This is a genomic window from Cupriavidus sp. CP313 (assembly GCF_054072015.1).
Window position 1 is genome coordinate 55,582 of record NZ_JBSVZB010000027.1, and the last position, 57,095, is coordinate 112,676.

Annotated in this window: 49 protein-coding genes (2 of these 49 only partly in view); 20 read left to right on the plus strand and 29 right to left on the minus strand. The window is 65.0% G+C overall.

Features of this window, described 5'->3' with window-relative positions; translation table 11 throughout:
* The 9 genes from frc (ACW4E8_RS29815) to ACW4E8_RS29855 form a co-directional block, all read right to left on the minus strand.
* Nucleotides 1–793: the 5' portion of a formyl-CoA transferase gene (frc, locus tag ACW4E8_RS29815; protein WP_456807796.1), read on the minus strand. 458 nt of this gene lie to the left of the window's left edge; 793 of the gene's 1,251 nt are visible here — the first part of the coding sequence; the start codon lies at nt 791–793; its stop codon lies off the left edge, out of view.
* A 42-nt stretch (nt 794–835) separates the two neighbouring features.
* Nucleotides 836–2,575, minus strand: a complete 1,740-nt coding sequence (gene oxc / locus ACW4E8_RS29820; protein ID WP_456807797.1) for an oxalyl-CoA decarboxylase — start codon at nt 2,573–2,575, stop codon at nt 836–838.
* Between the two features lie 577 nt (nt 2,576–3,152).
* Nucleotides 3,153–4,496, minus strand: a complete 1,344-nt coding sequence (oxlT, locus tag ACW4E8_RS29825) for an oxalate/formate MFS antiporter (protein WP_456807798.1) — start codon at nt 4,494–4,496, stop codon at nt 3,153–3,155.
* Between the two features lie 351 nt (nt 4,497–4,847).
* Nucleotides 4,848–6,245, minus strand: a complete 1,398-nt coding sequence (pntB, locus tag ACW4E8_RS29830) for a Re/Si-specific NAD(P)(+) transhydrogenase subunit beta (RefSeq protein WP_456807799.1) — start codon at nt 6,243–6,245, stop codon at nt 4,848–4,850.
* A gap of 16 nt (nt 6,246–6,261) precedes the next feature.
* Nucleotides 6,262–7,824: a Re/Si-specific NAD(P)(+) transhydrogenase subunit alpha gene (locus tag ACW4E8_RS29835; protein ID WP_456807800.1), complete on the minus strand. Its 1,563-nt coding sequence runs from the start codon at nt 7,822–7,824 to the stop codon at nt 6,262–6,264.
* A gap of 37 nt (nt 7,825–7,861) precedes the next feature.
* The gene (locus ACW4E8_RS29840; protein ID WP_456807801.1) at nt 7,862–8,644 is read right to left on the minus strand and encodes a fumarylacetoacetate hydrolase family protein; all 783 of its coding nucleotides are present in this window, start codon (nt 8,642–8,644) and stop codon (nt 7,862–7,864) included.
* A 138-nt stretch (nt 8,645–8,782) separates the two neighbouring features.
* A complete protein-coding gene (gene frc / locus ACW4E8_RS29845; RefSeq protein WP_035818879.1) occupies nt 8,783–10,015 on the minus strand; it encodes a formyl-CoA transferase in 1,233 nt (410 codons plus the stop codon).
* A 359-nt stretch (nt 10,016–10,374) separates the two neighbouring features.
* Nucleotides 10,375–11,094: a GntR family transcriptional regulator gene (locus ACW4E8_RS29850; RefSeq protein WP_456807802.1), complete on the minus strand. Its 720-nt coding sequence runs from the start codon at nt 11,092–11,094 to the stop codon at nt 10,375–10,377.
* Between the two features lie 276 nt (nt 11,095–11,370).
* Complete coding sequence (locus tag ACW4E8_RS29855; protein WP_456807803.1) at nt 11,371–12,348, minus strand: 2-dehydropantoate 2-reductase; 978 nt, start codon at nt 12,346–12,348, stop codon at nt 11,371–11,373.
* A 204-nt stretch (nt 12,349–12,552) separates the two neighbouring features.
* On the opposite strand from ACW4E8_RS29855, the gene ACW4E8_RS29860 reads away from it, so the two are divergent.
* The 3 genes from ACW4E8_RS29860 to ACW4E8_RS29870 all read left to right on the plus strand — a co-directional run bounded on the left by ACW4E8_RS29860 (nt 12,553) and on the right by ACW4E8_RS29870 (nt 15,867).
* Entirely contained in the window at nt 12,553–13,308 is a 756-nt protein-coding gene (locus ACW4E8_RS29860) for a TerC family protein (RefSeq protein ID WP_456807804.1), read from the plus strand.
* A 132-nt stretch (nt 13,309–13,440) separates the two neighbouring features.
* Complete coding sequence (locus ACW4E8_RS29865; RefSeq protein ID WP_456807805.1) at nt 13,441–15,054, plus strand: glucan biosynthesis protein; 1,614 nt, start codon at nt 13,441–13,443, stop codon at nt 15,052–15,054.
* A gap of 120 nt (nt 15,055–15,174) precedes the next feature.
* Nucleotides 15,175–15,867, plus strand: a complete 693-nt coding sequence (locus tag ACW4E8_RS29870) for a GntR family transcriptional regulator (protein ID WP_456807806.1) — start codon at nt 15,175–15,177, stop codon at nt 15,865–15,867.
* Between the two features lie 24 nt (nt 15,868–15,891).
* Here ACW4E8_RS29870 and ACW4E8_RS29875 read toward each other — a convergent pair whose 3' ends face one another.
* Nucleotides 15,892–16,767: an EamA family transporter gene (locus ACW4E8_RS29875; RefSeq protein ID WP_456807851.1), complete on the minus strand. Its 876-nt coding sequence runs from the start codon at nt 16,765–16,767 to the stop codon at nt 15,892–15,894.
* A gap of 217 nt (nt 16,768–16,984) precedes the next feature.
* Nucleotides 16,985–17,170 carry a hypothetical protein gene (locus ACW4E8_RS29880; RefSeq protein WP_013953342.1) on the minus strand — a complete coding sequence of 62 codons (186 nt, stop codon included), beginning with the start codon at nt 17,168–17,170 and terminating at the stop codon, nt 16,985–16,987.
* A 288-nt stretch (nt 17,171–17,458) separates the two neighbouring features.
* On the opposite strand from ACW4E8_RS29880, the gene ACW4E8_RS29885 reads away from it, so the two are divergent.
* Nucleotides 17,459–18,262 carry a BPL-N domain-containing protein gene (locus ACW4E8_RS29885; protein ID WP_456807807.1) on the plus strand — a complete coding sequence of 268 codons (804 nt, stop codon included), beginning with the start codon at nt 17,459–17,461 and terminating at the stop codon, nt 18,260–18,262.
* Nucleotides 18,263–18,301: 39 nt separating this feature from the next.
* Here the strand turns inward: ACW4E8_RS29885 and ACW4E8_RS29890 are convergent, their stop codons facing one another.
* The 5 genes from ACW4E8_RS29890 to ACW4E8_RS29910 are packed head-to-tail and all read right to left on the minus strand — an operon-like array spanning nt 18,302 to nt 24,623.
* Nucleotides 18,302–20,032 carry an acetyl/propionyl/methylcrotonyl-CoA carboxylase subunit alpha gene (locus ACW4E8_RS29890; protein ID WP_456807808.1) on the minus strand — a complete coding sequence of 577 codons (1,731 nt, stop codon included), beginning with the start codon at nt 20,030–20,032 and terminating at the stop codon, nt 18,302–18,304.
* Nucleotides 20,033–20,059: 27 nt separating this feature from the next.
* The gene (gene pxpB, locus ACW4E8_RS29895) at nt 20,060–21,703 is read right to left on the minus strand and encodes a 5-oxoprolinase subunit PxpB (protein WP_456807809.1); all 1,644 of its coding nucleotides are present in this window, start codon (nt 21,701–21,703) and stop codon (nt 20,060–20,062) included.
* A gap of 27 nt (nt 21,704–21,730) precedes the next feature.
* On the minus strand, nt 21,731–22,543 hold the full coding sequence (locus tag ACW4E8_RS29900; protein ID WP_456807810.1) for a putative hydro-lyase: 813 nt from the start codon (nt 22,541–22,543) through the stop codon (nt 21,731–21,733).
* 23 nt (nt 22,544–22,566) lie between these two features.
* Nucleotides 22,567–23,322, minus strand: a complete 756-nt coding sequence (locus ACW4E8_RS29905) for a LamB/YcsF family protein (protein ID WP_456807811.1) — start codon at nt 23,320–23,322, stop codon at nt 22,567–22,569.
* A 47-nt stretch (nt 23,323–23,369) separates the two neighbouring features.
* The gene (locus tag ACW4E8_RS29910; RefSeq protein WP_456807812.1) at nt 23,370–24,623 is read right to left on the minus strand and encodes an MFS transporter; all 1,254 of its coding nucleotides are present in this window, start codon (nt 24,621–24,623) and stop codon (nt 23,370–23,372) included.
* Nucleotides 24,624–24,956: 333 nt separating this feature from the next.
* On the opposite strand from ACW4E8_RS29910, the gene ACW4E8_RS29915 reads away from it, so the two are divergent.
* Nucleotides 24,957–25,625 (plus strand): GntR family transcriptional regulator, encoded by a 669-nt coding sequence (locus ACW4E8_RS29915; protein ID WP_026200371.1) that lies wholly within the window; start codon nt 24,957–24,959, stop codon nt 25,623–25,625.
* Between the two features lie 105 nt (nt 25,626–25,730).
* Here the strand turns inward: ACW4E8_RS29915 and ACW4E8_RS29920 are convergent, their stop codons facing one another.
* The gene (locus ACW4E8_RS29920; protein ID WP_456807813.1) at nt 25,731–26,642 is read right to left on the minus strand and encodes a GntR family transcriptional regulator; all 912 of its coding nucleotides are present in this window, start codon (nt 26,640–26,642) and stop codon (nt 25,731–25,733) included.
* Between the two features lie 264 nt (nt 26,643–26,906).
* Between ACW4E8_RS29920 and ACW4E8_RS29925 the strand changes: the two genes are divergently transcribed.
* Together ACW4E8_RS29925 and ACW4E8_RS29930 are read left to right on the plus strand one after the other, a co-directional pair.
* Nucleotides 26,907–28,031 carry an NAD(P)H-dependent flavin oxidoreductase gene (locus tag ACW4E8_RS29925; RefSeq protein ID WP_456807814.1) on the plus strand — a complete coding sequence of 375 codons (1,125 nt, stop codon included), beginning with the start codon at nt 26,907–26,909 and terminating at the stop codon, nt 28,029–28,031.
* 85 nt (nt 28,032–28,116) lie between these two features.
* Nucleotides 28,117–28,713 carry a DJ-1/PfpI family protein gene (locus ACW4E8_RS29930; protein WP_456807815.1) on the plus strand — a complete coding sequence of 199 codons (597 nt, stop codon included), beginning with the start codon at nt 28,117–28,119 and terminating at the stop codon, nt 28,711–28,713.
* 34 nt (nt 28,714–28,747) lie between these two features.
* On the opposite strand, the gene ACW4E8_RS29935 is transcribed toward ACW4E8_RS29930, so the two are convergent.
* Both ACW4E8_RS29935 and ACW4E8_RS29940 read right to left on the minus strand, forming a co-directional pair.
* Nucleotides 28,748–29,392, minus strand: coding sequence for a LuxR C-terminal-related transcriptional regulator (locus tag ACW4E8_RS29935; protein WP_456807816.1), 645 nt, complete (start codon nt 29,390–29,392; stop codon nt 28,748–28,750).
* 43 nt (nt 29,393–29,435) lie between these two features.
* On the minus strand, nt 29,436–30,374 hold the full coding sequence (locus tag ACW4E8_RS29940) for a S1C family serine protease (RefSeq protein ID WP_456807817.1): 939 nt from the start codon (nt 30,372–30,374) through the stop codon (nt 29,436–29,438).
* 497 nt (nt 30,375–30,871) lie between these two features.
* Here ACW4E8_RS29940 and ACW4E8_RS29945 point away from each other — a divergent pair, with 497 nt between their 5' ends.
* Nucleotides 30,872–31,504 (plus strand): malonic semialdehyde reductase, encoded by a 633-nt coding sequence (locus ACW4E8_RS29945; RefSeq protein ID WP_456807818.1) that lies wholly within the window; start codon nt 30,872–30,874, stop codon nt 31,502–31,504.
* Nucleotides 31,505–31,516: 12 nt separating this feature from the next.
* Here ACW4E8_RS29945 and ACW4E8_RS29950 read toward each other — a convergent pair whose 3' ends face one another.
* Both ACW4E8_RS29950 and ACW4E8_RS29955 read right to left on the minus strand, forming a co-directional pair.
* Entirely contained in the window at nt 31,517–32,896 is a 1,380-nt protein-coding gene (locus ACW4E8_RS29950; RefSeq protein ID WP_456807852.1) for an FAD-containing oxidoreductase, read from the minus strand.
* A 68-nt stretch (nt 32,897–32,964) separates the two neighbouring features.
* Nucleotides 32,965–33,882, minus strand: a complete 918-nt coding sequence (locus ACW4E8_RS29955) for a LysR family transcriptional regulator (protein WP_456807819.1) — start codon at nt 33,880–33,882, stop codon at nt 32,965–32,967.
* 113 nt (nt 33,883–33,995) lie between these two features.
* On the opposite strand from ACW4E8_RS29955, the gene ACW4E8_RS29960 reads away from it, so the two are divergent.
* Nucleotides 33,996–34,745, plus strand: coding sequence for an SDR family oxidoreductase (locus ACW4E8_RS29960; protein ID WP_456807820.1), 750 nt, complete (start codon nt 33,996–33,998; stop codon nt 34,743–34,745).
* Between the two features lie 73 nt (nt 34,746–34,818).
* Nucleotides 34,819–35,142, plus strand: coding sequence for a putative quinol monooxygenase (locus tag ACW4E8_RS29965; protein ID WP_456807821.1), 324 nt, complete (start codon nt 34,819–34,821; stop codon nt 35,140–35,142).
* Between the two features lie 53 nt (nt 35,143–35,195).
* Here the strand turns inward: ACW4E8_RS29965 and ACW4E8_RS29970 are convergent, their stop codons facing one another.
* Nucleotides 35,196–36,641, minus strand: coding sequence for an efflux transporter outer membrane subunit (locus ACW4E8_RS29970; protein WP_456807822.1), 1,446 nt, complete (start codon nt 36,639–36,641; stop codon nt 35,196–35,198).
* Nucleotides 36,642–36,736: 95 nt separating this feature from the next.
* Here ACW4E8_RS29970 and ACW4E8_RS29975 point away from each other — a divergent pair, with 95 nt between their 5' ends.
* The 3 genes from ACW4E8_RS29975 to ACW4E8_RS29985 all read left to right on the plus strand — a co-directional run bounded on the left by ACW4E8_RS29975 (nt 36,737) and on the right by ACW4E8_RS29985 (nt 41,686).
* Nucleotides 36,737–37,354 carry a TetR/AcrR family transcriptional regulator gene (locus ACW4E8_RS29975; RefSeq protein ID WP_456807823.1) on the plus strand — a complete coding sequence of 206 codons (618 nt, stop codon included), beginning with the start codon at nt 36,737–36,739 and terminating at the stop codon, nt 37,352–37,354.
* 91 nt (nt 37,355–37,445) lie between these two features.
* Nucleotides 37,446–38,570, plus strand: a complete 1,125-nt coding sequence (locus ACW4E8_RS29980; protein WP_456807824.1) for an efflux RND transporter periplasmic adaptor subunit — start codon at nt 37,446–37,448, stop codon at nt 38,568–38,570.
* Complete coding sequence (locus tag ACW4E8_RS29985; protein ID WP_456807825.1) at nt 38,567–41,686, plus strand: efflux RND transporter permease subunit; 3,120 nt, start codon at nt 38,567–38,569, stop codon at nt 41,684–41,686. Before ACW4E8_RS29980 ends, ACW4E8_RS29985 begins: the two co-directional genes overlap by 4 nt.
* Before the next feature lie 107 nt (nt 41,687–41,793).
* Here the strand turns inward: ACW4E8_RS29985 and ACW4E8_RS29990 are convergent, their stop codons facing one another.
* Nucleotides 41,794–42,828, minus strand: coding sequence for an XdhC family protein (locus tag ACW4E8_RS29990; RefSeq protein WP_456807826.1), 1,035 nt, complete (start codon nt 42,826–42,828; stop codon nt 41,794–41,796).
* Nucleotides 42,829–42,918: 90 nt separating this feature from the next.
* Nucleotides 42,919–44,286 (minus strand): MFS transporter, encoded by a 1,368-nt coding sequence (locus tag ACW4E8_RS29995; RefSeq protein ID WP_456807827.1) that lies wholly within the window; start codon nt 44,284–44,286, stop codon nt 42,919–42,921.
* A gap of 245 nt (nt 44,287–44,531) precedes the next feature.
* On the opposite strand from ACW4E8_RS29995, the gene ACW4E8_RS30000 reads away from it, so the two are divergent.
* From ACW4E8_RS30000 to ACW4E8_RS30010, 3 genes are all read left to right on the plus strand, one after another.
* Nucleotides 44,532–45,257, plus strand: coding sequence for a TetR/AcrR family transcriptional regulator (locus ACW4E8_RS30000; protein ID WP_456807828.1), 726 nt, complete (start codon nt 44,532–44,534; stop codon nt 45,255–45,257).
* A gap of 33 nt (nt 45,258–45,290) precedes the next feature.
* The gene (locus ACW4E8_RS30005) at nt 45,291–45,737 is read left to right on the plus strand and encodes a winged helix-turn-helix transcriptional regulator (protein WP_456807829.1); all 447 of its coding nucleotides are present in this window, start codon (nt 45,291–45,293) and stop codon (nt 45,735–45,737) included.
* A gap of 136 nt (nt 45,738–45,873) precedes the next feature.
* Nucleotides 45,874–46,581: a TetR/AcrR family transcriptional regulator gene (locus tag ACW4E8_RS30010; RefSeq protein ID WP_456807830.1), complete on the plus strand. Its 708-nt coding sequence runs from the start codon at nt 45,874–45,876 to the stop codon at nt 46,579–46,581.
* Nucleotides 46,582–46,597: 16 nt separating this feature from the next.
* On the opposite strand, the gene ACW4E8_RS30015 is transcribed toward ACW4E8_RS30010, so the two are convergent.
* The 4 genes from ACW4E8_RS30015 to ACW4E8_RS30030 all read right to left on the minus strand — a co-directional run bounded on the left by ACW4E8_RS30015 (nt 46,598) and on the right by ACW4E8_RS30030 (nt 50,927).
* Nucleotides 46,598–47,464: an FAD binding domain-containing protein gene (locus ACW4E8_RS30015; protein WP_456807831.1), complete on the minus strand. Its 867-nt coding sequence runs from the start codon at nt 47,462–47,464 to the stop codon at nt 46,598–46,600.
* Nucleotides 47,461–49,833 carry a xanthine dehydrogenase family protein molybdopterin-binding subunit gene (locus tag ACW4E8_RS30020; protein ID WP_456807832.1) on the minus strand — a complete coding sequence of 791 codons (2,373 nt, stop codon included), beginning with the start codon at nt 49,831–49,833 and terminating at the stop codon, nt 47,461–47,463. Before ACW4E8_RS30020 ends, ACW4E8_RS30015 begins: the two co-directional genes overlap by 4 nt.
* Before the next feature lies 1 nt (nt 49,834).
* Nucleotides 49,835–50,326, minus strand: a complete 492-nt coding sequence (locus ACW4E8_RS30025) for a (2Fe-2S)-binding protein (RefSeq protein WP_456807833.1) — start codon at nt 50,324–50,326, stop codon at nt 49,835–49,837.
* A 121-nt stretch (nt 50,327–50,447) separates the two neighbouring features.
* On the minus strand, nt 50,448–50,927 hold the full coding sequence (locus tag ACW4E8_RS30030) for an SRPBCC family protein (protein ID WP_456807834.1): 480 nt from the start codon (nt 50,925–50,927) through the stop codon (nt 50,448–50,450).
* Nucleotides 50,928–51,404: 477 nt separating this feature from the next.
* On the opposite strand from ACW4E8_RS30030, the gene ACW4E8_RS30035 reads away from it, so the two are divergent.
* The 4 genes from ACW4E8_RS30035 (at nt 51,405) to ACW4E8_RS30050 (ending at nt 56,469) form a co-directional block, all read left to right on the plus strand.
* On the plus strand, nt 51,405–52,589 hold the full coding sequence (locus ACW4E8_RS30035) for an acetyl-CoA C-acyltransferase (RefSeq protein ID WP_456807835.1): 1,185 nt from the start codon (nt 51,405–51,407) through the stop codon (nt 52,587–52,589).
* A 28-nt stretch (nt 52,590–52,617) separates the two neighbouring features.
* Nucleotides 52,618–53,409 (plus strand): enoyl-CoA hydratase/isomerase family protein, encoded by a 792-nt coding sequence (locus ACW4E8_RS30040; RefSeq protein ID WP_456807836.1) that lies wholly within the window; start codon nt 52,618–52,620, stop codon nt 53,407–53,409.
* Nucleotides 53,410–53,411: 2 nt separating this feature from the next.
* Nucleotides 53,412–55,349, plus strand: a complete 1,938-nt coding sequence (locus tag ACW4E8_RS30045) for an acyl-CoA synthetase (RefSeq protein ID WP_456807837.1) — start codon at nt 53,412–53,414, stop codon at nt 55,347–55,349.
* Nucleotides 55,350–55,467: 118 nt separating this feature from the next.
* Nucleotides 55,468–56,469: a tripartite tricarboxylate transporter substrate binding protein gene (locus ACW4E8_RS30050; RefSeq protein ID WP_456807838.1), complete on the plus strand. Its 1,002-nt coding sequence runs from the start codon at nt 55,468–55,470 to the stop codon at nt 56,467–56,469.
* A gap of 34 nt (nt 56,470–56,503) precedes the next feature.
* Here the strand turns inward: ACW4E8_RS30050 and ACW4E8_RS30055 are convergent, their stop codons facing one another.
* Nucleotides 56,504–57,095: the 3' portion of an oxepin-CoA hydrolase, alternative type gene (locus ACW4E8_RS30055; RefSeq protein ID WP_456807839.1), read on the minus strand. 218 nt of this gene lie beyond the right edge of the window; the window shows 592 of its 810 coding nt (coding positions 219–810); its start codon lies beyond the right edge, outside the window; it ends in the stop codon at nt 56,504–56,506.

Below are 57,095 nucleotides of genomic sequence, written 5' to 3' on the forward strand. Positions count from 1 at the left end.
TGGCATCGGTCTCCCAGCCCTTGCACTTCAGCACCCAGCCCGGCTGGCCGCCGCCGCCCGCGTTGCCGCCGCGCGGCACCACGTCGCTGAAGCTGCCATGCGGATACTGCGGGTACTCTTCCAGGTAGCCCAGGCGGTCCAGGCGCTGCTGGTCGCGCAGCTTGACGCGGCACAGGTTCAGCACCGCATCCTGCATCGACACGGCCACCTTCTGGCCCTTGCCGGTCTTGTCGCGGCCGATCAGCGCGGTCAGGATGCCGATGGCCAGGTGCATGCCGGTGTTGGAATCGCCCAGCGCCGCGGCGGACACCGTCGGCGGGCCATCCCAGAAGCCGGTGGTCGAAGCCGCGCCGCCGGCGCACTGGGCCACGTTCTCGTAGACCTTCAGGTCTTCATAGTGGTGGCCGTCGCTGAAGCCCTTGACCGAAGCCACGATCATCTTCGGGTTCAGCTCGTTGATGCGTTCCCACGAGAAGCCCATGCGGTCCAGCGCGCCCGGCCCGAAGTTCTCGACCAGCACGTCCGATTCGCGGATCAGCTGCTCCAGGATCTTCTTGCCTTCCGGCTTCTTGGTATCCAGCGTCAGGCTGCGCTTGTTGCTGTTGAGCATGGTGAAGTACAGCGCATCGACATCCGGGATGTCGCGCAGCTGGGTGCGCGTCACGTCGCCGGAACCGGGGCGCTCGACCTTGATCACGTCTGCGCCGAACCACGCGAGAAGCTGCGTGCAGGCGGGACCGGCCTGGACGTGCGTGAAGTCGATGATCTTGATGCCGTTGAGTGGGAGGTTCACTTTCGTTCTCCTATTGGATCAGAGGGGTGAAATTCGGGTGAATTACTTCGTGGCCGAGCTTTGCGGATTCAGATTGGTCAGACGACCGCTTTCGGTGCCAGCAGCCGGGTCGATGACGGCATTGACCAGCGTGGGCTTGCCCGACCGCAGGGCTTCGTTCACCGCAGCTTCGAGTTCCGCCGGCGTGGTGACGTTGTGACCTACGCCACCGAACGCTTCCATCATCTTGTCGTAGCGCGCGCCCGGGACGAACGTCGTGACCGCCGGATCCTTGCCGCCGGTCGGATTCACGTCGATACCCTTGTAGACGCCGTTGTTGTTGAAAATGACGATGCAGACCGGCAGGTTGTAACGGCAGATCGTCTCGACTTCCATGCCCGAGAAGCCGAACGCACTGTCACCGCACAGCGCCAGCACCGGCTTGCTGGTCTCGACCGCCGCGGCGACCGCGTAGCCCATGCCCACGCCCATCACGCCCCAGGTGCCCACGTCAAGGCGCTTGCGGGGCTCGTACATGTCGATCACGGCACGGGCGTAGTCCAGCGTGTTGGCGCCTTCGTTGACGAACGAGATGCCCGGGTTGGCCTTGACCACATCCTTCAGCACGCTCAGCGCGCCGTGGAAGTTCATCGGCGCGACATCCTTGGCCTTGGCCAGGGTCTCGGCCATCTTCGCCAGGTTCTTGTCCTTGCGTTCGTCCACCGCGTTCAGCCACTCGGCGCCCGGCTTGGCGAAGTCGTTGCCGACCTTGTCGAGTATCGCCGACACGCACGAACCAATGTCACCCACTACCGGCGCGGCGATGGCAACGTTGCTGTCCATCTCGGTCGGCGAGATGTCGACCTGGATGAATTGCTTCGGGCCACCCCAGGTCTTGCCCTTGCCGTGCGACAGCAGCCAGTTCAGGCGGGCGCCGACCAGCAACACCACGTCAGCTTCAGCCAGCACATACGAGCGTGCGGCCGAGGCCGATTGCGGATGCGTATCGGGCAGCAGGCCCTTGGCCATCGACATCGGCAGGTACGGAATGCCCGTCTTCTCGACCAGCGCGCGGATATCCGCTTCGGCGCGTGCGTACGCGGCACCCTTGCCCAGCAGGATCAGCGGGCGCTTGGCGCTCTTCAGCAGCGCGACGGCACGGTCGACCGAGTCCGGTGCAGGCAGTTGGCGCGGGGCCGGATCCACCACCTTGATCAGCGACTTGCGGCCCTTCTCGGCTTCCATCGACTGGCCCAGCAGCTTGGCCGGCAGGTCCAGGTACACACCGCCCGGACGGCCCGACACGGCGGCGCGAATGGCACGCGCGATCCCGACACCGATGTCTTCAGCGTGCAGCACGCGGAAGGCAGCCTTGGCGTGCGGACGGGCGATGGCCAGCTGGTCCATCTCTTCGTAGTCACCCTGCTGCAAATCGACGATCTCGCGCTCGCTCGAGCCGCTGATCAGGATCATCGGGAAGCAGTTGGTGGTCGCATGCGCCAGCGCCGTCAGCCCGTTCATGAAGCCGGGCGCAGACACGGTCAGGCAAACGCCCGGCTTTTGCGTGAGAAAGCCGGCAATCGCTGCTGCGTTGCCTGCGTTCTGCTCGTGACGGAAGCTGATGACGCGCATGCCGTTGGCCTGCGCCAGACGAGCCAGATCGGTCACCGGAATGCCGGGCAGACCGTAGATATTTTCGATGCCGTTCAGCTTCAGCGCGTCGATGACCAGATGAAAACCATCGGTTTGTGCCTGATGTTCTTCCGTGGCGTGACGCTGCAGCTCGTTTCCGACTTCTGCCATGGTTGATTCCTTCTATGCAAATTGACTGGGGTTGGAATTCTTTTATTTCAGGGTGTCTTCCGCGGTGGTGCTCCCGACCCGCTTGGCTTCGACGACTTCGGACATGTCTTGGTCTCCTCGTTGAATTCTTTACAGGGCGGGGCTTTCTCGCCTTCTCGCCCTTCACTGTTGCTACCCGTTTGCCTTGCGGCGCCCGATCGTTTCCGCTGATCTTGATGACATACGGTATGTGATATATCAGAACGAAGCAAGAAGAATTTCCACTAGACCTTCAAGTTTCGACGATGCGGCGCAGCAATTTTGCAGGCAACTACGGCTAAATCAGCGCAATTAGGACGCCATTCATGCGCAATCGGCACAGATCTCCGGGCCATGTCGAAGCCTGGAAATCTCATCTGGATTACGCATCAAGATATATTACATACCACAATTCCAGCGACTTTCCGGCCCTCTGGAACACGTTGCCACGCACTGGCGTCCTCCGCGAACACCAGCGCGGCCACTAATAGGAATGGTCCGACTTCATCCCGAAGCCCGGCAGACTTCGCCAGGCTCCCCTACCCCCTTCACTGTCGGCCTACTCCCCCTGACGCTGCGATACGCCCGCCAGGAACGCGGCGTCGGACACGCGCACTGCCTCGGCATGCCCCGTGATAAAGCGCTTGCGCATGGGCGCCAGGAACACCTTGGCCGAGATCCCTGCCGCAATCGTCACCACCGCCGCCACCGAGAACACGGCTCCCCAGCCGCCATGCGCCGACAGGATCGATGCCAGCGGCACCACCATCGCCGCCGTGCCCTTCGCCGTGTACAGGGTGCCCGCATTGGCCGCCGCGAACTTGCTGCCGAAGGTATCGGCGCACAAGGCCGGGAAGATCGAGAAGATCTCGCCCCAGAACAGGAAGGTCAGCGCGGCGAAGAACATGAACCAGTACGGGTTGTGCCCCATCTGCATCAGCCCGAGCAGCGCCAGGCCCTCGCCGATGAAGATAACGAACATGGTGTTCTCGCGCCCGAACTTGTCAGACAGGAAGCCGCACAAGGGCCGCGTAAAGCCATTGCACATGTTGTCGATCGACAAGGTCATGGTCAGCAGCGGCAGCGTCATGCCCAGCATCGTCACCGGCATCGAGGCGAAGCCGAAGTCCTTAGCGATGGGCCCGAGCTGCGCCGTTGCCATGATCCCGCCCGCGGCCACGGCCACGAAGCAGACGTAGATCAGCCAGAACACCGGCGTCTTCACCATCTGCCCCGGCGAGAACTCGACTGGGTTGGTCAGCACCGCCTTGGCCGCCACCGCTCCTTTGGGCGCCTTGGGCTTCACCAGCAGCAGCGCCAGCACGAAGATGCACACGCCTTGCAGGATGCCGAAGGTCAGGAAGGCCTTTTCATAGCCCGAGCTCTGGATCATGTTGGCGATAGGGATCACCGTGATGGCCGAGCCGGCACCGAAACCCGCCGCCGTCAGCCCGGCTGCCAGGCCGCGCCTGTCCGGGAACCACTTCAGCGCGTTGCCGACGCAGGTCCCGTAGACGCCGCCCGCGCCGATGCCGGCAATCACCGCGGCCGCATACAGCTCCGGCAGCGTGGTCGCATAGGCATTCATCACCCATGCCAGCCCAGCACAGATTGCCCCGCCCGCCACTACCGGGCGCGGACCGAACTTGTCCACCAGCCAGCCTTCCAGCGGCACCAGCCAGGTTTCAGTCACGATAAAAATGGAAAATGCCACCTGGATAGCGGACGTGCCCCAGTGATGCTTGGCGTCCATCGGTGACACAAAAAGGGTCCAGCCGTACTGCAAGTTCGCCACCAGCCCCATGCACACCACACCGATTGCAAGCTGGATCCAACGGTTCTGCAGCCCGCGCCCGTTCACGTTGCCGTGACCGGCCGAGGCCGATGCTTCAAATTGCGCCATCTGTCTTGTCTCCTGGTACCGTTTGTTTGTGCCGCCTCGACGGGCACAACAGGGCTTTGTGGGTTGCCCTTCTCACAACTAGACCGGCGCCTGGCATTGCGGCACATGAAGTCGTGGATTGATGCTACCTGAAGCTTAATTTGACAGGTCTTAAAGTTTTTTATCGTATTTATTCACGATCATTTATATACGACTGAACTGGCATGAATCGCCTGGCGGGCTTCCATAGCGGCTCGTCTATGGTCCGGCGCCCGACCAAAGCTCCGTACAAGCAATAAAGCCACGGGCGCCCCGCGAGAGCAGGGGCGACCGTGGCTTGAACAAAGCGGAAACGGATCCGGGATGCTTACCTCAGGCCGGTGCTTCCTCCAACTGCCGCAGCAAGGCGTCGACACTGCCCTTGGCGTCGCCAAACCACATCCGCGTGTTGTCCTTGTAGAACAGCGGGTTGTCCACGCCGGCATAGCCCGCCGCCATGCTGCGCTTGGACACCACCACGGTGCGGGCCTTCCAGACCTCCAGCACCGGCATGCCGGCAATGGGGCTGCCTGGGTCTTCCAGCGCGCCGGGGTTGACGATGTCGTTGGCGCCTACCACCAGCACCACGTCGGCCTTCTCGAAGTCGTCGTTGATCTCTTCCATCTCCAGCACGATGTCGTACGGCACGCGCGCCTCGGCCAGCAGCACGTTCATGTGCCCGGGCAGGCGGCCCGCCACCGGGTGGATGCCGAAGCGCACGTTGACCCCCTGCGCCCGCAGTCGCCGCGCGATCTCGCTGATGGTGCCCTGGGCCTGCGCCACCGCCATGCCGTAGCCAGGCACGATGATCACGTCGCTGGCGTCCTTGAGCAGGTTGCCGACTTCCTCGCTGGACACCGGCAGCACCTCGCCCTGCTCGGTCGCCGCGCCCTGCGCCTGCACCGCGCCGAAGCCGCCCAGGATCACCGACAGGAACTTGCGGTTCATCGCCTTGCACATGATGTAGCTGAGGATGGCGCCGCTCGATCCCACCAGCGCGCCGGTGATGATCAGCAGGTCGTTGCCCAGCATGAAGCCGGTAGCCGCCGCGGCCCAGCCGGAGTAGCTGTTGAGCATCGACACCACCACCGGCATGTCGGCGCCGCCGATGGCCAGCACCAGGTGCGCGCCGACCAGCAGCGCAATCACCGTCATGGCCGCCAGCGGCACCAGCCCCTGCTGCGCGTCGGGCGCGCTCAGGAAGGCATAGCCCAGCCACACGCAAACCAGCAGCGCGATGGCATTCAAGGCATGCCGCCCGGGCAGCAGCATCGGCTTGCCGCCCATGGTGCCCTGCAGCTTCAGGAAGGCGATGATCGAGCCCGTGAACGTGACCGCGCCGATCAGGATGCCAAGGTAGGTTTCCACTTCATGGATGGCCTTCTCCGCGCCGGTGAGCGCATGGGTATCCAGGTAGTTGGCGTAGCCCACCAGCACCGCGGCCAGGCCGACGAAGCTGTGCAGCACCGCCACCAGCTGCGGCATCTGCGTCATTTCCACACGCTTGGCCAGCATGGCACCGGCGATACCGCCCACCAGCATCGCGCCGATGATGATGGCGATGCCGTCCGGGCTGCCCGCCAGCACGGTGGTCAGCACCGCGATCACCATGCCGGCGATGCCCAGCAGGTTGCCGCGGCGCGCGGTGCCGGGGTGGCTCAGCCCGCTCAGGCTGAGGATGAAGAGCGCACTGGCGCCCAGGTAAGCGATATTGCTGATTCCGGATGGCATCCCTGTCTCCCCGTCTCTAGTCCCGCTGGAACATCTTGAGCATGCGCTGCGTCACCAGGAAGCCGCCGGCGATATTGATGGTGGCCAACAGCACCGCGCAGCCGGCAATCACCGCCGTCACCAGCGATGGCTTGCCCAGCTGCACCAGCGCCCCCACCACGATGATCCCGCTGATGGCATTGGTCACGCTCATCAGCGGTGTATGCAGCGCGGCGGTGACGTTCCACACCACCTGGTAGCCGACAAAGATCGCCAGCACGAACACCGTGAAATGCGCCATGAAGGCCGGCGGCGCGACCGCGCCCAGGCCCAGCAGCGCAGCCGCCGCGATGGCCAGCGCGATCAGCGTCGCCCCGGTGCGGCTGCGCGGCGGCTCGGGCTCGGCCTGCACCGGCGGCGTTGCGGCCGGCGCCTGCTGCTGCGGGATCGCCACCGTCAGCGGCGGCGGTGGCCAGGTCACCGTGCCCTGGTGCAGCACCGTGGCGCCGCGGATCATCTCGTCGTCCATGTCGACCACGAGCTGGCCGTCCTTGCCCGGCGTCAGCTCCGTCAGCAGATGGCGGATATTGGTGCCATAGAGCTGGCTGGCCTGCGCGGCCATGCGGCTGGGCAGGTCGGTGTAGCCGATGATGGTGACGCCGTGTTGCCGCACCGCTTCGCCCGGCACGGTCAGCACGCAGTTGCCGCCCTGCTCCGCGGCCAGGTCGACCACCACGCTGCCGGCGCGCATCAGGCCCACCGTGCCGGCCTCAAGCAGCTTGGGCGCGGGCCTGCCCGGGATCAGCGCGGTGGTGATGATGATGTCGACCTCGCGCGCCTGTTCGGCAAAGAGACGCATCTCGGCCTCGATAAAGGCCGGGCTCATCTCCTTGGCATAGCCGCCGCCGCCGTTGCCGTCCTCTTCGATCTCGACGGTCAGGAACTCGGCGCCCAGGCTTTCGATCTGCTGGCGCACTACCGGCCGCGTATCGAAGGCGCGCACCACGGCCCCCAGGCTGCGCGCCGCGCCGATGGCCGCCAGCCCCGCCACGCCCGCGCCGATCACCAGCACGCGCGCCGGCGGGATCTTGCCCGCGGCCGTGATCTGCCCGGCAAAGGGCCGGCCAAACGCATGCGCGGCTTCGATCACCGCGCGGTAGCCCGCCATATTGGCCATCGAGCTGAGCGCGTCCAGCTTCTGCGCGCGCGAGATGCGCGGCACGCAGTCCATCGCCAGCACGGTTGCGCCACGCTGCGTCAGCCGCTCCAGCATCGCCATCTGCTGCGCCGGCCAGACAAAGCCGATCAGCGTGGCATGCTTCTTCAGCAGCGCCGCCTCCTCCACGCCCAGGCTGGGATGGACCTGCGGCGGGCGCACCTTGATCACCACGTCGACCGAGGCCCACAGGCTGGCCGCGTCGACAATGGCCGCACCGGCGGCGCTGTAGTCAGCGTCGGAGAACGACGCTTCCTGACCGGCCCCGGTCTCCACCACCACCTGGTAGCCCAGCTTGAGCAGTTCCCTGACCGAGTCGGGCGTGGCGGCAACGCGCCGTTCGCCCGGGTGGACTTCGCGTGGCACACCGATCGTCATTGGCATGGCATTCACCGTTTTATGGAAGGAATCAGGCGCCAGCTCAGCCGCGCACGTGGTTGACCAGCGAGCCGATGCCCGCGATCGCCACCTCGACCACCGCACCGTCCTTCATCGACCCCACGCCGATCGAGGTGCCGCACGCAATCACGTCGCCGGGCATCAGCGTCAGGTCCTGCGAGATCCGGCTGACCTGTTCCTCCGGCGAGAAGATCATGTCCGACAGCGGGTAGTTCTGCCGCTCCACGCCATCGAGCCGCGTGATGACGCTGGCGGCTTTCCAGTTGAAGCCGGAGACAATGGCCGGGCCGATGCAGCCGAAGGTGTCGAAGCCCTTGGCGCGTGTCCACTGCGGGAAGTTGGGGTCGGCCGTGATCAGCTCGGCCGCGGTCACGTCGTTGACGACGGTGTAGCCGAAGATATGCGCGCCGGCCTCTGCCACCGACACATTGCGCGCCTTGCTGCCGATCACGATGCCCAGCTCGCCCTCATAGACGATCTTGCCGTCGTAGCTCTTGGGGCGCAGCACAGCATCGCCCGGACCCGCCAGCGACGAAGCCGGCTTGATCAGGAACAGCGGGTGCGTGGGCACGGGCTTTTCCAGCTTGCGCGCGAGTGCGTGGAAGTTGTTCCACAGCGCCACCACCTTGCCCGGCGCACAGGGCGCGACCAGCGTCAGCGACGCGCGGTCATGCACGGCGCCGGTGGGGGCGGGGTCGTTGAAACCGTCGCCGTCATATTCGACGACACAGTTGCCATCGGCTTCGTCGATGCGGCCATGGCCGATGCTGCCGTCGGCGCGGCGAAAGCGAATCCAGGTTTGCACAGCATGCTCCTTGCGCAGGCAAAGGGAGGCCCTGCCTGCTCCAATGTCGGTTGCAGGATCTTGGAAGAAGTGGTGTCGCGGGCGGCGCGCGCCCGGAATCGTCATTCCCGCACAGGCCGGAATGACGTCAGGCTTGCGTCATACCGCGCCGGCCAGCTTCATCGCGGCGATCTGCGCGGGCGAGCGCCCCAGCCACTCGAGGATCTCTTCGGTATGCTCGCCCAGCAGCGGCGAACGCTCGATCTCCACCGGCGACGCCGAGAGCGTGATCGGGCAGCCCAGCTGCACGTAGCTGCCGCGCTGCGGGTGCTCCAGCTCCTTCAGGTAGCCGCGCTGGTACAGCGACTCGTCCTCGATCAGGTCTTTCATCGACAGGATCGGGCCGCACGGCACATCGACCTCGTTGAGCGCCGCCATCACGTCGAACTTGCTGCGGCCGCCGGTCCATTTCTCGATCACGGCAAAGCAGTCGGCCAGGTGCTTGAGGCGTGCCTCGGGCGTGGCGTAGTCCGGATTGGTGATCAGGTCCTCGCGCCCGCACAGGCGCATCAGCGGCTCCCAGCCCTGCGGCTGGATGATGACGTAGACATAGTCGTTGGGGCCGCCCGGCGCGCAGCGCAGCGCCGCGCCTGGCTGGCCGCCGCCCGAGGCATTGCCGGCGCGCGGCACGTGGTCGCCGAATTCTTCGTTCGGGTACTCGCGCAGCGGGCCGTTGGACAGGCGCTGCTGGTCGCGCAGCTTGACGCGGCACAGGTTCAGCACCGCGTCCTGCATCGCCACTTCCACGCGCTGGCCGCGGCCGGTGTGCTCGCGCTGCAGCAGCGCGGCCAGGATGCCGACCACGCAATGCACGCCCGTGCCGGAGTCGCCGATCTGCGCGCCGGTGACGGTAGGCACGCCCTCGGCATCGCCCGTGGTGGAGGCCGAACCGCCCATGCACTGCGCCACGTTCTCATACGCCTTGCAATCCGCGTACGGCCCCGGGCCGAAGCCCTTGATCGAGGCATAGACCAGCCGCGGGTTCAGGTCCTGCAGGTGGTCCCAGTCAAAGCCCGCGCGCTCCAGCACGCCCGGCCCGAAGTTCTCGATCAGCACGTCGCTGCGCTGGACCAGGTCTTCGAGCAGCGCCTTGCCTTCGGGCGTCTTCATGTTCAGCGTCAGGCTGCGCTTGTTGCTGTTGAGCATGGTGAAGTACAGGCTGTCGGCGTTGGGCACGTCGCGCAGCTGGCTGCGGGTAATGTCCCCGCGGCCGGGCATTTCCACCTTGATCACGTCCGCGCCCAGCCACGCCATCAGCTGCGTGGCCGAGGGGCCCGCCTGGACGTGGGTCATGTCCAGGATGCGAACGCCTTGCAGTGCCTTGGTTTCCATTTCGGATGTCTCCTCGGGCGATGGTTTCACTTGTATATGGTCTGGTTCTTGGTGCTCGGCGCGTACTCGCTCGGGTCCGTTCCGGCCCTCTTGATGACATACGGTATGTGATATATCAGAAGAGAGCAAGAGGAGTTTGCCCGATGCGACACAAATTTCGACGATGCAATGCAGCAATCGGCCGGTTTCGCCTGCTGGAAGTGGGAAACCCAGTGAAATCCCGAATCAGTCAGGCAGCAGCTTTTTCGCATTGATATATTACATACCATAGCGCGAAACGCTCGCCCGCTATCTGGAAGCGCACAAAAGCAAAACGGCGGACCCAGGTCCGCCGTTTTGCCGCCCTGCCCCGCCCGCCTTCAGTCGAGGAAGTCGCAGTGCCGTTCCACGTAGTCAGCCAGATCCAGCGAATGCTGCCGCACCAGCCGCTCGGCCAGCTCAGTATCGCGCTTCTCCAGCGCCTCGATGATGCGCAGATGGTCCACGATCGAACGCGCCGCCCGGTCACTCTGCGAGATCGTCATCTTCCGGATCGCCCGCACATGGATAAAGATATTGCGGATCGTGTCCATGATGATCTGCGACTTGGACAGCTGCACGATCGCCTGGTGGAACACGATATTGGCGTCGGAATACTCTTCGATATGCTCGGCCGGGGTGGAATCGCGGAAGCTGTCGAACATGCTGCGCAGCTGCGCGATCTCGGCATCGGTGGCGTTCTCGGTGGCCAGCCGCGCCGCCATGCTTTCCAGCGCGGCCCACATCTGGATCATCTCCACGATCTCGCGCTTGGTCTTGCGCATGATGTAGATGCCGCGCCGGGGCACGGTGCGCAGGAAGCCTTCCTGCTCCAGCAGCGTCATGGCTTCGCGGATGGGCGTGCGGCTGACACCCATGGCCTCGCTCAGCACCCGCTCATCGAGGCGGATCTCGTCGCGCGACTGGTAGATGTCAGCGTCGGCGATGGCCTGGCGCAACATGGCGTAGGCCTGGTCGCGCAGGCTCGCGCCGGCATTGATCGGTTGCACGGACAAGGCCAGCCCGTTGGGCTGGACGATGGATTGGCTTTGCGCAGACATGAATGAGCTCGTGTGAGACCAGCGGCAGGGTGGCCGGAATGGCTGCCCCCGCATTGCCGCACAGCTTAGCAAAAACGCCTGACCCATTACGAAAACGCATCAAACAATGCGTTGTTGTCATGCATCGGCACAGTAGCGGTGCGCGGTCTGTCGTATATGGTATATCACTATCGCCCTGCCTTTCTCGCTTCGCAAGCCTGGCTCACGCTACCTTGGCGCGCCTGGCGTGCGCCAGGGGATACCTGACCCGGCGGTATCCCCTGTTGCCAGCCGCGCTCAGGCGGCCAGCTTGGCCATCGTGTCGCGCTGCTTGATCAGCCCCAGCACGGCGTCGCACATCGGCGTGGGCTGCCCGACCAGGCGTCCCATTTCCTGCACCACGGTCAGCAGCGGGTCGATTTCCATGGCCCGCCCGGCCTCCAGGTCCTGCAGCATCGAGGTCTTGTGCGCGCCCACGGCACCGGCGCCGTCGATGCGCCGCTCCACGTCGACGCGGAATTTCACCCCGAAGCGCTCGGCGATGCCCTGCGCCTCCACCATCATCTGGCGCGACAGCGCCCGCGTGGCCGGGTCGGCGGTGATGACGTCGAGCGTGGCATGCGTGAGCGCGCTGATCGGGTTGAAGCACAGGTTGCCCCACAGCTTGAGCCAGATCTCGTCGCGGATGTTGTCGCGCACCGGGGCGTCCAGGTCGGCGGCCATCATCATCTCGCTGAGCCGGGTCACGCGCGCGGAGCGGCTGCCATCCGGCTCGCCCAGCGGAAACTTCTTGCCGTAGACATGCTTGATCACGCCGGGCGCAACGATCTCAGCCGCGGGATAGACCACGCAGCCGATGGCCCGCTCCGGCCCCAGGCCCTGCCACTGGCGCCCGCCGGGATCGACGCTTTCCAGCGTGCTGCCGGCCAGGTCGCCGCCATGCTTGTAGAAGTACCAGTACGGAATGCCGTTGACGCCGGTGACGACCGCGGTTTCCGGCCCCAGCAGCGGCTGCATCTGGTCCACCACGCCCGGTACGGAATGCGCCTTGAGGGTGATGAACACATAGTCCTGGTGCCCGAGCTCGCGCGGATCGCTGGTGCATCGCACCTTGGCCACGCGTTCTTCGCCGTCGATCAGCAGCCTGACGCCATGTTCCTGCATTACCGCGAGATGGGGGCCGCGCGCGACGAAGCTGACCTCCGCCCCCGCGCGCGCCAGTTGCGCCCCGACATAGCCGCCGATGGCGCCTGCGCCGTAGATACACACTTTCATTGCTGTCTCCTTGATGGCCCGATTTAGATCTTTGATATATCACATACTATATTCCATGGAGGCGCAAGGCAACCGCGTCAAACAACCTTTATCTTTCCGGATCACACTGCGCGGGCAAGCGGCGCTGCGCTAACATGACGCCTGCATGTGCCCCGGGCGGACCACCGTCCGGCGCCGACCTGCAACCTGACACCCGGAGCCCTCATGGAAGCGTCGTTGGCATTGCTGCAGGACCCCGCCGCGTGGGCGGCACTGGCCACCCTGGTGGCCATGGAAATCGTGCTGGGGATCGACAACCTGATCTTCATCTCGATCCTGACCAACAAGCTGCCTGAAGCCATGCGCGAGAAAGCGCGCAAGATCGGCATCAGCCTGGCGCTGGTGATGCGCCTGGGCTTGCTGGCCACCATCGCCTTCATCGTCAAGCTCACCGAGCCGGTGTTCACCATCCTGGGCCAGGGGCTGTCGTGGCGCGACATGATCCTGATTGCGGGCGGCGCCTTCCTGGTCTGGAAGGCCACGCGCGAAATCCACCACCATGTCTCCGCCGGCGAAGAAGGCGAGGAAAACGGCACGGCCAAGGCGGTGCAGAGCTTCGCCTCGGCCATCGGCCAGATCCTGGTGCTGGACCTGGTGTTTTCGATCGACAGCATCATCACCGCGGTCGGCATGACCGAGCATGTGCAGATCATGTTCGTGGCGGTGATCGCCGCGGTGATGGCAATGCTGTTCGCGGCCACGCCGCTGGCCAACTTCATCAACCGCAACCCGACCATCGTGATGCTGGCACTGGCCTTCCTGATGATGATCGGCATGACGCTGGTCGCGGAGGGCCTCGGCACCCATGTGCCCAAGGGCTATATCTATACGGCGATGGCGTTCTCGGCCGCGGTCGAGGGGCTGAACATGCTGGCGCGGCAACGGCGACAGCGGCGCCGGGCCGGCGGGCAGGCGCACTGATGTGCGGCGGCGGCCGCTTGCAGCCGGGCTGCAGGCGGCCGCCTGTAACAGAGGGTGTCCGAACTTTTCGCGGACGGCGGCGTCTCTTACAGTTCTGCACAACCCCGGACAATAAAAGGACGCTTTCGCCACATGATGAACCGCCGAACCCTGCTGGTCTCCGCCACTGCCTCCGCCGCGCTCGCCGCACTGGGCATTACCCCGTCGGTGCTGGCAGCCAGCCGGATCAAGCTCGGCGACGCCCAGCCATTCGGTTTCGACGCCCTGATCGAACGCGCCCGCGCGCTGGCCGGCAAGCCCTACGCGCCGCCGCCGTCGCCGCCCGCGGACGTGCTGTCCCGCATCGACTACGACGCCCACGGCAAGATCCGCTTCCGCACCGACGACGCGCTCTTTGCCAGTGGCCCCGGCCAGTTCCCGGTCACCTTCTTCCACCTCGGCACGTACTTCCGCACGCCAGTGCGCATGCACGTGATCGAGCGCGCCAAGGGCGGCCTCGGCAAGGCCCGCGAGATCGTCTACGACGACGCCTACTTCGACATGCCGGCCGACAGCCCCGCGCACAAGCTGCCGCCGGGCAGCGGCTTTGCCGGCTTCCGCTTCCAGGAAAGCCGCCTCGGCGACCAGAAGACGCGCGACTGGCGCAAGAACGACTGGGTTGCCTTCCTCGGCGCATCGTATTTCCGCGCCATCGGCGACCTGTACCAGTACGGGCTGTCCGCGCGCGGCGTTGCCATCGACGTGGCCGAAGCCGGCAAGTCCGAGGAATTCCCGGCCTTCACCCATTTCTGGTTCGAGACGCCCGAGGGCAACGGCGATACCGTCACGGTCTATGCCCTGCTGGATGGCCCCAGCATCGCCGGCGCCTACCGCTTCGTCATGCAGCGTGGCAAGGCCGTGATCATGGATGTGGAATGCGCGCTGTTCCTGCGCAAGGATGTGGGCCGGCTGGGGCTGGCGCCGCTGACCTCGATGTTCTGGTTCTCTGAAGGCATCAAGGGCACCGCCGTCGACTGGCGCCCGGAGGTGCACGATTCCGACGGCCTGGCGCTGTGGAACGGCGCCGGCGAGCATATCTGGCGCCCGCTGAACAACCCGCCGCAGACCACGGCCTCGGCGTTTTCCGACGATAACCCGAAGGGCTTCGGGCTGCTGCAGCGCGACCGCCTGTTCGACCACTACCAGGACGGCGTCAACTATGAGCGCCGCCCGAGCCTGTGGGTCGAGCCGCGCGACGGCTGGGGCGCCGGTTCGGTGCAGCTGGTTGAGCTGCGCACTGATGACGAGATCCACGACAACATCGTCGCCATGTGGGTGCCCAAGGCCCCGGCCAAGGCCGGCAGCACCTACCGCCTGCGCTACCGGCTGCACTGGCAGGCCGACGAGCCGTTTCCCTCGCCGCTGGCGCGCTGCGTGGCCACGCGCCTCGGCAATGGCGGCCAGCCGGGCCAGCCGCGGCCCAAAGGCGTGCGCAAGTTCATGGTCGAGTTCAAGGGCGCGTCGCTGGAGAAACTGCCCTTCGGCGTCAAACCCGAAGCCGTGCTGACCGCCTCGCGCGGCACCTTCTCATACGTCTTCACCGAGGCCGTGCCCAACGGCGTGCCGGGCCACTGGCGTGCCCAGTTCGACCTCACCACCGACGGCAACCAGCCGGTCGATATCCGCCTGTTCCTGAGGCTGAACGGCAAGCCGCTGTCGGAGACCTGGCTCTATCAATACCACCCGTTCCAGTCGCCGGCGGGCTGAGGCGCCCGGCCCGGCCGCGCGCCGGGCCCTTTACACCATATTGCGTCGCCGTGATGTCAGGCGCGCACGAGCGGGTATGATGGCTGGCTACGACAGTCCAACTGCATCAGCCAGCCTCACATGATTTCTCAAGAGTTCGCCGGCGCCGCCGAGAGTGGCCAGGCCGCATCGCTCCCGCGCTCAGAGCGCGCCTACCAGCAACTGCGCGCCGCCATCCAGGCCGGCCAGCTGCCCCCCGGCACGCGGCTGCGCGAGGTGGAACTGGCCGAATCCCTGGGCCTGTCGCGCACGCCGGTGCGTGAAGCGCTGTCGCGGCTGGAATCCGAAGGGCTGGTCGTCAACGAGCCCAACCGCGGCATGATGGTCACCCAGCTCGACGCCAGCATGGTCAGCGAGCTGTACGTGATGCGCGAAGTGCTGGAAGGCACCGCCGCCGCGCTGGCCGCGCGCCACGCCACCGACGTGGAGATCTCGCTGCTGCGCGATATCGTCGAGCGTGACCTGGCCATTGCCGACGACCCCGACCGGCTCGCGCTGAACAACCGGCTCTTCCACGAAACCCTGCACCGCTGCGCCCACAACCGCTACCTGCTGAAGACGCTGCGCTCGCTGCATGAGTCGATGGCACTGCTGGGACGCACCACGCTGGCGGTGCCGGGGCGCGCGCGCAGCTCCTACGAAGAACACATCTCGCTGGTCGAGGCGCTGGAAAAGCGCAACCCGGCACTGGCCGAGCAGATCGCGCGCCGGCATATCCAGCAGGCCTACAAGGTGCGGCTGTCGCTCTGGATCCAGGAACAGTCGGGCTGCTGAGCTGCCCGGCAGCAGTCGGCAGTATCAGGCCGGCTGGGCGCGCGCCGTGTGCAGCGTGCCCAGGCTAAGCACGGCCAGCGCCACCAGGATCAGCATCACGGCACCCAGCGTCTGCGGGGCGATCTGCTCGCCGCCCAGCCACGCGCCCATCGCCAGCGCCACCGGCGGGTTCACATAGACATAGCTGGCCGACAACGTCTGGCTGACCGTGGACACCAGGTACATATAGGCAGAGAACGCCACCAGCGACCCCGCCACCACCAGGTAGACCCAGGCCCAGCCGGCCTGCGCGCTGATCGATGCCGGCCACGGCTCCTGCCGCAGCGCCGACAGCACCATCAGCACCGCGCCGCCGATCAGCATCTCCGCGGCAAATGCCGAGGCGCCCTGGGGCAGTTCCAGCCGGCGCGCCAGCTGCGAGCCGAACGACCAGCTCGCCACTGCCAGCATCAGCGCCACCACGCCCCCGGTACTGATGCGGAATTCCGCGCCCGCGGTCAGCACCAGGATGCCCAGGCTGCCGATCGCGATCGCCACGTACTCAAACCATTTCGGCCGGTTGCCGAAGCAGGCACCCCAGATCAGCGCGAAGATCGGCATCGATCCGATCATCACCGTGGTGGCACCGGACGAAATCGTCTGCTCGGCAATCGCGGTCAAACCCATGCCGCCCACCAGCAGGAACAGCGCCGGCACCGCGCAGTTGCGCAACAGCCGCCACGACGGCATCGGCGTGCCCCGCCACGCCAGCCAGGCGGCCAGCAGCAGCCCCGCGCACAGGAAGCGCGTGCCCATCATGAACAGCGGCGGAAAGCTCTCCAGCGTAAAGCGGATCGCCAGGTAGGTCGTGCCCCAGACCACATAGGTGATCAGCAGGCACAGCAGGACAAGCGGGGGCATGGTCGGGAAGGCGTGATGCGAAGGCATTCACGATAGCCCCCTGCCACGTCCCGGCCAAACGAAAAGGTCTGGCAAGCCTTGCGAAAGTTATTCACAAAGCACGCAAAATGCCGTGGGCAAAACAAAACCGGCCGCGTCTGCCCGGGCGGGCGCACGTATGGCCGGTTCTACAACGCAGCCCGCAACGGGCCGCAACTACTATGCTGCAAACAACACTTTAGCCGTTGGCGTAGACCACCTTGGCCTTGCGGGCCTGGGTCTGCAGGCGCTCGATCGCGCTCTGGACGAAGGCGATGGCGCGCTTCACGTCGTGGGCGAAGCCCAGGCTTTGCGTACCGAGTTCACGGTCGATCAGGTCGCGTTCGAGTTGGTCAGTCAGCTTGATATCGGATTGGGTGTTCATGGCGTCCTTCCTTTCGGGATTACCCTTATGGGGTTTTCCCTGATTGTAGCAGAGGAATTGTCGCAATGCAGCATTAGGTGAAAGTACGTATGTGGGGGCGCAACGGCTTGTTTGGCGATGTCACCGAAATCTTGCCGGTCGGCAGCGTTATGCTTGAATCCATTCAGGGCAACGATATGCCTTGTCGACGCACAATAAGAGCACCTTGAATCACCCAACCTCCTCTCCGGAACCGGTACCGGAGCCGTCCCGTGAGTTCCCGTTCGCTATTCAAAAACGGATGCCGGTATGCCAAGGCCCCAGATCCTGACCTATGTCGACGCCGGCGCTTCCGACTGGACCGCATGCCTGATGCGGACCATCGGGCACCAACTCCATGCCAGCACCTACGAGATCCGTGCGGTGATGGCAGACGACATCCGGCACGACGCCACGCTGTTCGATGGGGCGGTGCTGTTTGTCATGCCGGGGGGCGCCGACCTTCCCTACTGTGCAATGCTGAACGGTGCCCCGAACGTGCGCATCCGGCATTTCGTCGAGCAGGGCGGCGTCTACCTCGGGATTTGCGCGGGCGCTTACTACGCATGTCGGGAACTGGCGTTCCACGCCGGCACCAGGGGCGCAATCTGCGGCCCGCGCGAACTGTGCTTTGTCGACGCGGTGGCAGTGGGCTCGCTGCCAGAACTTACTGACGGCATGCTGTATGACGGCACGCCGCGTACCACGGCCGCGGTGAAACTGCGGACCACGGACAGCCTGACCGATGTCCCGATGTCGCTATACACCCACTACCATGGCGGCTGCCGCTTTGACTTCGGCGACGCCCCCGGCCCCGACACGCAGGTCCTGGCCGTCTATGCGGATATCGATGGCACGCCGCCCGCCATCGTCAGTTCACGGGTTGGCAAGGGCCGCGCGGTGCTCGCCGGGGTCCACCTGGAGATCTCCGAGCGGGAGTGCAAGGATGCGCTGCGCGGACACAGCGATATGCCTGAACACCTCCATGTCTGCGACCGGCTGGCGGAGACCGGCGATACACGCCTGGCGGTGTTTCGCCGCTTGCTGGCGCACGCGGGGCTTGCGCTGAACTGAGCGGCGCGCCCTACCCTTTGGCCGGCATTCTTAGTGAATTCACACAATGTTGACCAGCCGCGTCCCCGCCGTCAGGAACGTGCCTGCGGCCGCCTGCCACGTTACGCGGCCGCCGCGATGAGCATGGACTTGCATCTCCATCTTCATGGCTTCCATCACGGCGATCAAATCGCCTTCCTTGACCTCGTCGCCAACTGCGACCTTCCAGGTCTGCACGGTGCCGGCGATCGGGGACGGCAGGTCGGCCGGGTCGGTAGCGGCGGCCTGGGCCGGCGCCGCGGCGCCGGCTTGCCCGGGCGCGTCGGCGAGGCCGCGTAGCAACTGCGCCGGCAGGCCCAGCACCATGCGGCGGCCGTCGATCTCGATGGCGGTGCGCAGCAGGCTGGCATCGTGCTGGGGCTCGGCACGGGTGGCCGCCGCCAGCGGTTCGGCGAAGTCGGACTCGATCCAGCGCGTGTGGACCCTGAAGCCATCCGCGCCGAGGAAATCTGCGTGGTCGATCACCGCACGGTGGAACGGCAGCACCGACGCCACACCCTCGATACGGAACTCGCGCAGCGCACGGCGCGCGCGCGCCAGCGCCTGTTCGCGCGTGGCACCGGTCACGATGAGCTTGGCCATCAGCGAGTCGAATGTGCCGGGGACCACCGAGCCCGACTGCACACCCGAGTCCACGCGCACGCCGGGGCCCGACGGCGCATCGAAGCGCAGCACCGGCCCGGGCGTGGGCAGGAAGCCGCGGCCCACGTCCTCGGCGTTGATGCGGAACTCGATTGAATGGCCCAGCGGCGCCGGGGTTTCGGTAATGGAGAGCGGCAAGCCATCCGCCACGCGCAATTGCTCGACTACCAGATCCACGCCGGTGGTCTGCTCGGTCACGGGGTGCTCCACCTGCAGGCGGGTGTTGACCTCCAGGAAGGAGATCGCGCCGCTGGCGCTGAGCAGGAATTCCACGGTGCCGGCACTGGTGTAGTTGGCCGCCGCGCAGATGTCGCGGGCGGCGGCATGGATGCGCGCGCGCTGCGCGTCGGTCAGGAACGGCGCGGGGGCTTCTTCGACCAGCTTCTGGTTGCGGCGCTGCAGTGAGCAGTCGCGCGTGCCCAGCACCACGACATTGCCATGCTGGTCGGCCAGTACCTGCGCTTCGATATGGCGGGGCTTGTCGAGGAACTGCTCAACGAAGCATTCGCCGCGGCCAAATGCAGTGACAGCCTCGCGCACGGCGGAGGCGTACAGCTCTTCAACCTCATCCATGCGCCATGCGATCTTCATGCCGCGGCCGCCGCCGCCGAAGGCTGCCTTGATGATAATCGGCAGGCCGTTCTGCTCGGCAAAGGCCAGTACCTCGCTGGCGTCCACGACCGGGTCGGGCGTGCCGGCGACCAGCGGGGCACCGACTTGCAAGGCGATCTTGCGCGCTTCCACCTTGTCGCCCAGCCGGGCAATCGTGGCGGGAGACGGGCCAATCCAGACCAGGCCGGCATCGATCACTGCCTTGGCAAAGGCTTCACTTTCCGACAGGAAGCCGTAGCCTGGATGCACGGCATCTGCCCCGCTGCGTCGGGCGATATCGAGCAGCTTGGGAATGTTCAGGTAGGTGTCGGCCGGACGGTCGCCGTCCAGGCCGTAGGCCTCGTCGGCCAGCCGCGCGTGCAGCGCGTCGATATCAGCATTGGCATACACGGCCACCGACCCGACTCCGTAGTCGGCACAGGCGCGGATGATGCGGACGGCAATCTCGCCACGGTTGGCAATCAGGACTTTCTTCATCGCAATTCTCGGTTGGGGCTTGTGCGCTCAGGCGGCAGACGGTCGCTGCGCCGACGGTTGCAGTTCTGACGGTTGAAGTTCTTCGAAGGCGCCGACCGGGTTGAAACGCAGCCAGGCGCCAACCGGAACCTGTCCGGCGCGGTCCAGGTGGTAAGGAGCCACGGCCCCGATCACGGGGTAGCCGCCGGTCAGCGGGTGGTCAGCCAGGAACAGCACGGGTTGGCCGCTTGGCGGCACCTGCAACGCACCCAGGGCGGTGCCCTCGCTGGGCAGCTCACCGGTGATGGCACGCTCCAGCGGCACCTCGCCGGCCAGGCGCAGGCCCACGCGGTTGGATTGTGGGGTGACTTGCCAGCGCTGCGCGGCAAGGCGCGCCACGGACTCGGCAGTGAACCAGTCGGTGCGGGGACCGAGCACCACATCCAGCACGACGTCCTGCTCCACCGTGGGCAGGTCGGCGGCAGGCAACCCGGGGGTGCCCACCACGGCGCCGGCCGGTGCGGGCAGCAGGTCCAGCACATCGCCCACGGCCAGCGGCGCGGGGCCGACCTTGGCCAGGGTGTCAGTAGCACAACTGCCCAGGACCGGCGCGACGGCAAACCCGCCGCGTGCAGCCACATAGCTCCGGGCGCCGGCAAGAGGCTGACTGATGCTTAGCGTGTCGCCATCGGCCAGCGCCACGGCCTGGTGGTTCGGGACGCTCCATTGGCGGCCATCGGCAGTGCGCACCATCAGCGCCGCATCGGCGCCGGTGACAGCCAGCACGGTTTCGCCCACGCTCTGCAGTTGCAGGCCGCCGCCCACGGTTTCGAGCGCCGCGCCGTCGCTGCGGTTGCCGACCAGGCGGTTGGCCATCTTGAGGGCGGCCTGGTCCATCGCACCCGAGGCCGAGACGCCCTGCCCCGCCTGGCCGTGCCGGCCCAGGTCCTGGAACACGGTCTGCAGCCCGGTGGCCTTCACCTTGAGCGTGGCGGCAGCAGGCGCCTTGTCCGTCGGCAACGGCTGGCGCGCCGGGGCGCCGGGGGCGATGCCGCTGCCCGCATCGAGCACGCCATCGAGCGTGGCGATGTCGATGAACTGCACGCGATAGCCGGGCTGCAGCAGCGCAGGCTGTTCGCGATTCAGGTCCCACATGGCCACGGGGGTGACCCCGATGATCTGCCAGCCGCCCGGGCTGGCTTGCGGGTACACGCCGCTGAAGGTGCCCGCCAGGCCCACGGCGCCGGCGGGAATACGCGTGCGCGGCGTACTGCGGCGCGGCACGTCAAAGCTGGGATGGCCGCCGCTGAGATAGGCAAAGCCTGGCGCAAAGCCGGTAAAGGCAACGGTGTATTCGCTGCCGGTGTGGCGGCGCACCACTTCTTCGGGCGTGATGCCAAGCAGCTGGGCCACCTCGGCCAGGTCCTCGCCGTCATAGCGCACCGGAATCTCGACCAGGATGTTGCTGCGCTCGACGCGCTGCGACAGGTCGCGCGCGGCGATGGCCGATACCAGCGCGGCGGCGCTGGTGGCCAATGGGCGGAAGTGAACGAGGATGGTGCGCGCGGCGGGCACCAGCTCCGCCACGCCGTGCAGGGGATCGCGCTGCAGCGAGGCCAGCAAGGCCAGCGTCTGGTCCAGGTCGGCCAGTTCCAACAGCAGTGCATTCGAAGTGACGGGCAGAAAACGCAAAACGAGCTCCGCAATGACCCGGGGGTCCTAGACGTGATACGTGCTGTCTGGCACGTCGGTAATGAACATGTGGCCCGGCGCATGCGTCACGGCGAACGGCACGCCTGACGCCATCACGGCCGCCTGGGGCGTGACGCCGCAAGCCCAGAACACCGGGATCTCGCCCGGCTCGATACGCACGGCGTCACCAAAGTCAGGCCTGCCGAGGTCGGCAATGCCCAGCGCGGCCGGATCACCGACATGGACGGGCGAGCCGTGCACCGACGGGAAGCGTCCGCTGATGGAAACCGCATCGGCAACCCGATGCGCAGGGATGGGCCGCATGGACACGACCATCTCGCCATGCAGGCGGCCAGCCGGGCGACACTGGCGGTTGGTGCGGTACATCGGCACGTTGGAACCGTCGGCGATATGCCGCACCTCGATGCCTGCCTCTTGCAGCGGCGTCTCGAAGGTGAAGCTGCAGCCGATCAGGAAGGTGACCAGGTCCGGATGCTCAGTCCACAGGGAGGTGGCATCCGCCACCTCCTCCACCAGCTTGCCGTCGCGCCACACGCGATACAGCGGGATGTCGGTGCGGATATCCGCCCCTTCGGCCAGCACGGTCTGCTGTGCACCCGCTTCGATCACGTCGAGCACGGGACAGGCCTTGGGGTTGCGTTGCGCGTACAGCAGGAAGTCCCAGGCCCAGTCGCGCGGCAACGCGATCATGTTGGCTTGGGTCATCCCCGGTGCAATGCCGGCGGTAGGCTGTACGGTGCCGGCACGGTAGCTTGCGCGCGCTTCGCGCGCGGCGTTCACGGCGGCGATGCGGGCGCATTCCAGTGCGGAATCTTGCATGAGTGTTGCTCCGGTGTCTTGGATCAGGCGAACGCGCGAATCTTTACGCCGTCGCGCTCCAGGGCCTCGCGCACGGCGCGCGCCATTTCCAGCGCGCCGTCGCTGTCGCCATGCACGCAGATCGATTGCGCCTCCACGCGAGCCACGCTGCCGTCGATGGCCTGTACCGTGCCTTCACGCACCAGGCGCAGCATGCGTTGCGCCACTTCCGCGGCATCGTGCAGGATCGCGCCTTTTTCCCGGCGCGACACCAGCGTGCCCCCCGGCGTGTAGGCGCGATCGGCAAACGCCTCGGCAATGACGCGCAAGCCGGCCTCGCGCGCCCAGCCCACCAGCGGCGAGCCGGCCAGCGCGACCAGCGCCAGGCCGGGATCGACTGCGCGGATGCCGCTGATCACGTCGCGCGCCTGGCGTTCGTCACTGGCGATGGTGTTGTAGAGCGCGCCGTGCGGCTTGACATAGCGCACCGTGGTGCCGACCGTCGCCGCCATCCCGCTCAGCGCACTGATCTGGTAGATCACGTCGGCCACCAGGTCCGCACTGGCCATGTCCATGTTGCGGCGGCCGAAGCCTTGCAGGTCGGGGTAGGAAACATGGGCGCCCACCGCGACGCCGCGGGCCGCGGCAGCCTTGAGCGTGTGCAGGATGCCGGCCGGATCGCCCGCATGGAAGCCGCAGGCCACGTTGGCGCTGCTGACGATGTCCAGCATGGCGGCATCGTTGCCCATGCTCCATGCGCCGAAGCTCTCGTCGAGATCGCTGTTGAGGTCGATTTGCATAGTGTCAGGTCTGCAGTGCGCGGAGGTCTGGCCGTGTTGGCGGGTGATCAATGCACAGCCTCGGCCCCGGCTTCGGCGTGCAGTTCGCGCCCTTGCGTTTCTGGCAACAGCAGGCAGGCGATGACGACCAGCCCATAGGCGCCGGCGGCGAGATAGCCGATGGCAACACCCAGCGACATCGATGCGCTCATATGCCCGATCATGGCCGGGAATATGGAACCGACCGCACGGCCAAAGTTGTAGCAGAAGCCCTGGCCGGAGCCGCGGATATGGCTCGGATACAGCTCCGTCAGGTACGCCCCCATCCCCGAGAAGATGCCGGACAGGAAGAAACCCAGGGGGAAACCCAGCACCAGCATCGCAGCGTCGGTGATCGGCAACTGCGTATAGCAGATCACGAGGAAGGCCGCGCTCACCGCAAACAGCATGAAGCAACGCCGGCGCCCCAGGTGGTCGGATAGCCAGGCGCTGGTCAGGTAGCCGGCGAAAGACCCGGCGATCAGCACCATCAGGTAGCCGCTGGTGTTGAGCACGGAGAGATTGCGCTCCATCTTGAGGTAGGTGGGCAGCCAGGTCGTCACCGAATAGTAGGCACCTTGCATGCCGGTCGCCAGCAGGCTTGCCAGCACCGTCACGCGCAGCACGCCTGGCTTGAAGATCAGCATGAAGTTATTGCTTTGGCCGGTGCGGGCCAGCTTGGCCCTGGTTTCCTGATACACCTCGGGCTCGGAGATATTGCGGCGGATATACAGGATAAAGATCGCCGGCAGCACGCCGGCCCAGAACAGCACGCGCCATGCGTATTGCTGCTCGAACACGGCATAGACCGCCCAGAATGCAATCGCCGACAGGCCCCAGCCGATGGCCCAGCTGCTTTGCACCAGTCCGACCGCCTTGCCGCGGTGGCGGGCCCGGATCATCTCGGCGATCAGCAAGGAACCGACTGACCATTCACCGCCAAAGCCCAGGCCTTGCAGCATGCGGGTCAAGAACAGTTGCTCGGGGGACTGGGTGAAGCCGCTCAGGAACGTAAAGAAACTGAACCAGAGCACGGTCAGCTGCAGGATCCGCACGCGGCCATATTTGTCGGCCAGGATACCGGCCAGCCAGCCGCCGATGGCCGAGCTGATGAGCGCGCCCGTCGCGATGTAGCCCGCCTCTGCCTTGGTCATGCCCCACACCAGGATGAAGGTGGGGATCATGAAGGTGTAGATCATGTAGTCGAATGCATCGACCCCATAGCCGACGAAGGCGGCAAAGAGCGTCTTGCGCTCTGCTTGGTTTGTTTCTTTAAGCCACATGGTTGCGCTCACTATGGATAAGGACAAAGCGTGGACAAAGCTCGTCGCGCTGTCTTCACGACGATGTTCCGGAAGCGAGCAAGACCGCTATTCAGCGGCCCTGCACCCCAACCGCTGTTTAGCAAAACACATGCCATGTTCATTTATCTGCACGTATGACTCAACCACCTTGCATTATTGTTGAACAATATTGGTTGCTGTTCGATCGTGGTATACACCTAAGTCACGTTTGCAGGGCACCATTCGCACCAATCTTGTGCCTATTGTTCAACAAAGTGAGATAACATCCCCGCACGGGGCATGCCGGAACCTGTCGCCCCGACGCAAGCCAACATGACATCCAGTACTGACGTAAGAAATCTGGCCGAGCGGGTCACGGAGCAGATTCGCCAGCGCATCGTGCATGGCGAATTCGCGCCCGGGCAGCGCTTGTCGGAAGCCGCGCTTAGCGAGAGCCTGCAGATCTCGCGCAATACCTTGCGCGAGACCTTTCGCGTGCTGACCAAGGAAGGCCTGCTCAAGCACGAACCCAACCGCGGGGTATCCGTGGCTATTCCCAGCATCGCGGCCATCATCGACATCTATCGCGTGCGCCGCATGATCGAGTGCCAGGCCATCGCCCAGGCCTACCCCAGCCATCCGGCCAGGAAGCACCTGCGCGAAGCGGTGGAAATGGGACTGCGCTGCCGCGACAGCGGCGACTGGCAAGGCGCGGGCACCGCCAATATGGAGTTCCATATGGCCATCGTGGAACTGGCCGACAGCGAGCGGCTGAACGTGATGTTCTCCCACCTGCTCGCCGAGCTGCGCCTGGCTTTCGGCATGCTGCAGGATCCGGAATTCCTGCATGGCCCATATGTCGAGATGAACCAGCACATCCTGCAGTTGTTCGAGTCGGGCAAGCTCGCAGAGTGTGCTGCAGCCCTTAACGACTACCTGGCGCAGTCCGAGCGCATCGTGCTGTCGGTTTGCGCCCGGCACCCGATTTTCAAGGGGCGTTGAACGCCGGTGCAGCGTATCCATGCGTAGCTGCTGCGCGCCAAGCCCCGATGGCCACAGCCTGCTCAAGATGCGGAGCTATGCATTGTCGGTAAGGCGATAGTGTCCTCACTTCACGGCAAGCGTAAACGGCAGTAGCAGCGCATTCACAAGCAGCAAGCCATAGACCACCACCACCGCCGCCGGGATGGCGAAACGCGTCCGATCCTGTGCGCGCGCGGCACGGCGCGTCCACAGGAAACCCGCGCCCATCACGACAAGTCCGGAAAGCAGGCTTTCCACGGCAAGGGCTGCCGGATAGGACTTGGCCGGGCTGCTGTTCTTGTTCTCGGCAACGGGAGGCGCTGTGGTGGCTTGCCAGACAGGCAGCGCTTCGACAGCGGGAGCCGTCGGCCGTGTTGGTTCGACGGGTTCCGGTCCGGCCGACATGGCAAGCGGCACTGCCGGCGGCGGCTCTTCTGGCACGCGCTGCGTCGGCTCAGGGATCTGCGTTGAGGCCTGTGGGGCCTGTGGGGCCGGTGCGGAAGCCGCCGCAGGCGGCGGTGCCGCCTCCTGGCTGGCCGGGGTCGACCTGGCCGTTGCAGCCTGATTCGCGGAGTCGGACCGACCCGGTGCGATTCGCATCGAATCCCGCTCCCGCCAGAATTTCGCGAACATGCTTTCCAGGCAGCGTACCGAGTCGCAGGCATCGCGCCGGCTGCGCCACGCCGCGATGTCCGAGTCCAGGATCCTGCCCTTGCGCAGCATCCTCTGCTGCTCGGCGTAGATGCGCTCGTAGCGCTCTGACAGCCTGGAGGAATCGCAGATCAGGTGCCGCGGGCGCACCCGCGGGCCGGCCTCGTCCGTCGCAAGGTTGCATCTCACCCCGGAGCCATCCGGGTTGTTGCAGCGGACAGGGGATTCGCGCGCAGTTGGTTTGCAGACGATGTCAGAGGCCCACGCGCCGCTTGCGGCGAAAAGGCCCGCTGCTAGTCCCACGGAAACGATCGTGGCCAGGCGCCCTGTGATCCTCTTCATCATGATGCCCCATCGAAGCGGCCCAAGGCTTTCAAGCTAGTCGATAGTTGCCGGGTTTCCCAAGCACGCAATGCGGGGCGCGTGCGGTAAGCCACCTGGCCCCGCACCGACAGGCCCGGATGCGTCGCGCGATGAACAATGCATTGCGAAGCCGCAGCGACATTTCACGCTGCCGACTTTCATGGCATTCTCGATATCCTCCAATACAGCCTCGCCTTCGATCATTTCCCGAGCGGAATCCTGCACTTCAAAGAGAAAGAGACTCTCATGGACACTTCCAGGCCTTCCAGCCACCGCCGCAACCTTCGTTCGATCCTGGGCATTTCCACGCCCATCATCCAGGCGCCCATGGCCGGAGTCAGCACAGCGGCCATGGCTGCAGCCGTGTCAGAGGCCGGCGGGCTGGGCTCGCTTGGCGTCGGGGCAATGGACGCGCAAGCCGCGCGAAAGACAATCCGCGAGACACGAGCGCTGACCGACATGCCATTCAACGTCAACCTGTTCTGCCACACCCCGGCCAAAGCCGATGCGGCGCGCGACCAGGCCTGGCTCACCTACCTTGCCGCGCAATTTGCCGAGCACGGCGAGACAGCACCCGCCAGCTTGCGGGAGATCTACAAGAGTTTCGTGGCCGACGACGCCATGTTCCAGATGCTGCTGGAAGAAAAGCCAGCGGTGGTGAGCTTCCATTTTGGCCTTCCCGCCCAGGAGAAGATTGACGCGCTGCGCGGGGCCGGCATTGTGCTGCTGGCCAGTGCAACGTCCCTGCAGGAGGCCCGCCAGATAGAGGCCGCCGGCGTGGACGCCATCGTCGCGCAAGGCATCGAAGCTGGCGGACACCGCGGCGCCTTCGACACCGATGGCTACGACGAAGGCCTCGGCACGCTGGCCCTGGTGCGTCTTCTGGTCCTGAGCTCGCGACTTCCGGTGATTGCCTCGGGCGGCATCATGGACGGGGCAGGCATTGCCGCGGTGCTGGCTCTCGGGGCGGAAGCCGCCCAGCTTGGCACGGCATTCGTCGCCTGCCCGGAGTCATCTGCGGATGCCGCCTATCGCGCGGCGCTGACCGCGCCCCAGCCGCGCCCGACAACGCTCACCCGCGCCATATCGGGCCGCGCGGCCAGGGGCTTCACCAACCGGCTCACGGCACTCGGCATCGCCGCCGACGCACCTCCGGTGCCGGACTACCCGATCGCCTATGACGCGGGAAAGGCGCTTCACGCCGCAGCCAAGGCTGCGGGGAGCGCGGAGTACGCAGCGCAGTGGGCCGGGCAGGCAGCGCCGTTGGCCAGGTCCCTGCCGGCCGCGGAGCTGGTTGCGCAACTCAGGTCAGAGCTCAGGGAAGCGGTCCTGCGCATGGCTACGTTTGCGGACCCGCAGGACGCAGCCTGAGCGTATCCAGAACAATTATTTGAATGTACTGACTGTCGGCTCTACGATGGCGCAACACAACGTCTCCACTCCCACGAGGCCCCCCATGCACATTGCCATCCTGACCTTCGAAGGTTTCAACGAACTCGACTCGCTGATCGCGCTCGCCATCCTCAACCGGGTCAAGCGGCCCGGCTGGCGGGTTTCGATCGCCAGTCCGGCGGCCAAGGTGCGTTCGCTGAATGGTGTGGTGATGGAGGCGCAAGCAACGCTGGAGGACGCATGCGACGCGGACGCTGTGCTGGTGGGTAGTGGGATACGAACCCGGGACGTCGTCGCCGATGCCGCGCTGATGTCGCAACTCCGCTTCGACCCGACGCGCCAGTTGTTGGGCGCGCAATGCTCGGGCACGCTCATACTCGCCAAACTGGGCTTGGTGAACGACGTTCCGGCCTGTACGGACCTGACCACCAAGCCATGGGTAGTGGAGGCCGGCGTGGCCGTGCTCGATCAGCCGTTTGTCGCCAAGGGAAACGTTGCGACCGCCGGCGGGTGCCTGTCGTCGCAGTACCTGGCCGCCTGGTTCATCGCCCGTCTGGAAGGCGTCGAGGCTGCACGCAGCGCGATTGACTATGTGGCGCCAGTGGGCGAGAAGGAGGCCTACGTGACGCGCGCGATGGCGAACATTTCGCCGTTCCTCTGATGCGCGCTGGTGATGTGACTCCGGGCTGAGCCTCCTACACCATGATGAGGCCGTGCCGCATGCCCTGCAATACGGCCTCGGTGCGGCTGCTTGCGCCAAGCTTGCCGAAAATGGCGGAGAGGTGGAACTTCACCGTGTTGTCCGATATGTCGAGTTGACGCGCGATTTCCTTGTTGCCAAGCCCTTCGGCGAGCATGGCCAGCACTTCAATTTCGCGTGGGGTGAGCGTTTCGGTCAGAGCCGCGGATGCCGTCTGGCGAGGTGCCCTGCGCTGCGCCAGCAGCCTGGCGAGGATCTCCGGGGACAGCACGCAAAGTCCCGCGGCCACAGCTTCGATCGCGGCGATGATTTCGCCGGGCGTCGCGTCGCGCGGCAGCAGTGCCGTAGCGCTGGCGCCCAGCGCGTCATGGATCCAGTCGCTGTCCGTCTCGTCGGTGAGCAGGACCAGCGCCGGCGCTGCGGGATCGCGGCCCGCCTCCGGCGCCAGCAGGTCACCGGCCTGCGGCTCAAGTTCGACCACGACCACATCCGGCACGTCGCCGGCAAAGCGGTCGGCGATCCCCGCGGTGTCGGCCGCGCTGCCAGCGAAATCCAGCGCCGGCGCCGCATCGACAAGCGCCTGCAGGCTTGCGCGCGCCTGCGGCGAGGCGGCGACCACGGCAACCCTGACCGGGCTCATCGGTGTCATCCTGGCATCCGGCATGCGACGGCTGGCATGAATCTCAGCCGCACGACTTCCGTTGCTGGCGTTCGCCCACCGTGACCGAGCACTCGCTGCGCTCGCCACCCCGGATCAGCCCGATCTTCAGCAACTGTCCAATACGGTCGCCGCCAAGCGCGGCATGCACGTCGTCCATGTCGCGGCATGGCTTGCCATCCAGTTCGACCAGCACATCCCCGATCAGCACCCCTGCTTGCTCCGCGGGCCCGTCCGCGGCAAGCGATACCACCAGCAGGCCGCGCCCGGACGCCAGATTCAGCTTCGTCACCCAAGACTCCGACAGGTTCACCGGCTGCGTACCCACGCCAAGGTAGCCGTGCGAGACACGTCCTTTGCTCAGCAGTTCGCCGCTCACGCGCGCCACGGTCGCTGCCGGAATCAGGATGCCGGCGCCAGACGCGAGCGCCGATGTGCACAGGCCCATGACCCGCCCCTGCATATCCGCCAGGGCCGCACCGGAGAAACCGGGGCGCAGGCCGCCGTCCAGCCGCACGAAGGCGTCGAACTGCCCGCCTCGCCAGGTACGCCACGGACCGCCGGCAGTGCCGACGACGCCGAAATCCGCGCTGGTGCCAAGCCGGTCCACTCGCGCCACCGCGAGCACCAGATGGCCCGCTTTGAGGGAGCGCGCATCACCGGTCTCGACCGGGTTCAGCGCCACGCCATCGAGCCTCAGTACGGCCAGGTCGGTGCCAGGGTCCCGTCCCGCCAGGACGGCCGCCACGGTACGGCCATCGGCCAAGGTGACTTCAATGCCGTCTTCCTGCCTGAGCGTATGCGCGGCCGTGACCACCACGCCGGGTTGCCAGATGACTCCACTAGAGGGAAAGCGATGCCGCCCGTGCACCGCGACGACACTCTGGCCGACGCGCTCGGCAATGGCCGCCAGGTTGGCGGAAAGATCCTGCAAGGGGTTTCCGCTGGGGGTTGAGGTTTCCATGGTGATGACTCCTGCCATTTGCTACGTGAACCGATGCGTCGCGCGCCCGGCCAGCTTGAGGAAGCCAGGCAGGCAAGCGCAGACGAGTGGCTTCACAATGACAGGCGCGCGACGGCCGCGCACCACCCTAATGGGTAGCTGGCACAGGGGGGCTCGCGCGCGGCGCTTGTGTTTGCACGAGCTTTTGTCTTTTCGCCCATTGCCCTCCCCCATATTTCGTGGCACAGGGATGCCAACTGTTCGCCAGTATCGCCCCGAGTATCAGGGCCGGCAATCGCCACTTCGACCGGATCACAGCGCGATTCGCCCGGCGTGCCAGAGTGGCTTTTCGGATACCTGAGCCCCTGCCCACGCTGGCACATGCCGATGGCGCAGACAAGCCCTCCGGATCTATGCGGCAGCCGGCAGTGCGGCGGCGAGCGGCGCTGCCTATGCTAGACAGAAGCGGCGACCCGGCCGGGCAGCCGCGTAGTCCGATTTCGCTTCAGGAGATAACCATGAACAAGCGCTTGAGTGAAGAAGGCATGGATCTGCTCTTTCGAGAGGCTCGCACGCACAGCGCATGGCTGAACCAGCCCGTGGGCGACGAAACCCTGCGGCAGCTCTATGACTTGATGAAATGGGCGCCTACCAGCGCCAACTGCTCTCCCGCGCGCATTCTGTTCCTGCGTACCCCTGAGGCCAAGCAGCGCTTGTTGCCCGCGCTGGCGCCGGGCAATGTAGAGAAAACCATGGCCGCACCGGTCACAGCCATCATCGCCTATGACATCAAGTTCTACGAACTCCTGCCCAAGCTGTTTCCGCATGCGGACGCACGCTCGTGGTTCGCCGAAACCCCGGAGCTCGCGCTGACTACCGCGAGGCGAAACAGTTCCCTGCAGGGCGCGTACTTCATCATCGCCGCCCGCTCGCTGGGGCTCGACTGCGGGCCGATGTCCGGCTTCGACAATGCCAAGGTCGATCACGAATTCTTTCCGGCGGACCCTAAGGACAATGCCTTCCAGCTCGAATATTTCCCGGACAGTCACGTGAAATCGAACTTCCTGTGCAATCTCGGCTATGGCGACCCTGCCAAGCTGTTTCCGCGCAGCCCCCGCCTGGAATTCGACGAGGCGTGCCAGCTGCTCTGAAGGAGGCAGTACCTAGGCCTGTGGCCGCAGGTCCTGCAGCAGCGTTGGTATCAGCTCGGACACCGTCGGATGGATGTGCATCGCGCGGCTGATGGTGGTATAGGGTGCCTTGGCATACATGATGTCGAGCAGTGAGTGAATCACCTCGTCGCCGGTCAAGCCGAGGATCGCGGCACCCAGGATCATGCGGGTATCGGCGTCGACCACGACCTTCATGAAGCCCTGGCTCTCGCCCTTCTCCACGGCTCGCCCGACGCGGCTCATGGGGCGAGAGCCGACCAGCAGCCTGCGTCCGGATTGCCGGGCTTCTGCTTCCGTCATGCCGGCGCGGCCGAGCGGAGGGTCGATGAACATGGCATAGGCCGCGATGCGGTCCGTCAGCTTGCGGGGATCGTTGTCGAGGAGATTGGCGGCGACGATCTCATAGTCGTTGTACGACGTATGCGTGAACGCCCCGCGGCCATTGCAATCGCCAAGCGCCCAGATGCCAGGGACGTTGGTGCGCAACTGTTCGTCTACCTGGATATAACCGCGAGCGTCGGTCTCGACCCCTGCCTGGTCCAGCCCCAGGTCCTCGGTGTTGGGAACGCGCCCAACCGCCAGCAGCAGGTGCGAGCCGTGGACGTCGCGCGCCCCATCCGAACAATCCAGCCCGACGGCAATGTGATCGCCTTCCCTGCGCGCGCTCAGGCAGTTGGCATTGAGCCGGATTTCGATCCCCTCGCCTTCCAGGATCTCCCGCACTGCCTGCGACACATCCTCGTCTTCGCGCTGGATCAGGCGCGGGCCTTTTTCGACAACGGTCACCCTGGCGCCAAAACGCCGGTAAATCTGGCCAAACTCGAGGCCCACGTAGCTGCCGCCGATGACGATCAGGTGCTCCGGCAGGAAATCCACCTCCATCATGCTCGAGTTGGTGAGGTACGGTACCTGGTCCAGCCCGGGCATGGGCGGAACCAGGGCCCGGCCGCCGACGTTCACGAAAATCCGGTCGGCTTCCAGCAGGTCGCCGTTGACCCGCACACCATGCGCGCTTTCGAAGCGGGCGTGCCCCTGATACACCGTGCCGTTCTCCAGGCTGCGCATCCACTGTTCCACACCGTTGCTGGAACGGCCGGAGATCTCGTCCTTGCGTGCTTTCACTTGCTTCATGTCGACGGCGACCGGCCCGCCGATGGTCACGCCGTACTCGGCAGCCCGCCGCGCCAGTTGCGCTGCGTACGCGCTTGCGATGAGGGTTTTGGTGGGAATGCAGCCGGTGTTCACGCAGGTGCCGCCAAAACGCGCGCGCTCGATGACGGCCAGTTTCATGCCCGCGCCAGCCAGCCGCGCAGCGAGTGCGGGGCCGGCTTGTCCAGTGCCGATGATGATCGCGTCGAATCCCTGAGCCATCACGATTCTCCTTGCCTGGTACCGCAAAGCCACAAGCTACTTTAGGTGGTAGGACGCTGCCCTGCCAGCTACGCGTAGGCGTCGACGCCCCGCACCAGCAGCCTGGCCAGCCGGGGCCGTCGCAACTGCTCCAGCCACCATTGCAGGGCGCGGCCTTCGTGATCGCCGCGCCAGCCCACGTAGAGCATGTTGGGCTCGCGCGGGTCGGCGGTGCGATTCTCTACCAGATCGCCGCGCTGCAGCAGCGAGCCGACCCGGTGCCTGGGCAGCCAGCCGATCCCCAGGCCATCGCGCTGCGCCAGGGTCTTGGCTCGCATGCTCGGCACGGCCAGCAAGCGCTGTCCGCCCACCATGCCGTAAGCGCGGCCGCCTGTGAGACGTGATGAATCTGCCACCACCACGGCACGATGGCGGGCGATCTCCTCACGCGTCAATGGTTCGCGGGCGGCAGCCAGCGGATGCCGGGGCGAGACGGCAAACACCCATTCGATCACGCCCAGCTCGAACCACCCCAGGTTAGGGATGGCGGGCGGCTCGTTGGTGGCACCGATGACCAGGTCGGCGCGGCCGTCCCGCAGCGCCTCCCAGGTGCCGGCCAGCACTTCGTGCGTGACGCGCAGCGCCACGCCGGATTCCTGCGCGTCGAACGCGTGCATGACGGGCATCAGCGTTTCGAATTCCATCAGCTCGTCGGTCACGATCCACAACCGGTCTTCCCACCCGTTGGCAACCTGCCGCACGCGCTGTGTGACGCGCGCGACATCCTGCGCAAGCCGGGCGGCTTCTTCTGTGAGCAATTCGCCGGCACGCGTCAGCTGCAAGCGGTAACGGCGGCGGTCGAACAGGAGTGCGTCGAAGCGCTGCTCCAGCTGCCGCGCGGCGTGCGACACCGTGGACGGCGCCTTGCCCAGCCTGGCCGCCGCGCGCGACAGGCTGCCGGCCTCGCGGATGGCCTCCAGCAGGGCCAATTCGTCTTCCGACAACATGTGCAACTCCTTCGAACGTGTTCGTCGGATTGATCGTATGGCAAACCGGAGGCCAGCGCCCATACTGCAGTCACGCGATTGTTCAAGTTCAACTTTTCCGACTGGAGGACATCATGAATCGCTTCGAAGGCAAGACCGTACTGGTCACTGGCGGCAACAGCGGTATCGGCCTGGCGGCTGCCCAGGCATTCGCCCAGGAAGGGGCCCGCGTGGTCATCACCGGCCGCGACGCAGCGGCACTGGAGGTCGCCCGCGCCACGCTCGGCAACGAGGCCATCGCCATCCGCAACGAAACCGGCACCGTGCAGGCCGCGCGTGACCTGGCTCGCCAGCTGACCGAGGCCGGCATCCGCCTGGACGCCGTCTTCATCAACGCCGGCATTGCCAAATTTGCCGCCGTGCCCGATGTGGACGAGGCACTGTGGGACGCCACCTTCAACGCCAACGTGAAGGGCGCGTACTTCCAGATCCAGGCGCTGCTGCCGGTGCTGAACCCGGGCACGTCGATCGTGCTAAACGGCTCGATCAATGCGCGCCTCGGCATGCCGATGTCTTCCGTGTATGCCGCCAGCAAGGCAGCACTGATCTCGCTGGCCAGGACCCTGTCGGGTGAGCTGCTCAGCTCGGGCATCCGAGTAAATGTGGTCAGCCCCGGGCCGGTGACGACGCCGCTGTACGGCAAGCTGGGCCTGGATGCCGACACCCTGTCGGCCACTGCCGCGCAGATCCAGAGCCAGATCCCGCTGGGCCGCTTCGGCCAGCCGGCCGAGATTGCGTCGACGGTGCTGCATCTGTCGGCGCCGGAATCGGCCTTCATCGTCGGTACCGAAATCATCGCCGACGGTGGCATGAGCCAACTGTAAGTCAATGCCTTTGCGGGCGGCGGCATGCGCGCGGTCCGCGCATGAGGTGGCCCATCCTGCCTGGAGCAGTGCCATGAACCCATCCATTGCCTTTATCGTCCACCTGCCGGGCAAGCCCGAGCGGCGCGCTGAGCTCGAGTCGAAACTGCTTTATGTCCTCGACCAGATGTCGAAGGAGCCGGACTTTATCAACACGTATCTGCACCGCTCGCGCGAAGATCCTGACACCCTTGTGCTCTATGAGAACTGGGCCTGCAGCGAGCAGCATTTCAGGGACCACCATCTGAAAGCGTCCTACCGGCGCGAATACGAGGCGGTGCTGGCCGATCTGCTGAAAGCACCACGCACGCTGGAGTTTCTAACGCCAGTGCGCGACTACCAGAAAGCCGGCAACTGAAATGCTGCGCGTTGCTCCGATTGCCAACAGGAAGGCACGGACACGGTATTGCCTCATAAGGCAGCTGCCGGTTCCCAGCCCCCGCCGAGCGCCTTGAACGCCGCCACGGCGGCGCGGGCTGATTCCGTCTGTGCCTGCGCTCTGGCGTCGGACGTCCGCAGAAGACTCTCGTCAGCATGCAAGACCTCAATCAGGCGGACCACGCCTTTCTGGTAGGCGGCAAATGAGGCATTGCGCGCCTGCGTCAGCGATGTCTCGCCTTGGGCCAGCGTGCCTGCCTGATCTTCACGCTTGATCAGCGCGGAGAAGGCATTTTCGACATCCTCGGTCGCGCGCAGCACAGCCTGACGGTATGCCGCCAGCGCTTCTGCCTCCTGCCCTCGGGCCATTTCGATTTGTGCATTGATACGGCCAAAATCAAACAGTCGCCAGCGCAAGCCCAGCACGCCTGCTGCCTGGCTTGCGCCCGCAGAAAAGAGGTTCCCGCTGGCCACGGTTGTGGCGCTGCCCAACAGGGCACTGAGCGAGAATTTTGGGTAGTACTCCGCAATGGCTACGCCGATTCGTGCGTTCGCCGCCGCCAGTCGGCGCTCCGCGACGATGAGGTCGGGCCTGCGCCGCAGCAGATCCGCCGGCGAGCCCGTACCGGCGAGCTGCGGTGCGGCGGGAATCGCTTCAGGGCCGGCCAGTTCGGCGCGATACGTGCCGGGTGGAACACCAAGCATTACGTCCAGCGCATTCAACGCTGCATCGAGGCCTGTCTCCAGCACCGGGACGGTAGCGCGGACCTGAGCGAGCGCGCCTTCGGCCTGTCGTACCTCCAGTTCGGCTGCAAGCCCTTTGCTGTAAAGCAGACTCACCGTCGAGAGCAGCTTCTGTTGGGTCTCCACTTGCTGCCTGGCGATGGCAATGCGGGACTGCAGTCCGCGCACGGTGATATAGAGATCTGCAGTTTGCGCGGCCACAGCGAGACGCGTCGCGGTCGCGCCTGCAGTCGATGCCTGGTACTCCGCCAAGGCGGCTTCTCGCCCACGGCGCAGCCCACCGAATACGTCCAGTTCCCAGGCCGCGCCGAGATTGGCCTCGTAGCTGTTGCCATACCTGTCAAAGCCAGGCGTTGCATCGAGCAGCTTCCCAAGGGGCGTCTCGATCGACTGATAGTTTCTGGCCGCCTGCGCACTGGCGCTGCCCGAAGGAAGCAAGGCCGCATTGGCCACGCCAAGCCCCGCGCGTGCCTGGGTGACACGCGCCGACGCTTGCGCCAGGTCCAGGTTCTGATCCAGTGCCAATGACACCAGCCGGGTCAGCAGCGGATCGCCGAATCCTTCCCACCACGTGACGAGCTCGGCAGCGGATGACGCATGCCTTTGTTCGACGCCGGACTGGCCCAGGTAGCGTTCGGGGACCGGGGTGTCCGGTTGTCTGTAGTCGGGGCCGACGGCGCAACCCGTCGATACGCCGACACTCAGCAGCAGGGTAAGAAAGCGATGGGAGAGCATGGGTATCACGGAAGCCAAGGCGAACAGGAATGTGTGACTATATTATAAAATGGTCACTGGTTGTCAACAGCCATCTGGAGCGTTAAGCTCGCTGCATGACCGAAACCACACCCACCGCCCTGCCGTCCCGAGGGCCAGCCGACCACAATGTCCGCTCCCAGATCGTGGAGGCGGCTACCGAGCACTTCAGCCTGTATGGCTACGAGAAGACGACGGTTTCCGACCTGGCCAAGGCGATCGGCTTTTCCAAGGCTTACATCTACAAGTTCTTCGATTCCAAGCAGGCGATCGGGGAAGTGATCTGCGCGAACTGCCTGTGCGCCATCACGGACGAGGTCGATGCAGCCATTGCAGACGTCCCGACCGCGTCGGAACGCTTGCGACGCCTGTTCAAGGCCCTGGTGGAGGCCAGCTCCCGCCTTTTCTTCCAGGACCGCAAACTCTACGCCATTGCTTCGGCGGCAGCCCAGGAGCGTTGGCAGCCTGTTCTCACCTATGAGGACCACATCAAGCAAGTGGTCATGCGGATTGTTCTGGAGGGACGCAAGTCCGGGGAGTTCGAGCGCAAGACACCACTGGACGAGACCGCCAAGGGCATCTATCTCGTCATGCGCCCTTACATCGATCCGCTGCTGCTACAGCACAACCTCGATCTTGCTGCGGAAGCCCACGTCCAGCTTTCCGGCCTGATACTGCGCAGCCTTGCTCCTTAAGGCGCACATCGCAAGCGCATTCGATTGTGACCATTGACTAAATTGGTCACCAGAACAATAATTCAGGTCCAGTCTCGCTTGAGAGGACCTTATGCTTCAGCGCCGATTTGCCTCATCCGCCGCCGCGTGCGTGTTGCCGCTTGTATTAGCCGCTTGCGGCGATACAGCGCCCCCCGATCCGCGCAGCCAGCCGCCGCTGGTCAGAATCGGGACCGTTCAGGACCCGGCCGCCGCGACACGTTCATTCACGGGAACCGTTGCCGCCCGGGTTCAGGGCGATCTGGGCTTTCGTGTCTCCGGCAAAGTGCTGGAGCGGCTGGTCGATACCGGCCAGACCGTCAAGCGCGGCCAGCCGCTCATGCGCATCGATCCGAACGACCTGAAGCTGGCGGCGCACGCACAGCAGGAGGCAGTCGTCGCCGCGCGGGCACGGGCCAGGCAAACCGCGGAGGACGAGGCCAGGTATCGCGACCTGGTCGGGTCCGGCGCCGTATCGGCGTCGTCCTATGACCAGATCAAGGCCGCGGCGGAGTCGGCCAAGGCACAGCTCAACGCAGCGGAAGCCCAGGCCGATGTGGCACGGAATGCAACTGGCTACGCGGTATTGCTCGCTGACGCCGACGGCGTAGTCGTGGAGACGCTGGCCGATGCCGGACAAGTCGTCAACGCCGGCCAGGTCGTGGTACGCGTGGCGCATGCAGGCCGCCGCGAAGCCATGGTTCACCTGCCGGAAACCCTCCGGCCCCCGGTGGGTTCCATAAGCCAGGCGACGCTATACGGCAATGACACATTGACCGTACCGGCGAAACTCCGGCAGCTTTCCGACTCGGCGGACCGGCTGACCCGCACCTACGAAGCCAGGTACGTGCTCGAAGGCGCGCTGGCCGAGGCCCCGCTCGGCGCGACCGTTACCCTCCAGATTCCGGAAATCCGCCCATCGAAGCAAGCCGATCTGCAGGTACCGATCGGTGCCCTCTTCGACCCGGGCAAAGGCCCTGGCGTGTGGGTGCTGAACGAAAGATCCAATCGCGTCACCTGGCGCCCGGTGCAGGTCCGCGGTCTGGATGACGACGCCGCGCGGGTCGCAGGTGAACTCAGGGTCGGGGACCGGATCGTTGCCCTCGGCGCCCATCTTCTGCGCGACGGCGAGCAGGTCCGCATCGCAGCAAACGGAACCGGAGCCAGTCCGATTCCTGGTCGTGGAGTGCAGCAATGAGTGGGTTCAACCTTTCGGCACTCGCCGTCCGTGAGCGATCTGTCACGCTGTTCCTGATCATCCTGGTGTCGCTGGCCGGCGTTATCGCCTTCTTCCAGCTGGGCCGGGCCGAAGATCCCGCCTTCACGGTGAAAACCATGACGGTCATCACCGCCTGGCCGGGAGCGACGGCGCAGGAAATGCAGGACCAGGTGGTGGAAAGACTGGAGAAGCGCATGCAGGAACTGCGCTGGTATGACCGCACGGAAACGTACACGCGGCCTGGCCTGGCGTTCACCACCGTGACCCTGCTCGATAGCACACCGCCTTCGGAGGTCCAGGAAGAGTTCTATCAGGCGCGCAAGAAACTCAGGGACGAGTCGGGTGGCCTGCCTGCCGGCGTGATCGGCCCGATCGTAAACGACGAGTATTCGGACGTGACCTTCGCCCTGTTTGCGTTGAAGGCAAAAGGCGAGCCACAGCGGGTGCTGGTACGCGACGCCGAAACACTGCGGCAGCGACTTCTGCACGTAGCCGGCGTGAAGAAGGTGAACATCATCGGGGAACAGTCCGAACGCATATTCGTTTCCTTTTCCCATGATCGACTGGCCACGTTGGGTATCTCGCCACAGGACATCTTCGCCGCCCTGAACAGCCAGAACGCCCTCACGCCGGCCGGCTCGATCGACACCTCGGGTCCCCAGGTTTTCATTCGCCTCGACGGCGCCTTCGACAAACTGCAGAAGATCCGGGACACGCCGGTGGTGGCGCAGGGTCGGACGCTCAAGCTTTCGGATGTCGCCACGGTTGAACGCGGCTATGAGGATCCGGCGACCTTCCTGATCCGCAACAACGGCGAACCCGCACTGCTGCTGGGCATCGTGATGCGCGACGGCTGGAACGGCCTGGACCTGGGCAAGGCGTTGGATACGGAAGTATCGGCAATCAATGAAGCGTTGCCGCTGGGCATGAGCCTGACCAAAGTGACCGACCAGTCCGTCAACATCAGCGCATCGGTCGATGAGTTCATGGTCAAGTTCTTTGTCGCCCTGCTCGTGGTGCTGGCGGTGTGTTTCCTGAGCATGGGCTGGCGCGTCGGCATCGTCGTGGCGGCGGCTGTGCCGCTGACACTGGCCGCAGTGTTCGTGGTCATGGCGGCCACTGGCAAGAGCTTCGACCGCATTACGCTGGGCGCGCTGATCCTTGCGCTGGGCCTGCTGGTGGACGACGCCATCATCGCGATCGAAATGATGGTGGTCAAGATGGAGCAAGGCTACGGCCGCGTCGCCGCCTCCGCCTATGCCTGGAGTCACACTGCCGCGCCGATGCTGTCCGGCACCCTGGTCACGGCGGTGGGCTTCATGCCCAACGGCTTTGCCCGTTCCACCGCCGGCGAATATACCAGCAACATGTTCTGGATCGTGGGCATTGCACTGGTCGTGTCCTGGATCGTCGCCGTCGCTTTCACGCCTTACCTGGGCGTCAAGATGCTGCCTGAGATCGGCAAGGCCGAAGGCGGCCACGATGCCATCTATGGCACCCTGAACTACAACCGCTTCCGACGTCTGCTAGGGCGCGTGATCCAGCGCAAATGGATCGTGGCCGCCGTCGTGGTGGGCAGCTTTGTGGTGTCCATGCTGGGCATGGGCATGGTGAAAAAGCAATTCTTCCCGACTTCCGACCGCCCCGAGGTGCTGGTCGAAGTCCAGATGCCTTATGGCACGTCCATCGCCCAGACCAGCGCTGCCACGTCCAAGGTGGAAGCCTGGCTCGCCGGGCAAGCCGAGGCGAAGATCGTGACGGCCTACATCGGCCAGGGCGCGCCCCGGTTCTATCTCGCCATGTCGCCCGAGCTGCCGGATCCCTCTTTTGCAAAGATCGTGGTGCGGACTGAGAACCAGGACGAACGCGAGGCGCTGAAGCTCAGGCTGCGCCAGGCGATCGCCGCCGGACTCGCGCCAGAGGCCAGGGTGCGCGTCAACCAACTGGTATTCGGCCCTTACTCGCCCTTCCCTGTGGCATTCCGCGTCGCCGGGCCGGACCCGGACAAGCTGCGTGCCATTGCGGCGGACGTGCGCCGGGTGATGGACACCAGCCCCCTGATGAGAACCGTCAATACCGACTGGGGACCGCGCGCGCCCGCCTTGCACTTTACGCTGCAGCAGGATCGGCTGCAGGCCGTCGGCCTGACTTCCAGCGGCGTCGCCCAACAATTGCAGCTCCTCCTCAACGGCCTGCCGGTTACCGAAGTCCGTGAGGATATTCGCTCGGTGCAGGTCCTTGCACGCGCCGCGGGAGACATACGCCTGGACCCGGAGAAGATTTCCGGCTTCACGTTGACCGGTGCGGCAGGACAGCGCATTCCGCTCTCGCAGGTAGGCACCGTCGATGTGCGCATGGAAGACCCGATCCTGCGCCGGCGCGACCGAACGCCTACCATTACGGTCCGCGGCGACATCGCCGAGGGGCTGCAGCCACCCGATGTGTCCGCGGCCGTCCTGCAACAACTGCAACCGATCATCGCCAGGCTGCCGGCCGGCTACCGGATCGAGCAGGCAGGCGCCACCGAGGAATCTGAGAAAGCCACCAAGGCCTTGCTGCCACTGTTCCCGATCATGCTTGCGTTGACCTTGCTGATCATCATCCTGCAAGTGCGTTCGATCTCAGCCATGGTCATGGTGCTCGCCACCAGCCCGCTGGGACTGATCGGCGTAGTCCCGACCTTGCTGCTGTTCCAGCAGCCATTCGGCATCAACGCCCTGGTCGGGCTGATCGCACTGTCCGGCATCCTGATGCGCAACACCCTGATCCTGATCGGGCAGATCCATCAGAACAAGCACGCGGGACTGGCGCCATTCGATGCTGTCGTCGAAGCAACGGTGCAACGTGCCCGGCCGGTGATCCTGACCGCCCTGGCGGCTATCCTGGCCTTTATACCGTTGACGCATTCAGTGTTCTGGGGAACGCTGGCTTATACGCTGATCGGCGGCACCTTCGCCGGCACGGTACTGACCCTGGTGTTCCTGCCAGCGATGTATGCCATCTGGTACCGGATCAGGATGCCTGCCGATGCGAACCAGATGAAGCCCGCGGAATTGAACGACAGCGGCGCGAACACGCCCGCGGCCACCACCTGATCCGACAGACCGCGACCGTCAGCGCGAGACCGCGGCCTGTTGGTGGCGACAAAAAGCAGTGTGGGCGCTACCGCGCCCACAACTGCATGCGAGGCGCCGGGGCGCCGTTACGCATTGACCGATATCCCACATGCGCCGCTGGTCTCTGCCGGCACCTCCCTTACGGACTTGGCCTGCTCGACCTGCAGGTCATCGGGCAAGCAGACGTGATTCCGCGCCGCCACCACCTCCGCAAGGATCGAGATGGCGATTTCTGGCGGCGTACGGCTGCCGATATAGATGCCGGCGGGGCCATGCAGCCGCGCCAGTTGCTCGCTGCTGAGGTCGAATTCTCTCAGGCGCTCGCGCCGTGCGTGGTTGTTGCGACGCGAACCCAGCGCACCGACGTAGAAGGCCCGGGTGCGCAGCGCCTCCATCAGGGCCAGGTCGTCGAGCTTGGGGTCATGTGTCAGCGCGACCACCGCACTGCGTTCGTCCAGCGCCATCTCCACCACCGTGTCATCCGGCATGGTACGCACCATGGTGATGCCGGGAACGGCCCAGGTCTCGGTATATTCTTCGCGCGGATCGCACACCGTCACATCGAAGCCGAGCCCGACGGCGATCTCGCAGAGGTACTTCGAAAGCTGCCCGGCGCCAATCACCAGCATGCGATAGCGTGGCCCATGGATGGTTGACAGCGACTTGCCGTCAAAGGTCAGGCCGTCAGCGGCCGCGGCCGGCCCAAGCGTTGCGATGCCGGTGGCCATATCGAGCGTGCGTGTCACCAGTCGGCCGCCCTCCACCGCCTGCAGCAGTTCGCGCAATCCGCTCGCCGCAGATACCGGCTCCGCCACCAATTCGATGGTTCCGCCACAGGGTAAGCCAAACCGGTGTGCTTCCTCGGCGCTGACGCCGTACCGGATCACTTCGGGACTACCGTAGCGAATGCCTTCGCGGCGGGTTCGGTCAATGATGTCGTCCTCGATGCAGCCGCCCGACACCGAACCCACTACCAGGCCATCGTCGCGCACGGCCAGCATCGCGCCGGCCGGCCGTGGCGACGAACCCCAGGTATGGACGACCGTCACCAACAGGCAACGGTGTCCTTGCTCATCCCAGCGGACACTGCTTCTCAAGACTTCGAGATCCACGCTTTCCATGATTCATCCTGCGGTCCAGCCTGCATCCGCTGCCCCGGGCCAAGCGTAGCAGGCTGAGGTCCAGTCAATACCCGGGGGCCAAGCGCCAGATCACGCTTGCTTGGCAACGGTTGCCTGCTCCGACGGCTTCGCCGCGCCCGCCATTCCCTTCGCGGCGACCGCGATCGCCGCAAGCACAGATGGCACGGCGAGGATGCTGAGGATCGAGCTCATGCCGAGGCCAAACTGCAGCAGCGTGCCACCGGAAACGGCTCCGAGGACGCCACCGAAGCGCCCGATTCCAAGCATCCAACCTACCCCGCAGGCACGGCCCTGGGTCGGATAGAACGAAGCCGCCAGCGCGGGCATGGATACCAGGCCCGCGCCCATGAACAGCCCGGCGATCGGCGTCAGCAGCACCAGGTATGCCCCACTGGTCGCGTGCCCCATCGCCAGCGTAAATACGGCGGTGAAGAAATAGGCGAAGCCGATGACGCGATGGGGATTGATGCGATCCATCAGCCAGCCGCAAGCCATGGCGCCCAGCGTTCCGCCCAGCGGGAACAGCGCAGCGATCAAGGAGGCCTCAGCCAGGGTCGCGCCAGCTTCCCTGACAAGGGTCGGCATCCAGCTGGTCACCAGGTAGAAAACCAGTACACCCATGAAATAGGTAGTCCAGAGCATGAAGGTTCCCATCCGATATTTTTGCGACAGGATGAGCCCGAGCGGCGAGCGCAATTTGTCGGCCTGATCATCCGGCAAGGTGAACCGCGACGCGTGGACTTCCGCGGAACCTGCCAGCCGGCTCAACACCGTTCTGATCTTCTCCGCCGGCCAATCGCGCAGCACCATGAACCGGATCGATTCCGGGAGTGCAAGCGCGACGACGGCAAGGACCAAGGGAACGATTCCGCCGACGATGAACACGCTGCGCCACCCGAATGCGGGAATGATGACCGCGGCCAGGAAGCCTCCGCCCGCGGCGCCAAGCGTAAAGCCGCAAAACATGCTGTTCACCAGGAAGGCCCGACGCCTGGCGGGGGCATACTCGGCCAGCAGCGTGGTCGCGTTGGGAATCGCGGCACCAAGCCCCATGCCAGTCAGGAAACGCCAGCCGGACAGCTCTACGGCGGATACAGCGGACGCCGTGGCGAGGCTGAACAGACCAAAGGCCGCCACTGATACGATGAGCACGGGCTTGCGTCCGAACCGGTCTGCACAGGGTCCGGCGATCAGCGCGCCGAGTGCAAGGCCAACCAGCGAAGCGCTAAGCACATTGCCCAGCACCAGCTTCGAAACGCCCCACTCCGTAGTCAACGATGGCGCCACATAGCCGATCGCGGCCGTGTCGAAGCCATCCGCCGCCACCACCAGAAAGCAGACGATGAGGACCATCCACTGGTAGGGCGAGAATCTCTGGTTGTCGATGAATGCCTGGACATCTATGGTCCCCGGCGAGCTGGATTGCTGTGGTTTCATGCGCTTTGTCTCCGATATCCGAGCACGTGGCTCCGCGTCATTGATGGTGTTTTCTGCTCGTGAAACTTCCGCGCCGCCCTGGCCTCAGCCTCTCTCCTTTCAAGGCAGCGCTCATGCAATGATGATCGTCATATATCAAGGCAAACCATCGCAGCGGCCGTGACGATACCCATGCCGCTGGCAGCCAAACTTCTGCAACGCCCGCCTATGTATCCAGCGTCTACATGCTAGTCAGGGGAACCGGCATGGTCAAGGAGGAACACGCTGCCACCGTCTTGGTGCTATCCCTAGTGAACCGGGCATTGGCAGCCACATGTAACGGCGCAGGCCCCCGCCTGCGGCAAGCGTCAGATGCAATGATGATCGTAATGCTATATATTGCAGAGACACACACGCCCTACCATTCCTGTCACCTGATCATGCGCTATTCGCTCGACCAAAAGGCTGAAACCCACAAGCACATCGTCAAGGCTGCCTCGACGCAATTCCGCAAGCACGGTGTCAACGGCATCGGCGTAGCCCAGTTGATGAAAAGCGCCGGCCTGACCCATGGCGGGTTTTACGCGCACTTCGAGTCCAAGGACGCCCTGATTGCCGAAGCCATCGACGCCGCCTTCGACCAGACCATGGATTTCCTGCAAGAGGCGACGGCGGTGGAGTCGCCCAGGCAGCGCAAGCAAGCCATCGTGCGGGCGTATGTGAACAAGAAGCACCGTGACAATCCCGGAGCGGGTTGCGCCATCGCGGCGCTCGGTGCCGATGTGTCGCGCCTGGATACCAAGACGCGGCGGCGTTTCGAGGCGCGCGTGACATCGCTCATCGAAGCCATTGCAGGGGGCGATGATGAGACAGCACGCAAGGACGCCATTGTCACGCTGGCGGCCATGGTCGGCAGCATTGTGCTGGCGCGCTCCGTCCGCTCGGAAGCGCTATCCACCGAGATTCTGGACGCACTCCAGACCTCCCTGTAGTGCGGCCGCCCTTGCACTAGCGCCGGAGCCGATATGAGCCAATCCCGCTTCCTCAAGATGCCATGCCCCGTTGCACACGCCTCGGCGGTATTGGGCGAGCGCTGGGTCATCCTGATCCTGCGTGAAGCGTATTACGGGGCGACGCGATTCGAGGAGTTCGAGCGCCGGCTCGGCATTGCTTCCAATATCCTGAGCGCCAGGCTTCAGGCAATGACCGATCATGGTCTGCTGTTACGCAGGCCGATCGAGGGCAGCACACGCTGCGCCTACTTCCTGAGCGACAGCGCACGCGATTTTCTGCCGACCTACCTGAGCCTCAAGGCGTGGGCAGAGCGATGGGTGGCGGAACCGAAGCGGCGCGCCAAGCTTTTCGTGGACAAGCACACGGGAAACGAGGTCGTGGCGCCACCATTGACGCGCCCCGATGGATCGCCGATCACCTTCGAAGACGTCCAGGTCATCGACGCCCAGGTGCGGTAGCTGCCAGTTGCCGTCCGCGGCATACCTGAGGGTCGCTGGTCCGTGCCATCCTGGCCCGCTGGCGCGCCGCGACGCGGGACACCGGATGGGTTAGCGCTAATATGGAGGCTTGACGACATCGCGACCCCGCCATTTCATGACCACCTCCACCACGCGCCCGGCCCGCCAAAGCTATCACCATGGCAACCTGCGGGAAGAAATGATCCGCTGTGGCCGGGAAATCCTGGCCATCAAGGGCGTCCATGGACTGACCCTTCGCTCCGCGGCAAAGCTGGCCGGGGTTTCGCACGGCGCGCCGCGCAATCAGTTCGCCGACAAGGAGGGCTTGCTTGCCGCAATCGCCGCCGATGGATTCCGTGAACTGGTCGCCGTGCGGCGGGCCCGCCTCTCGCCGGAGATGACCGCCGAGGCGCGACTGCTCACGGTCATGGACGGCTATATCGAGTTCGCCGTCAAGCATCCCGCGCTTTTCTACCTGATGTTCGGGCCGCAGATCGAGGACAAGGAGAGATACCCAGAACTGCTGGAAGCGGGCAGCGCGTCTTACCAGCTCTTGTCGGGTGCAGTCCGGGACTACTTCCAGGAAAACAATCTTGCCGAGCAGTTCGACGACATGATGGTGCGCTGCGCGTGGTCGGCCATGCACGGTGTGAGCATGTTCTTCAGTGCCAAGCCGACCGGACCCAGCCCGCGCCCGCGCGTCGCGCTGGCCCAATGGCGGCAGAGCGTACAGCAATTCGTGCTGACCGGCCTGTTGGCAGCGGGCCAGAAAAAGGCCGCGGCGGCTACCGATGCCGCCGCAAGCAAACCGAAGGCGAGGTCACGCAGCGCAGCGCAGGCGTAAGCCCGCCCCCGGTATTTCAGTCTCCGCCGCGCGGCTCCAGCGCATCCACCAGCGCCCGCTTCAGCATCACCCGGCCAAGCTGCAGCCGGTATGCCCCATCGGCGAAGTTGTCCTCCAGCGGAGTCACGTTGGTGAACGCGGCGTCGACAATGGCATCGACCTTGTCCGGCAGGTCGGCGAAGCTGCCTTCCAGCAAGGCCCCCGCCTCCCATGCGCGGAATGCCGCATCTGCAACGCCAGTGATGGCAATCCGTCCCCATGTATCGCCATCTTCAGTAACGTTGATGGCAACGGCCGCCGCAGCCACCGCATAGCCGGACGACGGATGACGGAACTTGCGGTATGCGACCCGGCCCGGTGCCGGCAATGGCACATGGATGCGCGTAAGGACCTCGTCCGGCTCAACGGCTGTGGACATGAAGCCGACAAAGAATTCATGCGCGGGGATGCGCCTGCTACCTTGCTCGCCTGCCACTTCCATTTCGGCATCCATCGCAAGCGCGACAGCCGGCCAGTCGGCCGACGGATCGGCGTGCACCAGCGCGCCACCGATCGTGCCACGGTTCCTGACTGTCGGGTCGGCAATCACTGTGGCGGCGAGTGGGAACAGCGGGGCCAGCTGCTTCAGTTCCGCGCTCGCCTCCAGTTCGGCGTGGGTCGTGGCGCTGCCGATGGAAACGGAATCCTCATGGACCACGATCCCACGAAGTTCTGGCAGGCGACCGATATCCACCAGCAGTTCAGGCCTCGCCAGCCTGAGCTTCATCATCGGCAGCAATGTATGACCCCCGGCCAGGATCTTCGCCTCGGGGTTTTGGGCAAGGATGGAAAGTGCCTGTTGCACACTGCTCGCCCTGAGGTATTCGACTTCGTACGGAATCATGTCGCGCTCCGGCTCTCTTGGATGGCTCGCCAGACTTTCGGCGGCGTCAGCGGCATATCGAGATGGGATATGCCAAATGGCTTCAGTGCATCGCACACCGCGGCGACGACCGCGGGCGGTGCACCGACGCAACCCGCCTCCCCGATGCCTTTGACGCCGAGCGGATTCGACGGCGCCGGAGAGACATGGAAGCCGGTGCGCATGCGAGGGATCTGCTCGATACGCGGAAAGCCGTAGTCAAGCAGCGAGCCGGACAGCAGTTGCCCAGAGTCGTCGTACGTGGCTTCTTCGAACAGGGCCTGGCCGATGCCCTGTGCGATGCCGCCGTGCATCTGGCCGTGGCAAAGCATCGGGTTGATCAGCACGCCCACGTCGTCGACTGCCACATAGTCCAGGATCGTCACCACGCCGGTCTCCGCATCGACCTCCACGACCACGGCATGGCAGCCATTCGGCGCTCCCAGGGCGACCGGCTCATAGAAGACGCGCTCATCCAGCCCTGCTTCGAAATCCCGGGGCAGCTTGTGCGCAAGGTATGCCATCCTTGCGACCTGCGAGAACGGGATGACGGTCGGATTTGCTGCGCTCGAAAAATGGCCACCTGCATAGTGCACGTCCTCTTCCGGGATTTCGAGCATGAAGGCGGCGATCCGCCTTGCCCTGGCGAGAATCTTGCCCGCTGCCACATAGGCAGCGCTGCCGCCTACCGGCATGGAGCGTGAATTGAAGGTGCCATGACCCGCGAGCACGCGATCCGTGTCACCCTGCACGACATCGATATCTTCCATCGGCAGTTGCAGGGCTTCCGCAACGATCTGCGCGAAGCTGGTGGCATGGCCGTGGCCTTGCGGCATCGAGCCGCTGAACAGCGTGACCTTGCCGTCGGAATGCACGCGGATATGCGCGCTCTCCCAGCCGCCGCGGTTGAAGCCGACCTTTTCCAGCATCGGCGAAATGCCCATGCCGACCAGCTCGAGATAGCAGATCACCCCGATGCCGATGTATTTGCCCTGCTCGCGCAGCGCCACCTGCTCCTCACGCCAGCGCCGGTAGCCGATCAGCTCGGTCGCCTTGTTCAGGCAGGCTTCGTAGTCGCCGGAGTCCCATTTGCCGCGCGCCCCGTCATGCGGCAAATAGGGAAACTGATCGGGCTGCACCAGGTTGCGGCGCCGCAACTCGACCGGATCGATGTCCAGCTCCCCCGCTACAGCGTCCATCAGCCGCTCGATGATGTATGCGGCTTCTGGCCGTCCGGCGCCGCGATAGGCATCGACCGGCGTGGTATTGGTTGTCACCAGATTCACTTCCACGTCGACTGACGTTATCTGGTAGTTGCCCGTGATGTAGTTGGCCGTATTGACGGTAGGGATCCCCGTCGCCATGTTCGACAGGTAGGCGCCGAGGTTGGCGAACGACCGCAAGCGGATCCCCAGCACTTTGCCGTCGTTGGTGACGGGCGCCTCCACATACTCGGTATGCGCGCGGCCATGGGTGGTCGCGACGAAGTTTTCACTGCGTGTCTCCGTCCAGCTCACCGGAAGCCCAAAATGTCTGGAGGCGAACGCCACCAGCACCTCTTCCGCATAGAAGTGCATCTTTGCGCCGAATCCGCCACCGATATCGGGTGCCACGATCCGGACCCGGTGCTCGGGCCAGCGCAGGGTCTCCGCCAGCCAGCGTCTCGACATATGCGGAACCTGGGTCGGGACGATAAACGTCAGGCGCTCGTCGACCGGGTCGAAGTTCGCGCACAAGGCGCGCGGTTCGAGCGGACTCGGAATCAGACGCTGGTTGACCAGCCGGATCGAGACTACCCGGTCGGCCCGCTTCAATGCATCCTCGTAGCTGCCGCCCTTGAGCCGGAAAATGCCGATGCGATTGCCGGGCACGTTATCGTGAAGCTGGGGCGCGGTGTCTGACAGCGCTGCTTCCGCATCGACGACAGGTGGCAACGCTTCGTAGCTGACTGCGACGAGTTCGGCAGCGTCCGCGGCAATCTCGCGGGTCTGGGCCACCACCATCGCCACGGCTTCCCCTACGTACCGCACCCGCTCGGCCGCAAGCGGAGGATGCGGCGGCACCTTCGAATTGCCCACGACCCAGTTCGGCCGGATGTCGCCAACCTTGCCCTGGATGTCCGTATAGGTCAGAACACCGATCACGCCGGGAAGCGCGCGCGCGGCCGAGGTATCGATCTCGCTGACAATGGCATGGGCATATGGCGATCTGACGAAGGCCGCGAAGACCATGCCCGGGAACTGATGGTCATCCGTAAACCTGCCCTGGCCGCTCATCAGGCGCTTGTCCTCACGGCGCCTGACCGACTTGCCAATGTACTTCGTTGCACTTCCGTTCAGTGCTTCGCTCATCTCAGGCCTCCTCATGTGTGACGGACGGCGTTCGCTGCAGCCTGGTCGCGGCAAGAAGCACAGCATCGACGATGTTCTGATACCCGGTGCAGCGGCACAGGTTGCCGTGCAGCGCTTCCCTGATATCGCTTTCGGCTGGCGCAGGCTGGTGCGCAAGCAGCGCTCGTGCCGCAAGCAGCATCCCCGGCGTACAGAAGCCACACTGCAAGCCATGAAGTTCGTTGAAGGCTTGCTTGAGCACGGCTGTCGTGTGGTCGTGCACCATGCCTTCAATCGTGTGAAGCTCGCAGCCGTCAGTCTGTGCGGCAAGTACGGTGCACGACTTCACAGTCGTTCCGTCCACAAGCACCGTGCAGGCTCCGCACTGGGAGGTGTCGCAACCGATATGAACGCCGGTCAGGCGTTTCTGGTCCCGCAACAAGTGCACCAGCAGCCGCCTTGGCTCAATCTCGGTTGTACCTGTTACGCCATTGATGGTGTTTTCTATTTTCACAGTCGCCTCTGTGTCTCCGTTAGCACCTTCAGCATCGGCACACGTGGTGCCTATAGTATTACGATCATCATACTAAAGGGGCAAAAAAAATTTCGATGTCCTTCCCCCGGCCGGCCGAAGCTCATTCAGGGGAAGTTACCAGGGAACCACCGGGACTTACCTCTTGGCTTACCAGCTTTTCAAAGCGGGAAAAGAACTCCGCCAGGAACCTGTTCGCCACCGATCCCACCAGACGGGACCCGATCTGTGCGAGCTTTCCTCCCATCTGCGCTGCGGCCACGTAGTGCAGGGAAGTGCCGCCCTCGACGTCTTCCAGACGGATATCGGCGCCCAGCTTGCCGAATCCCGCGACGCCACCGCTTCCGCTGCCTTCGATGTGATAGCCGATGCCCTCCTGGTGGCCGGTAAAACGGGCCGTGCCCTTGAAGCGTGCCTTGATCGGTCCGACGGCCGCAACGATGACTGCGTCATAGTCACCGTCATCCCCCTGCTGGTATTGCTCACATCCCGGCAAACACCGCTGGAACGTCGCCGGATCGTTCAACCGTTTCCAGACCTCTGCCCTGGAAGCCTTGATTAACTGTGCACCAGTGAATTCCAATGTTTCCCCCTTTCGGTTTCTGCTACTTCCATCACAGCGGCCGGCCCGAAACCGCGAACGCCCGCGCCGCTTCGTCACCGCCTGGCTGAACACCAATCTATCCAGCGTCTATATCGTAGGGAGCGCGTCGGCCAGCGTCAAGGAACGGGGAGCCATTTACGCCTAGTGGTAACCCTAGCAACGAAGCCCTTTCGCTCATTTGGCCAGCACTGCGATGTCCATACATGAACAGGCTGGTAAACCCGGAATTGCCCAACGATTTCTTGACGCGGCCAAGACCGCAACCCTAGTATGTAGACAGTGGATACACCGAGCACCAGCGCAGAACGACTAACGCAACAAGGCAGGCCAGACGTCCAGTCTTTTCAACTCTGCCCACCTTCGTTCCAGTCCCGGCACACGCTCCAATGTATCCACTGTCTATATTTGATTCGGCCGACTTAGAACGCCGGCCCCATCCACGTCAAAGGAGAATCCATGTCTCGTGCAGTGATCGTTTCATTTGCCCGCACCCCGATCGGCAAAGCCACCCGAGGCGCCTTCAACATGACCCATGGCGCAACCATGGCGGGCCATGCCATTCAGCATGCCGTCCAGCGTGCGGGGATTGACGGCGCGGAAGTCGAGGACATCATCTTCGGCTGCGGCCAGCCCATCGCCGCCACCGGTGGCAACGTGGCCCGGCAAGGCGGCATCCGCGCGGGCCTGCCGGTGTCCGTCAGCGGCACGACGCTGACCCGCTTCTGCGCGTCCGGCTTGCAGGCAGTCGCCTTTGCCGCACAGCGTGTGCTGATCGACAAGGTGCCGGTAATGGTGGCGGGTGGCGTCGAATCGATCAGCCTGTCACAACCGGTCACGCTGAAGGTTGCCCAGCAGGAAGCGTGGCTGGCCAAGAATCGCCCCGATGTTTACCTGCATATGATCGATACGGCCGAAATCCTGGCCGAGCGCTACGGCATGTCGCGGCAGCGCTCCGACGAGTTCGCGCTGCGCAGCCAGCAACTCACCGTGGCAGCCCAGAAGGCCGGCCGCTTCGCGGAGGAAATCGTTCCGCTGGCAACGGTCAAGTCGGTGAAGGACAAGGTGACCGGCGAGACTTCGACGGTGGAGTTCCTGCTCGAGGCGGACGAAGGTGTCCGTGCCGACACCACGCTGGAAGGACTGAGTGTGCTGCCTGCCGTGAAGGGCGAGGGTTACCAGGTGACGGCCGGCAATTCGAGCCAGTTGTCTGACGGGGCCGCGGCGCTGGTGCTGATGTCCGAACGTGAGGCCGAACGGCGTGGCCTGGAACCGCTGGGCTACTTCGTCAGCCTGGCCACCGCTGGGGTGGAGCCGGACGAAATGGGCATCGGCCCGATCCGCGCGGTACCGCGCCTGCTGGAACGCAACGAGCTTTCCATCGATGACATCGACCTGTGGGAACTCAACGAGGCCTTTGCCTGCCAGGCGCTGTATTGCATTGACCAGCTTGGCCTGCCGCTGGAGCGCGTCAACGTCAACGGCGGCGCTATTGCCGTCGGTCACCCGTATGGCATGACGGGCGCGCGCCAGGCCGGCCACATCTTGCTGGAAGGACGTCGCCGCAAGGCCAAGTATGGCGTCGTGACCATGTGTGCCGCCGGCGGCATGGGCGCGGCCGGCCTGTTCGAGTTCATCCACTAAGCATCCAAGAGAGACAACGGAGACACCGATGACCGACATCACCGAGTACGAAACCGTCTTTATCGACCGCGACGGTCCCTGCGCCGTCGTCACCATGAACCGGCTGGAAAAGTACAACGCGCTCAACACGGGACTGCGCACTGATCTTTACGCGGCGCTGTCGTCGCTGATCGCCGACCGGACGGTCCGCGGGATCGTCCTTTGGGGCGGTACCAAGGCCTTCGTGGCCGGCGGCGACATCCCTGAAATGCTGGCACGCCGCCCGATTGAAGCCTTCGTCCCGACCAGCGGCGCGCCCGACCTGTGGGCGCTGATCCACCACAGCACCATCCCCGTGATCGCCGCCATTGCCGGGCCTTGCTTCGGCGGTGGCCTGGAGCTCGCGATGGCGTGCGACCTGCGCGTGGCTGCGGACAACGCCCTGCTCGGGCAGACCGAAACCAACGTTGGCCTGATACCGGGACGCGGGGGTACCCAGCGGCTGACCCGGCTGGTTGGCGCGACGCGCGCCAAGGAAATGATCTTTACCGGCGAAATCATCAAGCCGGACGAGGCTTACCGCATCGGCCTTGTCAACAAGGTGGTGCCTGCGGGCGAATTGCTGGCCGAGGCGAAGGCCTATGTGCACCGTATTGCCGAGAAGTCTCCGCACTCGATCGCGATGGCCAAGCTGATGATCAACAACGGCCAGGATGCCACGCTCGATACGGCCCTGATGCTGGAACAGCTGGCCTTTGCCACGCTCTTCAGCACGGAAGACATGCACGAAGGCGGCAAAGCGTTCCTCGACAAGCGCCGTCCGGTTTATCGGGGAGTCTGATCATGACCCAGCTCAACACACGTGTGCAGGCTGCGGCCACCCTCGCGCAACCAGACCCCTACCGCCCGCGGCTGACAGTGACCGCGCTTGCCGATATCCGGCGCTTCGAGCAGACACCGCTTTCCGACCGGCGCCTGCCCGACAGCACTTACGAGCTGCTGCGCCTGGCGCGCGACCGAGCGCCCGAGGCGCCCGCCCTGCATTACTTCAGCTCCGGCGACGAGTTGGCCAGGTCGGTCACCATCACCCATGCGCAGATGTTCGGGCGCATCACGCAGACCGCCAACCTGCTGCACTCGCTTGGCCTGGGCCCGGATGACGTCATCGGGGTGCTGATGCCCGTGACGCCGGAGTCGCAGTACGCGATCTGGGGCAGCGAGGCGACCGGCATCGCCTGCCCGGTCAACTGGATGCTGGAGCCCGAGATTATCGCGGCGCTGCTGCGCAATGCCGGAGCCAAGGCGGTGATCGCCTATGGCCCCGACCCGGATATCGAAGCCTGGAACAAGGCCATGCTGGTGCGGCGTGAACTGCCTGACGTGAAGCACTGGATCAAGGCCGGCGGCGGCAAGGCAAGCGAAGAAGGGATCTTCGACCTCGACGCCAGGCTTGACCGTTTCGATGACGAGACGCTTGACAGCAGACGGGTGTTCTCGCCGCAGGATACGGCTTCGATGTTCCATACCGGGGGCACCACCGGCACGCCCAAGCTTGCGCTGCACACGCATGGCAACGAAGTGGCGATGGCATGGGTCAGCGCGATGCAGATCGACGTGCAGCCTGAGGACGTGCGCGTCTGCGGGGTGCCGATGTTCCACGTTACAGGGGTGCTTACCAATTGCCTGATGCCGCTGGCCCGCGGCGCATCGGTGGTGCTGCTGACGTCCAGCGGCTGGCGTGATCCCTCGGTGATCCGCAATCTCTGGCAGATCGTCGATCACTTCGGGGTCACCGCGCTGGGCATGGTCCCCAGCGTGGTCAACATGGCGCTGAATATTCCGATCGGCGACGCCGACATCAGCTCCCTCAAGGCGGCCAGTTGCGGTACGGCGCCGCTGTCGGTGGCCGTCGCCGAGGCGTTCGAGCAGAAGACCGGCGCGATGATCTTCGAGGGATACGGGCTGACTGAAGGCACCGCGCTCAGCGCAACCAACCCGCGCTATGGCCAGCGGCGCATCGGCTCCATTGGCATGCCCATGGCCTACCAGGAGATGAAGGTCGTCAAGGTCGCCGCTGGACGCATCCAGCGCGACTGCGAGCCGGGCGAACCTGGCATCGTGGTGGTGCGCGGTCCCAACGTCTTCGCCGGCTACCTGAACCCCGAGCAGAACAAGAGCATCTGGTTCGAAGGCGGCTGGTTCAATACGGGCGACCTGGGCTATGTGGACGAGGATGGCTACTTCTGGCTGACCGGCCGGGCCAAGGACCTGATCATCCGAGGCGGCAACAATATCGATCCGCGCATGATCGAAGAGGCGCTGTATCGGCACCCCGAGGTATTCGATGCCGCCGCGGTCGGCCTGCCTGACGCGCATGCCGGGGAACTGCCGGTCGCGTACGTCGCGCTCAAGCCGGGCAGCACCTTCCCGCTCGGCCGCATCAAGCACTACGCCTATGAGGTGATCCCGGAACGCGCCGCCGTGCCCAAGCAGTTCTACCTGGTCGACGCCATCCCCAAGACTGCCGTCGGCAAGATCCAGAAGAACACGCTGCGCGGCGACGCTGTACTGCGGGCGCAGCGGCAGATGCTTGCCGAGGTCAACGCGGATACGCCGGTGCCCCTGGTTGATATTCGCATCGAAGATCGGGGCGACCAGGGCATCCTGTCCACGCTGGTGCTGCCTGCCACCCTGAGCAACGAAGATCGGGAGATCGCGGTCGCAACCATCGGCAAGGCGTTCTCGACGCTGACGATCAAATACGCGGTGGTCTACGAATAGCCCGTTCACCGAAGCAGGGCCTCGCCAGAGGCAGTGCAGGCCGGCAGCGCCTCACCCCGACGTATCCGTCACCACGGGTATGAGCTGCCGGCTTGCAAAACCAATAATGGAGACAACCATGACTATCCAGCTTTCGCGCCGGCGCCTGCTGCAGGCGGCGTGCGGCGCCGTGCCGGCAATGCTTGTGCCGTCCTTGCTGCGGGCTGAAGCGCCCTATCCAGGCAAGCCGATTGTCGTCAAGGTCGCATTTCCCGCTGGGGGCCCGGCGGACGAATCGATTCGCGCTGCGGCTGTTGTGATGAAGAGGAGCCTGGGGCAAAACGTCATTGCCGACAACGTTCCCGGTGCAAGCGGGTCGATCTGCGCCATGAACGTGCTGCGCAGCGCCAACGATGGCTACACCTTGCTGGGCACGACCGGCATCGATTTCCTGGTGGCGCCACTTGCCATCGCATCGGCGAAGTATTCGCCGGAGAAGTTCAGGCTGGCAGGCTTCAGCGGGATTTCGGACTTCATCCTGGTCTCGAATCCCTCGTTGTCGTTCAAGAACGTCGACGAGGTCATTGCTTACGCGAAGAACCCGAAGAACCGCCCGCTGTCGCTGGCGCATTGGGGCCCCGGCTCGGGACCCCACCTGGTCGGGGCCGACTTCCAGGCCCGCACCGGCGTGCGCTTCCTGGAAGTCCCCTACAAAGGCGCGGCGCCGGTCACCAGCGACATCGCCGGTGCACAGGTAGACCTGACTTTCATTCCCATGGGAGGTCCGACTTACGGGATGATCAAGGCCGGCCGCTTCCGGCCGATCGGTGTCGCCAGCAAGGCCCGGCATCCGTCGTTGCCCGATGTGCCGGCGCTGTCGGAAAACAAGGACCTGGCCGACTTCGAGTACAGCCAGTGGGCGGGCGTGCTGGCTCCGCCGAATACACCGGATGCCGTGACGGCACGGGTGGTGGAGGCCATGAATGCGTGGGTGGGCAGCCCGGAAAACCGTACCCGGCGCGCCGTCAATCTCCAGCGCGCGATCGAGCCGATGACAATGGCCCAGGCGCAAGCCTTCCTGAGCAACGAACACGCCAAGCTGACCCGCATTGCCAGGAGCCTCAAGCTGGCCGGGCAATAAGGCCCGGTGGCAATGCGGTCAGCCTGTGCCGCGGCTATGCCGGATCGCCGCGGCGCAAACTGGCAAAATCCGCAGGACGTTTCCCCAGGAAGGCGGCAATGCCCTCCGCGGCTTCGGCGCTGCCCTGGGCCACGGCCATCGCGCCCCGTTCAGCCTCGAGCTGGTCATCGAGCGAGCGCTCGTGCGCATGGCGGCACAGCGCCTTGATTGAACCCAGTGCCTGCTGGGGGCCTTGGGCAAGCCGCGCCGCCAGCGCGATCGCCGCTGCGCCGGCCTGTCCCGCCTCAACCAGTTGATTGACGACGCCGAAGTGCTGCAGTTGCTCTGCCGTGATGCGATCGCCAGTCAACGCCAACTGCGTCAGCACCTGCCGCGAGAGGCTCTGCGCCAGCAGGCCGGTGATGCCGCCATCCGGTGTCAGCCCCACCTTCACATAGGCGATCGAGAAAGCTGCGCCGGCGGAAGCCACCAGCAAATCGCAGGCCAATGCCAGCGAGAAGCCCGCGCCCGCCGCGCCGCCTTCGACCGCTGCGACGATCGGCTTGGGAAAGTCGCGCAGCTTGCACACCACGTCGTGCAGATGCCCCAGCCTCTCGATGCGCTCCTCGTAGGTCAGTTCGCGCCGC

Bases quoted from the DNA above. Each gene is read 5' to 3' on its own strand.
- oxc (WP_456807797.1), bottom strand. From the start codon at position 2,575: ATGGCAGAAGTCGGAAACGAGCTGCAGCGTCACGCCACGGAAGAACAT.
- oxlT (WP_456807798.1), bottom strand. From the start codon at position 4,496: ATGGCGCAATTTGAAGCATCGGCCTCGGCCGGTCACGGCAACGTGAAC.
- pntB (WP_456807799.1), bottom strand. From the start codon at position 6,245: ATGCCATCCGGAATCAGCAATATCGCTTACCTGGGCGCCAGTGCGCTC.
- ACW4E8_RS29835 (WP_456807800.1), bottom strand. From the start codon at position 7,824: ATGCCAATGACGATCGGTGTGCCACGCGAAGTCCACCCGGGCGAACGG.
- frc (WP_035818879.1), bottom strand. From the start codon at position 10,015: ATGGAAACCAAGGCACTGCAAGGCGTTCGCATCCTGGACATGACCCAC.
- ACW4E8_RS29850 (WP_456807802.1), bottom strand. From the start codon at position 11,094: ATGTCTGCGCAAAGCCAATCCATCGTCCAGCCCAACGGGCTGGCCTTG.
- ACW4E8_RS29855 (WP_456807803.1), bottom strand. From the start codon at position 12,348: ATGAAAGTGTGTATCTACGGCGCAGGCGCCATCGGCGGCTATGTCGGG.
- ACW4E8_RS29860 (WP_456807804.1), top strand. From the start codon at position 12,553: ATGGAAGCGTCGTTGGCATTGCTGCAGGACCCCGCCGCGTGGGCGGCA.
- ACW4E8_RS29865 (WP_456807805.1), top strand. From the start codon at position 13,441: ATGATGAACCGCCGAACCCTGCTGGTCTCCGCCACTGCCTCCGCCGCG.
- ACW4E8_RS29870 (WP_456807806.1), top strand. From the start codon at position 15,175: ATGATTTCTCAAGAGTTCGCCGGCGCCGCCGAGAGTGGCCAGGCCGCA.
- ACW4E8_RS29875 (WP_456807851.1), bottom strand. From the start codon at position 16,767: ATGCCCCCGCTTGTCCTGCTGTGCCTGCTGATCACCTATGTGGTCTGG.
- ACW4E8_RS29880 (WP_013953342.1), bottom strand. From the start codon at position 17,170: ATGAACACCCAATCCGATATCAAGCTGACTGACCAACTCGAACGCGAC.
- ACW4E8_RS29885 (WP_456807807.1), top strand. From the start codon at position 17,459: ATGCCAAGGCCCCAGATCCTGACCTATGTCGACGCCGGCGCTTCCGAC.
- ACW4E8_RS29890 (WP_456807808.1), bottom strand. From the start codon at position 20,032: ATGAAGAAAGTCCTGATTGCCAACCGTGGCGAGATTGCCGTCCGCATC.
- ACW4E8_RS29900 (WP_456807810.1), bottom strand. From the start codon at position 22,543: ATGCAAGATTCCGCACTGGAATGCGCCCGCATCGCCGCCGTGAACGCC.
- ACW4E8_RS29905 (WP_456807811.1), bottom strand. From the start codon at position 23,322: ATGCAAATCGACCTCAACAGCGATCTCGACGAGAGCTTCGGCGCATGG.
- ACW4E8_RS29910 (WP_456807812.1), bottom strand. From the start codon at position 24,623: ATGTGGCTTAAAGAAACAAACCAAGCAGAGCGCAAGACGCTCTTTGCC.
- ACW4E8_RS29915 (WP_026200371.1), top strand. From the start codon at position 24,957: ATGACATCCAGTACTGACGTAAGAAATCTGGCCGAGCGGGTCACGGAG.
- ACW4E8_RS29920 (WP_456807813.1), bottom strand. From the start codon at position 26,642: ATGATGAAGAGGATCACAGGGCGCCTGGCCACGATCGTTTCCGTGGGA.
- ACW4E8_RS29925 (WP_456807814.1), top strand. From the start codon at position 26,907: ATGGACACTTCCAGGCCTTCCAGCCACCGCCGCAACCTTCGTTCGATC.
- ACW4E8_RS29930 (WP_456807815.1), top strand. From the start codon at position 28,117: ATGCACATTGCCATCCTGACCTTCGAAGGTTTCAACGAACTCGACTCG.
- ACW4E8_RS29935 (WP_456807816.1), bottom strand. From the start codon at position 29,392: ATGAGCCCGGTCAGGGTTGCCGTGGTCGCCGCCTCGCCGCAGGCGCGC.
- ACW4E8_RS29940 (WP_456807817.1), bottom strand. From the start codon at position 30,374: ATGGAAACCTCAACCCCCAGCGGAAACCCCTTGCAGGATCTTTCCGCC.
- ACW4E8_RS29945 (WP_456807818.1), top strand. From the start codon at position 30,872: ATGAACAAGCGCTTGAGTGAAGAAGGCATGGATCTGCTCTTTCGAGAG.
- ACW4E8_RS29950 (WP_456807852.1), bottom strand. From the start codon at position 32,896: ATGGCTCAGGGATTCGACGCGATCATCATCGGCACTGGACAAGCCGGC.
- ACW4E8_RS29955 (WP_456807819.1), bottom strand. From the start codon at position 33,882: ATGTTGTCGGAAGACGAATTGGCCCTGCTGGAGGCCATCCGCGAGGCC.
- ACW4E8_RS29960 (WP_456807820.1), top strand. From the start codon at position 33,996: ATGAATCGCTTCGAAGGCAAGACCGTACTGGTCACTGGCGGCAACAGC.
- ACW4E8_RS29965 (WP_456807821.1), top strand. From the start codon at position 34,819: ATGAACCCATCCATTGCCTTTATCGTCCACCTGCCGGGCAAGCCCGAG.
- ACW4E8_RS29970 (WP_456807822.1), bottom strand. From the start codon at position 36,641: ATGCTCTCCCATCGCTTTCTTACCCTGCTGCTGAGTGTCGGCGTATCG.
- ACW4E8_RS29975 (WP_456807823.1), top strand. From the start codon at position 36,737: ATGACCGAAACCACACCCACCGCCCTGCCGTCCCGAGGGCCAGCCGAC.
- ACW4E8_RS29980 (WP_456807824.1), top strand. From the start codon at position 37,446: ATGCTTCAGCGCCGATTTGCCTCATCCGCCGCCGCGTGCGTGTTGCCG.
- ACW4E8_RS29985 (WP_456807825.1), top strand. From the start codon at position 38,567: ATGAGTGGGTTCAACCTTTCGGCACTCGCCGTCCGTGAGCGATCTGTC.
- ACW4E8_RS29990 (WP_456807826.1), bottom strand. From the start codon at position 42,828: ATGGAAAGCGTGGATCTCGAAGTCTTGAGAAGCAGTGTCCGCTGGGAT.
- ACW4E8_RS29995 (WP_456807827.1), bottom strand. From the start codon at position 44,286: ATGAAACCACAGCAATCCAGCTCGCCGGGGACCATAGATGTCCAGGCA.
- ACW4E8_RS30000 (WP_456807828.1), top strand. From the start codon at position 44,532: ATGGTCAAGGAGGAACACGCTGCCACCGTCTTGGTGCTATCCCTAGTG.
- ACW4E8_RS30005 (WP_456807829.1), top strand. From the start codon at position 45,291: ATGAGCCAATCCCGCTTCCTCAAGATGCCATGCCCCGTTGCACACGCC.
- ACW4E8_RS30010 (WP_456807830.1), top strand. From the start codon at position 45,874: ATGACCACCTCCACCACGCGCCCGGCCCGCCAAAGCTATCACCATGGC.
- ACW4E8_RS30015 (WP_456807831.1), bottom strand. From the start codon at position 47,464: ATGATTCCGTACGAAGTCGAATACCTCAGGGCGAGCAGTGTGCAACAG.
- ACW4E8_RS30020 (WP_456807832.1), bottom strand. From the start codon at position 49,833: ATGAGCGAAGCACTGAACGGAAGTGCAACGAAGTACATTGGCAAGTCG.
- ACW4E8_RS30035 (WP_456807835.1), top strand. From the start codon at position 51,405: ATGTCTCGTGCAGTGATCGTTTCATTTGCCCGCACCCCGATCGGCAAA.
- ACW4E8_RS30040 (WP_456807836.1), top strand. From the start codon at position 52,618: ATGACCGACATCACCGAGTACGAAACCGTCTTTATCGACCGCGACGGT.
- ACW4E8_RS30045 (WP_456807837.1), top strand. From the start codon at position 53,412: ATGACCCAGCTCAACACACGTGTGCAGGCTGCGGCCACCCTCGCGCAA.
- ACW4E8_RS30050 (WP_456807838.1), top strand. From the start codon at position 55,468: ATGACTATCCAGCTTTCGCGCCGGCGCCTGCTGCAGGCGGCGTGCGGC.